The organism is uncultured Parabacteroides sp. (assembly GCF_947855115.1).
Classification (GTDB): domain Bacteria; phylum Bacteroidota; class Bacteroidia; order Bacteroidales; family Tannerellaceae; genus Parabacteroides.
Genome location: NZ_CANTZW010000024.1, coordinates 1 through 57,671, shown reverse-complemented (window position 1 = coordinate 57,671; position 57,671 = coordinate 1). Strand labels below are relative to the sequence as shown.

Sequence of the window (57,671 nt, the reverse complement as noted above, 5' to 3'; positions counted from 1 at the left end):
TACGAAATTTCTTCACATTTACCGGATGGGCGGGCTTTCGGAGTAATTTAGATAGGAATTAATCGGGTTTGATAGAATTTTGGTATGGTTACCTTAGTAGAATATTGTATTATTAGAAATAACATTTTTAATTTTCATTTTAAAATCTCATCTTTGCGAAGAGATGGATGTAAGAGAGCAGCTAATAATACAGAAGTTACGAGATGGCGAGCAAGGTGCGTATCGATATTTATATGATCGTCATTATGTCGTGCTATGTCAATTCGCAAATGAGTTGGTTGGAGATCCATTTCTAGCGGAAACTATAGTTGGAGACGTGATATTTCATTTATGGGAGATTCGGGAGACATTGGATATAAAGATTTCTCTTCGTGCCTATCTGATGCGTGCCGTACGAAACCGTTGCTATAACCATATCCTATCTGAAAGGGAAAAGAAGGAGGTTCGTTTTTCGAAAATGGAGTCTGATACATTGGGGTGGGACACTATGATACAATCGGATGAACAGCCATTGGGAATATTGCTTGAGCAGGAATTGGAGCGGGAAATCATTAAATCAATAGATAGCTTGGGCGATGAATGTAAACGTGTTTTTAGGAAAAGCCGTTTTGACCATAAGAAGAATGAGGAAATCGCCACGGAATTAGGAATTTCTGTTAACACGGTTAAGTACCATATAAAGATGGCTTTGACCCGCTTACACCAGGATCTGAAAAAATATCTGATTTTGTTGATATCATTTTTTCCCTTATAAAGGAAAAAAATGAATGTTTTCACTACCCAGTGGAGGAAAATAATTGTCTTATATATAAAGCTGGATATATAATCTATATGAAAGAAAAGAAATCACATATAAAAGATGAACGGTCGCGGTCTGATCATGAGGAGCAAGAACTTTGGTTCTCGGCGTTGGTCGCTGATGATTCCTATGCTTATGATACCGATAAAGCTTTCGATCGTTTCGTTTCTCGTACCCGGCAAAAACATCGTACGGTCTTCTATATACCTAAAATTGTTTATGGTGCGGCGGCGGTCGTTTTATTGTTGATCGCTTCTACTATTTCCTATTGGTGGGGGGAACGGCAAGTACAGAACCAGTTTGCGGATATACTGGTGGAAGCTCCTTTAGGGGCTAAGACGAAGCTGGTCTTACCGGATAGTACATTGGTATGGCTAAACGCCGGTTCAAAGATCGTGTATTCGCAGGGTTTTGGAGTGAAAGACCGTCATCTCCGGTTGAATGGCGAGGCTTATTTTGAGGTGAGGAAAAATGAGAAGTTACCTTTTGACGTGATGACGAAAGAGTTGAATGTAAAAGTATTGGGAACGAAATTCAACTTCCGGAATTATGATGAGGATGAAGAGGTCACCGTGAATCTGCTGGAAGGAAAAGTGCAGCTAGAGAATTATGTGAAGGAGATGGGAATAAACTATTTGTCTCCTTTTGAAAAAGTTACCTTAAATAAACTCACGGGAGAAATGACCATAAGCCGGGCCGAAGTGAAAAATGCGAAGGAATGGACAAATGGAGGGCTTTTCTTCGATGAGATGCCTCTCTCTGATATAGTGAAAGAATTGAACCGCAGCTATGATGTGAAGATTCATATCGTAGATGAACGGTTGGCCCATAATCGTTTTTACGCGCTATTCAACAGGAAAGAACATACTATCTATAATGTGTTAGATATTATAACTGCGACAAATCAAGTAAGATATAAAGTGGAAGGTGACAGTATCCTGCTTTATGCGAACTGATAAATAATTGTTTAACCTTAAAAATGTTTGTAATATGAGAAATTTGAAAGGAGATTAGCGAGGAATGTTAGGATAAAAATGAAATCGGAGAATGGGCTAGATCCTCCGATTCATAAATCCTCAAATCACATTATGCCAATGATCAGGATGAGGATTACAAATGTAACCAATCCTCAGAAAGGTCATCTCAATCACAAGTTAAATTACTAAAAATTAAGCTATTTATGAAAGTTGTAAAAAAGGTCATTTATGTGGCTGTAGCTTTGTTTTGCTTAAATCTAACTGTTAGTGCTCAGAGTATAACCTTGAAGGTGAGCGATATAACGGTAAAACAAGCGATGGATGAGCTAAAGAGTAGGAGTGGCTACTCGTTTGTATTTTCGTCAGCGGATGTGGATACAGGAAAGAAAATATCCGTGTCTGCCGAGAATCAACCGGTCAATGCGGTAATCGAACAGATCTTGCACGGTCAAGGGCTGACCTACGAGATTCAGGGAAAGAATATTATTTTGAAAAAGGAGGTCTCAACTTCAGCGGATAAGAAAACGAAGATAACAGGAACCGTAAAAGGTCAATACGGTGAGGCTATTATCGGCGCGAATGTTGTTGTAAAAGGAACTACTTTAGGAACGATCACCGATATAGATGGAAATTATACGCTTGATGTTCCTTTGGGCGCTAGTTTACAGGTATCTTATATCGGGTACCTCACACAGGATGTAGAGACGGCCGGAAAAAATAAGATTGATATTAATCTTATAGAAGATACTCAAAAATTGGAGGAAGTCGTGGTTGTCGGATATGGCACACAAAGAAAAGGAGAGTTGACTTCTTCTATCTCCAGCGTAAAAAGCGAGGATTTCATACAAGGTTCCGTACAAGATGCCGCCCAACTGTTGCAAGGTAAAGTCGCTGGTCTGGGGGTTATATTATCGGATGGAGACCCCGCAAGCTCTACACAAATTATGTTGAGAGGTGTTGGTAGTATCGCGACAGGGGCATCTCCTCTCGTGATTATTGATGGTGTTCCTGGAGAACTTAATATGGTCGCTCCGGAAGATATTGCCAGTATTGATGTCGTAAAAGATGGTTCGGCAGCCGCTATTTATGGAACCCGGGGTAATAACGGTGTTATTTTTATCACGACGAAGAAGGTAAGGGGGGAAATTCCTGTTACGGTAGATGTACATGCTTACATGACCACCCAGCACATCAAGAAAAAATTAAATATGATGGATGCTTCCCAATACCGGGAATTGGTGAAGCAGGGTAAACCCGGTGCGGTGGATTACGGATATGATACCGATTGGATGGATGAAATCATGCAAACTCCTTTTTCTTGGGTTACGAACGCTAGTCTGAAAGGGGGGACTACGAAGTCTAACTATATTGCGAATATAAACTACAAATCTGCGGAAGGTATCATCAAACGTTCTAAAAATGATGTCTTAACCACCCGTATAGAGGTGAATCATAGTATGTGGGACGATTTATTGAAGTTCAATCTTAACCTTATGGGTCGTGAGCAGACCTATCACGCGTTTGGCTCAGGATCTAGTTTCAATGATGTTATCTATAGGAACGCGCTAGCTTATATCCCGACAGACCGTCCGCGAAATGATGATGGTAGCTGGGTCGAGCATCCTACCATGTATGAATATGCCAATCCGCTCGCCTTGATTTATGAAAGTGATGGGGAAAATAAAAGCAGGCAGATCCGTTCTTTCGGTTCTGTCACTCTGACACCTATCAAGCAGTTTTTTGTCAAGGCTTTGATTTCGCATACGACTTGGAACCAGACGAGAGGTTATTCCGAATCTAAAAACCATATTTCCACGATCCGGGATAACAAAAATGGCTATGCGGCAAAAGGAAGCGCTAGCTCACGAGATAACTTGATCGAGTTAACGGCGCAATATAAAGAAACTTTCGGGTTACATAACGTTACGGGACTGGTAGGTTATTCTTATCAAGACAACGTCTATGAAGATGAATATATGATTAACTGGGATTTCCCGTCTGACCAATATACATATAATAATATGGGGGCCGGATCGGCATTAAAAAGAGGTGAGGCTACCATGAGCACTGAAAAAGAGAAATCCAAGTTAATAGGTTTTTTCGCTCGTGCCAACTATAGCTATGATAATCGTTATTTGGCTACGGTGAGTATTCGTCATGAAGGTTCGTCTAAATTTGGGGCTAACCATAAATGGGGTAATTTCCCTGCGATGTCTGTCGGTTGGAATGTGTCTAACGAACATTTTATGGAAGGGGTTGATTTCCTTAGCACGTTAAAGGTTAGGGCTGGTTTCGGTATTACGGGTTCTCTTCCGAATGACGCTTATTCTTCGTTAAGCCGGCTTGCGTCTGGAAATAACTTCTTGACAAATGGCTCTTCTTGGATTCCGACTTTGCAGCCAGAGAGTAATGCCAATCCGGATCTTAAATGGGAGAAAAAGGAGGAATGGAACCTTGGGTTTGACTATGGCTTTTTCAATGAGCGTTTGAGTGGTAGTATCGACCTGTACCAAAGAACAACCCGCGATATGATATGGGAGTATAATGTCCCCAGACCGCCTTATCTGTATCCCACTATTTTAGCGAATGCAGGAACGATGAAGAATAAAGGATTGGAAGTACGTCTTAGCGCCATACCTGTCCAAACGAAAAATTTTCAGTGGGTTACAACCATCAATTATTCAACGAATAGTAATAAGGTTGTATCTTTGTCGAACAATCAATTCCGGGTTGAGAGTGGTTATTTCTACGCCGGCTATTTGGGGAATACGATCAAGCAGGATACTCATATCGTAAAGGAAGGAGAGCAAATGGGTAATTTCTACGGATTTAAGTCTATTGATGTTGATGAGGACGGCAAATGGATTATCCAAGGTAAGGATGGTAACCCCAAGCCCATTGATCAACAACAGCAAGAGGATAAAACGGTCCTTGGAAATGGTTTGCCGAAACATTTCTTAAGTTGGGATAATACTTTGACATTTAAGAATTTCGACTTAAATATCACCATGCGAGGCGCATTCAAATATCAGATATTAAATACTCCGAGGTTGTATTATGAGGTACCTGTCAGCTTGGCGCATGGTAATTTAATGGCTACGGCATATGATCCGGTATTCGGTAAACGTCCGTTGAACGATCACCAAGAGCTTCAATATGTAAGTTATTATATCGAGAATGGAGATTTCTGGAAAATCGATAATATTACGATCGGTTATACCCTGATGTTGAAAGACAGTTTCTTAAAGAAAGTCAGGGTATATGCGACAGCCAATAATCTATGCACTATCACAGGATACAGTGGTATAGATCCGGAGGTTAATACGCAAGGATTAGACCCGGGTGTGGATCCTCTAAACAGATATCCGTCTACCCGTTCTTTTACTTTGGGAGCCATGTTTACTTTCTAACTTAAAAATTGATTATCATGAACTCATTTATTAAATATATCTGTGTTTTTTGTGGAGGTATAGGTTTATTTACATCCACTACAGCCTGCACGAACTTGGATGAGGAAACTTTTTCTGAAATCACTGAAAGCACCTATAAGTACGAGGCAGGTGATGCGACTAAGATTGTTGGTAGCTCGTATGCGAATCTGAGAGGTTTTGTGGGTTTTAATACATATTATATACAGGAGATCTGTACAGATGAGACCGTACAGCCGGCTAACCAGGCGGGATGGGACGATGGCGGTGTTTTCCGCCGTATGCATCTTCATTCTTGGAATACCGACCAAGCGCATGTAAATGAATATTGGGATTGTTGTTATACGGGTATACTGTTGGCGAACAGAGCTATCGAGATTATCTCAGAAGACGGTTTTCCGATAAGCGACACTGAAAATAAAAATTCCTTGATCGCAGAGACCCGTGCTTTACGAGCCTATTATTACTGGCAGGTGATGGATAATTGGGGAGACGCTCCCCTTGTTTCCGCGTCTACCTCCGAGCAGCCGGAAAAAACTCCGCGGGCAGAGATCTATGAATTCGTAGTACAGGAATTAACGGAGTGTATGAATGATCTGCCCGAACAAAAAGATGCTTCTAACTATGGACGCTTCAATAAATGGGGGGCGAAAGCTCTTCTTGCGAATGTATATCTGAACGCGGAAGTTTATACGGGTACACCTCAATGGGAGGCTTGTATAAAAGAATGTGACGATATATTGAATAGTGGCCAATACCAGTTGGAATCGGATTATCTTGCTCCATTTAAAGTTTACAACGAGAGTTCGGTGGAAAATATTTTTGTGATACCCTTTGACGCTGTCTATGCGCAAGGTTTCGAAATTTATAAAGCGATCCTGCACGCCGCTAATCAAGCGACCTATAAACTTCAAGATAGTCCTTGGGGGCCTGGTTCTTATAAGGCGGTACCTCAATTCATCGATACCTATGATCTGGATGACGAACGTTTGAATATGACTTGGATACAAGGGCCGCAATACGCCGCGGACGGCACGCCATTGGAGGGATCTTATGATATGATGGGCCAACCTCTTGTGTTTGTCAATAGTATGCCCGATGGTATTTTCACGGGAGAGGCTGATGGATTCCGTTTGCAAAAATACGAGATACAAGAAGAATGTAAGACTTTCATGAATAATGATTTCGTCGTCTTTCGCTTAGCGCAGGTCTATATGATGAAAGCGGAATGTTTATTGCGTACAGGTAAAGCGGATGAGGCGGCCCAGTTAGTCACCACCGTGCGCCAGCGTGCGTTCAAGAACCATCCGGAAAAAGCTAAGGTGACAGGCAATGATTTGAAGCAACCGTCGAAATATGTGTACGGAACGGTTTCAAACTACGTATTAACTCCTCAAGGGAAAAGCTACCCGGAGCAATTTGGGCGTTTTTACGATGAATTAGGTTGGGAGTTCGTAGGAGAGACAATGCGTAGACGCGATATGATTCGTTTTGGTCATTTCACCAAAGCTGAATGGCTTTCTCACGAACCAAACGGAGATTTCCGGAGTTTGTTCCCGATCCCGCAGGAAGCGGTTGACGCAAACCCGAATTTAAAGCAAAATCCAGCGTATGAGTAATCTTAATTTGAATATATGAAGAAAGTAACAGTCTTTTTAATGGTCTTGTTCCTTGTCATTGGGAACCTATCGTTATTTGCTCGTAAAAGTGTGCGACTTGCCTCTCCGGACGGGAAGTTGAAGTTCTCATTGACACTTGAGCGAGAACATCCGGTTTATGATATCCAGTATCAAAAACAAGTATTGGTGCAGAATTCTCCCTTAAGCCTCGTTTTCGATAACGGGGCCTTTGGAGAGGGACTTAAGATGAACAAACCTATTTTTAGTACAAAAGAGGAAACGTATGAATTAATTGTAGGTAAGTCGAAAACTGTCCATAGTTTGTCGAAAGAGGTAGTCATTCCTTTAGAGGAAACGACCGCTCCTTTCCGGAAGATCAATCTTGTGGTCCGGGCGTTTAATGACGGCATCGCTTTCCGTTATGAATTTCCGGAGCAACCGAATTGGAAATCATACGTTATGTATGATGAGAATACAACATTCAACGTAGTGGATAATCCGAGATTCTTGGGCATGTATTTACCTTCTTATCAAACCTCTCACGAGGCTACGTATTCGCATGTGAGCTATGAGGAGATAAAAGAGCGGAATTTGATGGATATGCCTGCGCTGTTCGAATACCCGAACCATATTTTTATGGCTATTACTGAGGCGGCTGTCAGGGATTATGCCGGTATGTATCTGTGGAAAGAAAATGGGTGTTTACAGGGGAAGTTATCGCCTAAGCTTAATCAAGAGCAGATAAAAGTGGAGGCGAACCTTCCGCATCGGTCTCCTTGGCGTGTTTTTATGATCAGCGACCGGGTGGGGGCTTTGATTGAATCTGATTTATTGACAAACCTGAATGAGCCGTGTAAGATAGAGGATACCTCTTGGATCAAACCCGGTAAGACCACTTTTACTTGGTGGAATGGCAACGTGACGCCGGACACCACCTTTTTGGGGGGGAATAATTTCCCTACCAATAAGTATTATATAGATTTCGCCGCCCGTAACGGTTTGGATTTCCACTCGGTATACGGATATGCGGAGCAACCGTGGTATACGGATGACGGGCCATGGTTCGGGTTCCCCGGAGAAAATTCGGATATTACCAAACCTGTATCAAGTTTGAATATGCAAGAGGTTTGCGATTATGCGAAAAGCCAAGGTGTTCAAATCCATTTATGGACGAATTGGAAACCTTTATATGCGAAAATTGACGAGGCTTTTGCCTTATTTGAGAAATGGGGAGTGGTTGGAATGATGATTGATTTCATGGATCGTGACGATCAAGAGATGATACGTATCCAGGAAGAGTTCCTTGAAAAAGCGGCTAAGCATCATTTGTTCGTGCAGTTTCATGGTTCCAGTAAGCCTTCCGGATTGCATCGTACCTATCCAAATGAGTTTACCCGGGAAGGGACACTCAATTATGAGAATTTCAAGGGATGTATGGTCACGACTGCGGATCATGATATATCTATGCCTTTTACCCGTTTGCTGGCTGGTGCTACCGATTATCATTTGGGTGGCTTCCGGGCTCTTCCGAAAGACAAATTCAAGATACAACAAAGTAATCCGTATGTTACTAGTACCCGTTGCCATATGTTGGCGATGTATGTTGTATTGGAGAGTTATCTAGGAATGATTTGTGACACACCGGAGGCTTATGAGGGGCAACCGGGATTCGAGTTTCTACAAACCGTACCGACTACTTGGGACAAAACGGTCGTACCAGACGCTTCTGTTAATGAGTATGTAGCGGTAGCACGTAAACATGGAGACGATTGGTACGTCGGGGCTATCAACAACAGTCAAGCCCGTAATGTGGAAATAGCCTTGGATTTCCTTGATAAAGGGAATTATAAGGTAACCCTTTATAAAGATGCGAAAGACACGGATATCAATCCTAATCATCTTGTCAAAGAAACCTTGACAGTTACCGCAAAAGATAAGATAACAGTATCATTAGCGTCTGATGGTGGTGCCGCCATGCATATTCAGCCTGTAGACACATCCTTTTAAGAGTTTTTTCTATTTGAAAGAGAGGTTATCTCCAATAAAAGCGGGATAACTTCTCTTGCTTATAAAGGCTTGATAATCATTGAACTAAAAGTATCATTATGTTTTACATAAAACACGTACGTATTTGTTCCGGAAGTCGTACGTGTTTTTATAAATTCATGTACGTGTTTTTCCGTAGAGGGTGGAGATATGAAAAGAAGGCGAGTCACGAATAAGTGGCTCGTCTTTTTTATTCATTACGAAAGATCTTCGTTGTAATAATCAGGAAAATCTGATTATTATTGCTAATCCCTTCCTTTTTTAGGCTGGGTAACATAAACATATCGAGATGACTTAAAAAAAGGATATATGAACAAGAGAAAGAATAACCGTTTGGGCAAAGCGGGTATCACATTTTATGCCTATGCCACCGAACGCATCCGGAATCGCCATCATGCCATCCAGCGAGGACAAGCGGCAGTACTTGTTGCTGTTGGACCGGAAGATGACGTGGTCTTTGCTTTTACCGACAAGCCTTGTAACCTGTTTTTTGCGTGTTCTGCGTGCCATCTATAACCGCTCCGTAGAACGGGGCTGACCACCCGACGCTTTCCATTCAAACATCTCTATACCGGTGTAGAAAAGACAACCAAACGGACCGTCACTCTTGGGCAAGTGTGGCTCGAAGCAAGAACATTCCGATTTCAGTGATCAGTGAAGGTATGGGACATGATTCGGAAACCACAACGAGAATCTATTTGACCTCATTGGACACTAACGCCATTAATAAAGCTAACAGGTTGATTTTAAGATTATTGTAAGGCCTATAAGCCATTAAGGAATACCATTCTCTTGACAAGAGATGAATAGCGACACAAAATTAATGAAAAATTAAAGAATCCTTCCATAAACAATCAAAAAATCACCTCCGTGTCTGGAGGTGTTATGCGAAAAGGGAGGTTTTGTTGAGTAAAAAACAATTCCCCTTAGACGCACTGGTATAAAAATATCTGATAATCAATTTGTATGACATGAATAAATTGATTTGTCCATCTCTTGTCAAGAGAAGTACCGGGCAAAAGGTATCCCTCAAAGGGATCTGTCCGGTTAGTGTCATGAAAAATATATTTATACGGATCACAGAGAAAACGTCCGGTGTTGAGCGAAATTATAATCTCTTCGTAAGAGAAGGATAGCATAACGCAAAATTACTAAAAATATTGAAACTGATAGCGAAAAGAAGCAAAAATCGGCCCCAATATAAGGCAGATTGTTGCGAGAATAAAACGGATTGTTGAGCAAACAGATTATAGATAAGATATAAATATCTTGTTATTAACTAGTTATCTTATCTATACCTAACTATCCATCTCTTACGAAGAGATGTATCCCCGTAATGGAGGAAACCTTAGTTTTTCGAACGCTGGGAATCTGTCCTTTCGTAAGGGAGGTAAAGATGAGGATGAAGGTCAAACTTTTTAAAGAATTCAAATAAGGCCATGAATAGGAGAGATATAGAGAAAGTAATGGCGACGAGGCTTGATGTCCCGGAGGTGATGGTACATTCGTATGTCCAGGCCTTCCTGGAGACGATATCAGACCGCTTGATGCATGGACAGCGTGTCTCGATCCAAAATTTCGGGACATTCAAACCCCGGGTACAAACGAGCCGTCCCGTCCGTAACCCGAGAACAGGAGAACCCCTGATGTTGGAGCCACGTGTCTCTGTGAGGTTCACCCCCGGCAAATCGTTGTTTGAGAGAATAAATAGTTGCACAGATTTGAAATCCGACAAGGATAGCGCGAGACGTTGAATGCGTGCGTTTTACGGAGATCTGTATGGGGCGGCCCCTCAGAAGCTTACGGATATGTTACATGAGGATATCAGAACACGGAATATTAAATACACTAAAAACAAAGAGTGCGAATTATGACAAAACGATTATTACTAACAGGCCTGTTATGTGTCATCACGAGCGCGACCCTGCTCGCGCAGACAGCTCTTCAGGAGGATCAAGGCGCGGTTGTCGGGATCAAGACGAACGCCTTGTATTGGTCGACGACAACCCCGAACCTTGGCTTGGAATTCCGTCTGGCCCGTCATTGGAGCTTGGACCTCGAGGCCGGGCTGAACCCATTCAGCAGTAAAAGGGACGACGGGAGCTTCGGGAGATCCATTAAGCATTTCCGTCTCCATCCCGAGGCGCGTTATTGGTTTTGCGAGGCGTTCGACGGCCATTTCCTCGGCCTGCATGTCCCTTACCTGATATATAACGTGTCGGACATCAAATGGCTGGGCACGGAGAACGGGCGTCACCAGGGTTGGGGTACAGGTGCCGGCATCAGCTACGGATACAGTTGGGTCCTGGGCAGGAACTGGAACGTAGAGGCCTCCCTAGGCGTGGGCTATTTATACTTGGAGTCCGAGAAATATCCTTGCGCCAACTGCGGGACCAAGACCGGGACCGCCAAGAAACATTATTTCGGCCCGACCCAGGCGGCCGTCAGCGCGATTTACTTATTTTAAAAAACTTGGAATTATGAGAAGGCACTATCCATTATTATATATGATGTTGGGATGCGCATCCCTTCTATACGCCCAAAAACCGGAATCTGGGACCTTCCTGGTGGAGGAGAAGAACGCCGAGTGCGTCGGGAACGAGCTCGTGATAACTCTGAAAGCCGACATCAGCTCGCTGCAGCTCTCCCGCGACCGTTCGTTGGTCTGTACCCCGCTGGTGGAGAGCGGTGACAGTGTTCGGGCCCTGGATCCGATCATCATCAACGGTAAGGTCCGCCATATCCTGTACGAACGCATGGGACGGAGCGGAAAGAATGAATTGGAAATCCGTCGTCGTAACGGAACCGAGCAACGGGTGGATTACTTGGTCCGTACACCGTACGCCGGTTGGATGGAAAAGGCCGACGTGGCGCTGGTGATGGATGACTGCGGTTGTGGCTGGGAAACGTTGGGTGCGAGCAAGATCCCGCTCTTGGCGCTGAACTTCTCGAAACCTGTGGTTATCGACCCTGTGTTGGCGTATGTAACCCCCGCTCCTGAAACCGTGAAGGCCCGCCACCTGGACGGTAGCGCCTATCTTGATTTCCCGGTGAACCAGACGGCCATCTATCCCGACTATCGCAATAATCCGTCCGAGCTACGTAAGATACGCGAGACGATCGAAGCCGTGCGCGAGGACGCTTACTCGACGATCACGCAGGTATCCATCAAGGGTTACGCCTCCCCCGAAGGTCCGTACAAGGGGAATGCTTACCTGGCTGAGAATCGTGCGAGGGCGTTGCTGGAGTACGTGAGAGGACGCTGCGACCTGTCCGGTGTGGAGTTGTCGGTCGAGTATGAGGCAGAGGACTGGGAAGGTCTGGAGGCGGCCGTGGAGAAAGGTGACCTGCCGGACAAGGAGGAATTGCTCTCCATCATCCGTGCCGACGAACCCGCCGACTGGGATGCCAGGGAGTGGAAACTGAAAAAACTCAACGGCGGTTCCTCTTATAGGATCCTGTTGCGTGACGTATATCCCGCCCTCCGGCATTCCGACTACCGGGTGAGCTATAACATCCGCAACCTCACGGTCGAGGAGGCGAGAGAACTGATCCACACCGACCCGTCGAAGCTTAGCCTGAACGAGATGTTCCTCGTGGCCGAGACGTACGAGGCGGGCAGTACCGCGTTCAACGAGGTGTTCGAGATAGCGGTCCGCATGTATCCGGACGATCCGACCTCCAACCTCAACGCCGCGGTCAACGCCATAAATACCCGCCAGCTGGACAAGGCGAGAGGCTACCTGTCGAAAGCCCCCGACCGCCCCGAGAAGCGCCTGGCCGAGGCGGCTGTCCTGATGCTGGAGGGCCGGATGGACGAGGCTGCGGGGATATTGGAGAGCCTGACGGATGACCCCGCTTTGTCTGATGCCGCTCGGGAGAACCTGGACCAGATCGCCGCAGGACGGAGGGAATAGAGTTATCGATGAATCACCAGTGTTTAACATAAATCAAAAAACAATGAGAAAAATGAAACTGAAAAGTACATTATGGGCGCTCGCTCTCATGGGCGTAGCGGTTTCTTGCTCGGACGACCTCGGCGAGAGACAAGGAGACAACACGGACGGCAACGAGGGACCGAAAACCTACATGACCGTCACCGTACGCCAGGGTGTTCAGACCCGCGCGACAGGCGGTGAGGAAGGAGACAAGGTCGGAGATGTATCCGGCGAGGCTGGCTCGGAGGCAGAGTCCGAAGTCAAAGACGTGACCGTCTTCCTTTACAGGGGAGAGAACAATACGGAGCCGAGCGAGTTCAAGGGCACAAGCATGATCATGGCCGCCGGTTTTGCGAATGAGGTCGGTAGCATGAGCGGAAGCTCCGAATCATGGCACAGCTGGACCTCTTCCGTAGAGGTCGAGATCAATGACCAAACGTTCGAGTACGATAATAAGTTGTTTGGCATTATCGCGGTGACGAACTTGGGTAAAACTGCCGCCGATGCTCTTATTGACAAGGTAAAAAACAAAAGTATTACCACTGGTAAAAATCTGGCCGACCAGATACAAATATTCGCTTGGAGTGACGAAGGTTCGTCTGCCAATAGTTTCATCATGTCGACACATAACGACCAATATGGAATGGACTCAAAGATTTTCGACAGTGTTATATTGAAAGCGAACGCCACCTCCACGGATGCCCCTATGGCGGAAGTACACGTGGAGCGCTTGGCGGCGAAGATCCGTATGGCGGGGAAAGATGGTGTCACGGACTTTATCTATGAGCTGAAGGCCACGGATGAAGGAGGAACAGCGGGGGACGTGATCGCCAAAGTCCGTCTGGATCAAGTGAAGGTAGTCAACCGGCTTAATAGCGGCTCTTATCTGTTGAAGAGGGTGTCCGAGACGGTAAGCGGTGCTGATGATAAGATTGATGATGCAAATAAAGATATTTACCTTGGCAATGAGATTTGTAGTTCAGTCACAGGGGGGACTTCTTCTTACAATTACGTCATCGACCCTTGGACGAGAAGTAAGACCCAGGGAAGTGTAAGTTCTATAAGCTCTATTACGGCAGCGAGTGGCTCAACCATGTTGAGCTATGACAACCCTTTCTCTGGAGACAGTTATGAAGCATTGTGGGGTTCTGAACCTCAGACTGAGTTATCAGGCAATGACAGTTTCGACGACAGCCAGAAAGTCCTCCTTTGCTACACCCAGGAGAACACGACCACTGCCACGAACTCCCTGGACGGCTACTCTACCGGCGCCATATTCAAGGCTACCTACTTCCCTAAAGAGTGGGTTGTTACGAAGTTGGGTGAAAATCAGGAGGTAACGGGTGTCAAGACCGAGCCTATCACATACGGCGGTAGCGGAGCGGAAGGCCTAGCGGAAGGAGGTGATGGCGACAACCTCAGCTCCATCTCTACCGAAACAGGTGGCAAGACTTTCTATGTCTATCAAGGCCAGGCATATAGAAACCATGAGGCGGTCTTCAACGCTTGGGCCTTTAACCAGCAGGAAACGATGGTGTATAGCTATGTGAGCTTCACGAAAAATGAGATAACGAGCATAAAGAAGTCTGATTTCAAGAAAGCTGCTATCGCAGAACATGAGGATCCGTTCGGATATATCGCTGACTTAAAGAAAAAGGCAGAAAGCGGAAGCGAGGAATATTTCACCGAGGAAGACGCTATCGAGACCTTTCTGGAGGAAAACTCAGCGGAAGTCAACAAGGTGGTCTATCCTTACGAGAACGGCGTATGCTACTACCCGTATTGGATCCGTCACGCGGACAATAAAAAACCGAGCGAAATAGGCGTGATGGAGTTCGGCATCGTACGTAACAACATCTACGACCTGTCCGTCTCCGGGATCTCGGACATCGGCCTTCCCGGCACGCACGAGCCTGACCCGGAAAAACCGAACGAGGATGACGATATACTGATCAACGTGGTCGTCTTGGTCAAGGACTGGGTAGTACGCTCGAACAGCGATATCATACTCTAAGTACATGGCAGGGCGCTCCCGGAAAGGGAGGCGTCCCGCTTTCTTGTCCATGGAGCAGTAAACGAATCCGTTGGTCGAGATCCAACGTAAACAAACAATTTCAGAACGAAAAATGAGAAGAATGACAAATCCTTTGACGAGGATGGCGTGTGCGCTGTTGGTGGCGTGCGGGCTGGCCTCGTGCGAGTATATCCATGATAACACGCTCGCCCCTTGCGAATACCGCCTGCACCTCGTCTACGATTATAACATGAAGTTTGCCGACGCCTTCCAGAACGAGGTGACGAGAGCCTCGCTGTTCATCTGTGACGACCAGGGCAACTACCTCTCTCGTCGTGACATAACGGGCGAGGAGTTGAAGGCGAACGACATACGTATGGACCTAGCCCCGGGGAGCTACGTCCTCCTGACATGGGCCGGCCTGGACGATGGCTCCTACAAGTGGCCCGAGCTGACACCGGGTGGCTCGACGGTACGCGACATCAAGGTGCGCGCCCTCCGGGAGGCCGACTCGACGCAAGCGGATGAGTTGGAACCCCTCTGGCATGCGCTCGACACGCTGGTGGTATCGGGCGAGCGTCACGAGGAGAAAGAGATCTCCCTCGTTAAAAACACAAACAAGTTGCGGATTGTCCTGCAGGATACGGAAGGCTACAGCATGGATGCCGGCGACTTCACTTTCCAGGTCGTGGCCGACAACGGTTATATGGACTACGATAACCGGCTGTTGGAGGATCCCGCCATCTCGTACGAGCCATATTACCAGGAAAGCGTGGACATATCCGGTGGTGATGGGGACGACAGGATCAACGGCGAGGCGGCGAACCGGTACGTGGCCGTGGCCGAGCTGAACACGCTCCGTCTGATGGACGGCGAGAACTACCGCCTCATTGTCCGTCATAAGGACTGGGAGAAGGATGTGCTGAATGTCAACCTCTGCAACTACCTTCTGCTGACACAGATGGAGGGGCACAGGATCTCTGCCCAGGAATATCTCGACCGCCAGGATGAGTACTCGATCATTTTCTTCTTGACACCGGTTCTCTGCCCCGATTGCCCTGATCCCGACCCTGATCCAGATCCGGACCCGACACCAGACCCCGATCCCGATCCAGATCCGGACCCGACACCAAACCCTGACCCCGATGAACCTCCTTATCCGATCGTGGGTTACGCCTGCTACAAGGTACAGGTCAAGGACTGGGTCATCCGTTTGAACGATGACGCGGAATTGTAAAAGAAAAGGAAAACGATACGATAAATACGACAACCGAATGAAACTAGAGTATGACAACATGAAGGCAAGCCTGCGCAGATGCCTCCTGGGACTGACGGTCCTGGCACTGGCCGGAGGCGTCCTGCCCGGCTGCTCGGATGACATGGGAGAAAAGGAACCGTTCCCGGGCTACGCAACGCTGGTGGTGTCGCTAGGAAGCCTGGGGAATGCCGTTCCGGTCTATACGAGAGCGACCACAGGGCGGGAAGAGGATACGTCCTACGAGCGTTATATCAAGGATTGGTGGATCGTGGTGATGAAGGATGACAAGGTCGACAGAGTCCTGTCGAACACGAAGGACGACATCGCCCAGGAGACGGGCGGCGCGGATAGCCGTCACGAGGTGAGCGTCCCGCTCCTTATCGGGGAGAGCTATGATCTTTATGCGTTCGCCAATTTGCCGGACGAGAATAAAGAATACCTGAACGACCTCGGAGAGGGCGAGGTGTTTGACAAGACAAAAACAGTCGGCACGATCGATGCGACCGGGTTCGATGACGGTTCGACCCAGGCGGGGCCTTATTTCCCGATGAGCAGTTACAAGGAGAGTGTGGCTGTCGAAGCCACGACATCGTCCGTCGAGATCCCGTTGATCCGTCTCGTCGGGAAAGTGACGGTGAGCCTTACGAATACGCTAAACGATCCGATCACGTTAAACGGACTGTCGTTAAACGGTTTCCGCACCTCGGGCGATATATATCTACTGCCTTATGATGAAGCGATGAACAAGACTACAAGGAACCTGTTAGACGACGACATGAACGACTCGTATATTCCTATTTTCCCGGCAAGTTCGACAACAGAAAACTATACTGAGAAGGTACTCGTTGGAGGAACAGCCGAAGAACAAGAGCGAATAATAGACGCCGGCGGTTCGGACTCGTTCCAGTTCTATACCAACGAGACCGATTTCATGAAAATAGAGGGGTTGAACAACCTGCAGGTCACGGTTGACGTGGAGGATCGGGACAATACACCCAAGGATACGGAGTTCTCCTTCATCCGTCGCAACGACTGGCTGCGTATCCCGTTGCAGATTTCCGACGTGAAGACCGACATCAGTTTCGATATGAGACACATGCCCATCGGGGGGCTTCCCACGACCATCACGATGGGGGCGGGCGTCATCGTTCCGGAATATACCTACTCTACGAGAGGACATGGCGGGGATATCACGATTACCTATGAGTTAGATAGTATCTCGTCGTTAAAAAATGCCAAACTGAAACATTACGATGGCTCATCATATCTGGACGGTAAGACCTTTACCAGCGCCGTCCTGGTGAGCAATAACGACGAGGACTCACCCTTGCTGATCAATGTCCCTGAAAATAATGCGGCTGCGCCCTGGTTGGAGGACACGGCGAAGGCTTTTTCCGTAAAGGCTACAGAAGGGAGCGAAGGAAAATCCGGCTCTTTCACCGTCACAGCGCAGGAACTGGCAAATACGGCAACGGCAGAGATCCAGCTGACACTGGTTATTGAGGGAACGAACCAGAGCAGTACGACATCGACCGTGTCGGTGCCCTATACCATTAGGATTACGAATCAATCAACAACAGGAGGTAACTAACCATGAAAGAGGTAACATCATTACATAGGAGAAAACACCGCAGAGTATCCGCTCTCCTGCTTATGGCACTTTTTGGGCTTGTTGCGAACGGGTGGGGACAGACGTATACGATTCGGACGCAAAGCGGGAAGACGTTTCCGCAGGAGAATATCCCGACGCTCGTGGACACCGTGTATGTTGCGTCGAACTCAAGCCGGACGCTCACCATCGGGAACTTCTCGTATTACTACTATTTCCGCTGGTACCAGAAAAACACGAACGGGGACGGAACGAATATAACGAATTTGAGCACGAGCGGCTCTAATCTGCTTCAAACTAGAGGAAATAGTGCTTCCTATTTCTGGCATTGGTCGCAGTGGACGAAAACGAACGTGCATCAAATCTCCTACACGAGGAACGTAACTACTGAGGATTCGGTCTTTTGCGATGTCAGTTTCAATGTGGACGGAACGACCGATATCAATGCATCCGAAGGTATCTACACCGAGCCGACTATCGGCAAACGCTATAAGTTTTTGATCAAACCCGCCTCGCAGATAAGCGACCGCCTTGATGCCGTCACGAACGGCAACGCCATGGAGACGCGCTACATCACCGTCCCTATCGGTGCGACCGGAATCACCCTACAAATGCCCCTTGATCCGGAAAGTTATTATTGGAACAACAGCGACTTTCACGGGCGGCGATTCAGTTTCTCAATCCAACAAGGAAACCAAACCATAACCAATCGTTACTCCTCCTCAAAGACCATTGCCCTTGATCAGGATTATTCAACAGTCAGGATTAACCAGGAAACCACGGTCGAGGTTCGAGCCAACACAAATTCATACGGGCCCGGAACGCAAAGCCCCATCATCATGCGCTTTATCCTAACCCCACAGGAAGACTCCAATTTCGCTGCAGAAACCGCCATCACGAACGTCAAGAAGCGTAATCCCGAGGATTATCCGGCCGAATACCAGCAGATCGGAGTCGTGGATTTCGATTACGGTGAGCCGATCAATGCAGGAAGCCTCACAAAAGAGAACAACATGCGGAGCACGCCGGTCGATCCGTCGCAGACCACCTACAGTTTCGTCAGTCCGAATCTGTCTTGGATCAGCCCTCAATACTACATGCCGGAAGATGCCTATGGGTTGTATCGTACAGCGAATGTTGAGAATATTTCGCAGAGTTTGAGCTCGACGGGTAGCTGGGGAAGTCGGGAGGTCAACGATTACGGATCGAATTGGAAAGTTTCGTATTACCCGAGCCGTAATTCGTACCGGAGCTACAACAAGACTTACGGTTGGTATTACGCAAACAACATCCCCTCGCTGCGGAGTAAGGAAATGCGCGATCGAACTTGGCACAACTCGAACCAAAAACAACTCGGTTACTTCTACTACGTGAATGCTTCCGCCGAGCCGGGACGTATCGTCAGCATCCCGCTCGAAGGGACACTCTGTGCGCATACGGAACTGACCGTCACAGTATGGGTCGCTGACCTGAGTAATGCTTCGACGCTGCCTAACCTGAGCCTTGTCCTGCGTGGGGAAGAGGAGAACGGCGAGACAGAAGTGCTCCACCGCTTCGTATCCGGAGAGATGGAGAGGGACGGATACGATCAAGCGACCTGGAAACAACTCTGCTATCGAATCACGATCGACCGACAAGACTTGGATAAGTTCACCGAATATGTGGTGGACATCGAGAACAACACCCCAAATTCAGACGGAGGTGACTACGCCATTGATGACATCCGCATCTACAAGTCGCTGCCCAATATCCAAGTGCAGCGTGAGAACGCCTGCGATGCCTCCACGCTTATCATCAGCACAAATTATGAGACCATCCTCCGCAACATGGGATGGGAGGAGAATCAATACGTGGCACACCAAAAAGACGAAAACAATCCGAACGGTTACGACTACACAGACTTAGATCTGCGCAAGTACCGTTACGGCTTGATGGGTGAAATTGATGAGCAAGGTAGTCACGACTTCCTGAACTCCGTGGTTGGTAATGTGTACTTCTCTTTCTTGGATGAGAATCAGGAAAATTGGATTTCCGTAAGCAACGCCATCAAGGACAATGCCGAATTGTATCGGGCAGCCTTTGCCGTCCGTGTACCTGTCTCCACAGCCATGCGACAAAACAATGGGCAAGATCAGGCTTACCCGGAAAAACGCGGTTATGAGTTTTATACCACCGAGCGCAGTAAAGCCCTCAAGAACGAGCAGATCATGAACTACCGTGCCATCTGCGACTACAATGCGGATATCAAAATGTGGCAGGAGAAATATTCAACTGAAGGGCACCGGCTGATCGATGTAACTGACTGTAACCCTGAAAAAGAAAACTTTAGCGAGGAGGCTTATCAAGCCGCCATTGAGATACTGTATGCTCGTCTCGGCATCCCGCGCCTCCGCTGTCCATGGTATAATACGACTGAAAGACGACTCTACCTCGGCATCCTTGATGTGGGCAACACCGACCTCCGGTATCAGAACGAAAAATACAGAGATGTCGAGGGGAACGAACAGACCGCATCGGGTAAATATTGGGTCGTAACCTTCGCCGCCTCGGAAGTTGCCGGGGATGGAGATGGAGGTATCACGGTCGGCGAATGTACCCTCATGTCGGAGTTCACGGTCTATCCCGCCACCAACATCCTCGTTCAGGCGGAAACGAATGCCGAGACGGCCCTCTGCCTCGGTGCGATCCGAAAGATCACCCCGACCCTTGCGGTGTACGACAAAGATACAATGGAACCATTGGAAGATGAAGAGACATTCAACGACTACGTGTTCGATTGGTACCTCGGACCGAAGGAGGATTATGACAAGTTGTTGTTCGGAAACCAGGGAGAAGACTCCCTGTCGATGGTCATCAGTGCGTATCGGTTGGATCGAAGAGACACGGACGGGTTCACTTGGTCAGACATGGAATCATGGATCTCGTCCAGCAGTTACAACAGCGAAGAAGACAAAGCTCTGTTGAAGGGGTTGTTCGACGAAGGTCTGATCCGGACGGGTGTCGGGCCGAACGAGACCTTCAACTTGGTCGTGAACAGTCCGCAGATCGTGGCGATGCCTTACGTGTATGAAGATGAATCGACCGCGGGCCAATACGTGTACTGCTCCAGCGCGAGCGCCGTGGATCTGGCGATCGATGGCGACGACATCCCGGATTTCTACGTGGGCTTCTCGACCACGCAGATCGCGGAGAATGACAGCGGGGTGCCCTTGCGCCTCGGCCGCAGGCACTTGGCCGACCAAACCCACACCTTCGAGATCCCCGTCCGCAAAGCCCTGCAAGCGGCAGAAGGCGTGACCTCATTCGGTATCTCAACCCATGCGACGACGGTGAACCCCGTTTATATTGATCGAGGTGATGAGAACATGCAGCAGGTAGGCACCGTTACCGCAATGGACATCCCGATCACCGGCGATGGCGAGGCTGTGCCTCCGGAAGAGAAAGGGGAAGAGAGTACGAGCAAGAACTATGACGTGACCGGTACTGTGACCATCACGTGGAACGACAACGCCGACCAATACATGCGGGAAGGCAAGCAATACACCCTCTACATCCCCTTCGTACAGATAGGTAGCGACGGAGTAATGGGCAGCCAGTGTGACGGCGTGGCGACCCTTCCCGTCAAGATCGTGCCGGAGTACCTGACCTGGAAGGGCTCCTCCTCCGATAAATGGTACGACGATACGAAGTGGAACCAATCCACCAAGAGCGATCTCTACTTCAGCGGCTACAGTCAGAACCCGGACATGGACGCAAACGGCACGGACAACGTGAAGGAAGCCTACTCTCCGCTCTACTTCACCAAGATCACCGTCCCCGACAACAAGGAACTAATTTTGACAACGCCGAGCTATACGGACGCAAGCAGTAGCAACGACGACTACAAGATCCTCGACATCCCATTGGAGGAAAACAATCCCCAATACGACATGGCGGTGGATACGGTGACGAATGCGACTGGAAATGGGTCCCCCTATAGCATCGTACCCTACTACATCAACAAGGTAAACGAGATCTACCTCAAGCCTGGGGCAACCCTGATGAACCAGCAGCGCCTCATCTATGACACGGCACGGGTAGAGTTAGAGATGACTCCGGGCACGGCCTATTGGATGGCCTCGCCACTGTGCGATGTCTATGCGGGAGACATGTATGCTCCTTCGGAAAACGGAAGGCAGACGACCCCCGCATTCAACCACATCATTTACAATACCACCGATTACAACCGCTGGTCTCCAGCTTTCTACCAAAAGGCTTGGAGCAGGGCGATCGCCTACTCCAACGTGGAGAATCCATACAGCGGCAATAATGCGGGAAGCTGTACAGACGTGGATGTCGTACAATCCAACTGGAGCATTGAGTACAACGACGTGTGGGTGCCCTACACCCTGGGCAAGGGATTTTACGCACGGGTGGAGGACGTGAACGGGGCCGGGAAGGCTTTGGTGCGTCTTCCCAAGGCAGACACCGAGTATCTCTATGAGAAGGCACCTGCCACGCGTTCCCTTTCCCAAAAGCCGGACCTCACTTCCGGCAACCGTACTAACGCGGGAAAGATGGCAGGCGACGAAGAGATTACGGTAGAGCTTTCCACCGTGGATGGCGACGGTAAGCACTTCCTGATAGGTAACCCCTACATGACCTATCTGGATATGAGTAAGTTCTTTGCGGAAAATACCACCCTGGCGAAGAAGTACTGGACGCTTTCCGGAGGAACAAGCCAGGCCGTGGTAGGCACGCCTGACGTTGGATGGGCAGGCAACGAGACGGGAAGTGGTGAGACCCTCACCGGCCTGATCCCGCCGATGACCGCCTTCTTCGTGGAATTGAATGATGGCGAAACAACCCGGACGGAAGGGATAACCCAAAACGTTACCTTCACCACGGATATGATGGCGCAAGCTCCTGCCGCCGAGACCGGAACGACACGGGCTTATACAGCCTCCAACCCGGTATTGACCCTGACAGCTGAACGTGAGGGGTATCGGAGCGTGGCGACGTTGATGACTTCTGACAAGGCCTCTGACGGCTATGAGGCCTCCGAAGATGCGGTGCTCTTGCTTGATTCCGAGTTGGATGCGCCGATGGTTTATACCGTGTCAGGCAGTGTGGCGGCACAGGTGAATGCGGTAAAGGAGATAAGTAATGTCGGTTTGGGTATCTATAACGGAAACGGTGACGAGACGACGATTACCATCAGCGGTATCAACCAGTTGGCCGCTCCCCTCTACCTTTACGACGCACGGACTCGCGAGAGCGTGGTCTTGGAAGGAGAGAGTTACAACCTGCGAGTCTCCGGCGACTGCCACGGACGTTATTATCTCCGTAGCAGTGTCCTGGAAGAAGGATTGGAGAACAATATCTCCATTTACTCTGCGAGGAAAGGAGAAGTGATCGTATCTGCCCTCCGGCCGGTGAAAGAGATCAAGGTGTTCGGCGTAAATGGTAGGCAAATACGTAACATCTCCGTGAATGCGACCCAATACCAGTTCACGCTTCCGTCAGGTCTCTATATCATTTGCGCCTCCGATGGCGATCGGGAACTGACAGAGAAAGTGATCGTCAGGTAACGAACTCTTTGTAAATGGCAATAAACTCTCCTCCTTGGGGTAAGTCGCGAGAAAGGCTTCCCCAAGGAGTTTTTTATCTCCTCTAAGCCGTATTTTTCCTTCGCTGTATCCGTTCGCCCATGAAGACCATAGGGAGGGTGAGCGTATCGCCATACTTCCTCATGAGTGGCAATAGCCTGTCGGGCTTACGGCCTCGCTCCCTCCGTTTTCCGCAGAGCATGTTTTGAATATTACGTTATATCCATATAGCGCTATAATGTCTTTTGGCTGGGGAAAACGTATACAGTTCCTACCTGCTTTTCCGGCCTTTTGAAGGCGAATATTTCCACACGGAACGTGCGTCTTCCCGCTATACTGCGATATCCATATAGCCATATAAAATGAACCGGAAGTTGAAATATCGTTGATTGGCAGTATAATTCGTTGTTTTTGGGTAAAGATTCCTGTAGTCTTTCCAATCCGTTATAAGATCGCTCTTCCGGTAAATTTACGCTGGAGAAGATCGCTGGCACATTGGTTATCACGGCAAATGGATTCCATATTTCCGAACCTGAACCAAAACCAACCCTGGTCACATATACTGTGACCTTACCGGTTGTAGAGGGTGCTACAATTACCGCTTTAGGATCTATGACCGTAACCGAGGGTAGTAACATCGGATGCGAATGGACGTTATACGATCGTTACTATTAATAGTAATGTCGTTGTTACTGTAAGCGGTATCGTGAAAGGTGATTATGGATCGTGATATGGTGAGTGACTTAATAAATATTAATATTTATCGGGGATATAAGTATAATTAAGCGTTCGGGAGTATATTCATGCGGAATCTCAATCTATTTATCATGAAAAGTCTATTAATCTACTTTTTTGTAACCTTATTGTTATTTATGTCGAGTTGTGAATCGGGGAGGAAAATCATATTAAAAGATCTTCGCTGTGAGAATCTGGAAAATCCAATAGCTATTGATAATACCCATCCTCATTTTAGCTGGAAGATAGAGGTGGACAGACAAGCCGTGCGACAAACTTATTTTGAGATACAAGTGGCCTCGGATAGTACCCTGTTGGTTCAAGATAAAGCCGATTTGTGGAATTCCGGTAAAATAAAATCCTCCGCTTCCGTGATGGTTCCTTATCAGGGAAAGGAGCTTCGTTCTCGTATGTTGGCTTATTGGAAGGTTCGGATATGGGACGATAAAGGGGATGCCTCGGAGTGGAGCCCGGTGAACCGTTTTGGAGTGGGGCTTCTGACAAGAGCGGAATGGCAAGGGCAATATATAGGAATGCCGGAAGAGAAGAATCCGATGCTAAGGAAGAAATTCGAGCTTCGAGACAGTGATGCCACATTACTGCTTCATGTAAACTCTTTGGGGTATCATGAGATTTATTTAAATGGGAAGAAGATGTCGGAAGATGTTCTCTCGCCTGCGGTATCTCAATTAAACAAAAGGTCATTGTCCGTGACATACGATCTTACGCCATACGTAAAACTGGGGACAAACGATTTATTGGTCTGGTTGGGCCGTGGTTGGTATAGGAAAGCTACATTTAATGCCGTTCATGATGGACCGTTAGTTAAACTGCAATTAGACGAGATTCAAGCAAATGGTACCGTAAGTACGCTACTTGTTACAGATGGCTCTTGGGAAGGCAGGGGAAGTATGTATAGTGAGACCGGTACCGGTACTTGGTATCCCCATCAATTCGGAGGGGAGTGTGTGGATGGGCGAAAGGCATTGCCGGATTTGACAACCGCTACGCTTGACAAACAGGATTGGATGCCGGTACAGGAAGTGGAGGTTACGGGGATAGAGGTAACTCCCCAAATGTGTGAATCTAATCGAATACAGGAAATTATCTGTCCCAAAGAAATCAAGCAGATAGGGGATAGTATTTGGCTCGTAGATATGGGAAAGGTGCTAAATGGTTGGGTTGAAGTGCGTTTTCCAAAATTGCCGGAAGGTCATCGGGTCCGTATGGAATATACGGATTGGTTAAATGAAAACGAAGATTTCGAGCCACAAGAGGAGAACGGACAGTATGAGGATTGGTATATTGGTTCCGGACAGGGCAGAGAGGTATTCCGGAATAAATTTAACCACCATGCGTTTCAATATATAAGGATATCCGGTTTGGCGAAAGCTCCGGAGGAAGTAACCGGTTATCTGATTCATACGGATTATAAGGATGCCTCGTCTTTCGAGTGCTCAGATCCGGATTTGAACGCTATCTATGCGATGATCAAGTATACTTTCAAAAACTTGGCATTCAGCGGTTATATCGTAGACTGTCCGCATTATGAACGTATGGGGTACGGTGGGGATGGAAATGCCTCTTGCAAGAGTTTCCAGACATTGTATGAAGGGCCTTCCGTGTATATGAACTGGATGCAGATGTGGCAGGATTGTATCCGTGAGGATGGAGGTATGCCGCATTGCGTACCGAATCCATACCCGGCGGGAGGTGGTCCGTACTGGTGTGGCTTTATTATCGCGGGATCGTGGCAGACTTATTTGAATTATGGGGATAGCCGTCTGATCGAGCGATATTATCCGGTTATGCAACATTGGTTGCGTTATGTGGATACGTATACGGTCGATGGATTGCTGAAACGCTGGCCGGATACTGATTATAGGGCGTGGTATTTAGGGGATTGGTTGGCTCCGGCGGGTGTCGATTATACGGCACAGTCGTCGGTAGATCTGGTTAGTAACTGCTTTATAAGCGATTGCCTCGCTACGATGGAGAAGATTGCGATGGTACTGGGGAAAACGGAGGATGCCGCTAAGTACAAAGAGCGTCGTAAGCGATTGAACGAGCTGATCCGGAAGACTTTCTACGATCCGGAGAAGAAACAATACGCTACAGGTTCCCAGATCGATCGGATTTATCCGATGTTGGTCGGCGTGACGGACGAACAGGATATGCCCGAGATAAAGGAAGGTTTGTATCGAGAGACTCTGGAGCATTGTAAAGGACATATCGGCGTCGGTTTGGTGGGGGTTACGATCTTGACCGATTGGGCGATAAAAAATGGAGAGGCCGATTTTCTCTATTCCATGCTGAAAAAGAGAGAGCAGCCGGGATACCTATATATGATTGATCAAGGAGCCTCTACGACTTGGGAATATTGGTCGGGGGAACGTAGTAAGGTTCATAACTGTTTCAATGGTATCGGTGCTTGGTTTTGCCAGGCGATCGGAGGGATCTTGCCGGATGAGGATGAACCGGGCTATAAGCATTTCTTCATCAAACCTCAGATGCCGGATGGCGTGACGTGGGCGAAAGTGGCGAAAGAGACTCCTTACGGTACGGCACGTGTGTCTTGGGCTGTGGAGAACCAATCGCTTTCGCTTGATCTGGAAATTCCTGCGAATAGTACGGCGACTTTTATCGTTCCCTTTAATGTATTGAGCTGTGTGTTAGATGGAAATAATGTAGAAATATCAGCGGGCTCGGTCCTGCTGGAAAGTGGAAAACACACTCTATCGCTGTCTGCGGAATAGGAACCATATGATTCCCTTTTGTTGACTTATGTTAATAGCTGTTTTTAAATTATTATGTCGTAAGTGTTTTATCCTGTTGAGGGGTATATAGAATAAAAGGCTAAAATAAATATAACTTAATACTACGAATAACATGATTAGAGAAACATTATTAGCCTCTGCTTTCGGTTTATTGGGATTAGTGACCGTAGCTTGCGGCTCTCAGAAGAAAGATCAGACAGAGGAAGCTGTATCGGAAACTACATCGGAGACAACTTGGTGCTTGGACGGATTTGAGCGTCCGGCAGGAGTGAATCCGGTGATCAGGCCGTTGCCGACCAAGTTTTATTGCCCGATGCGGGAAGATTCCATAGCGTGGGAAGAGAGTGACACATTTAATCCGGCCGCTACGATTTACGATGGAAAGATCGTGGTGATGTACCGTGCGGAAGATAACTCCGCTCAGGGGATCGGTTCCCGGACTTCCCGTTTGGGATATGCTACCTCTACAGACGGTATCCATTTCGAGAGGGATACGGAGCCGGCTTTTTATCCGGCTAAAGATAATCAAGCGGAGAATGAATGTCCCGGAGGTACGGAAGATCCCCGTATCGCTATGACCGAGGATGGTACGTATGTCTTGCTGTATACGCAATGGAACCGCAAGGTGCCTCGTCTGGCGGTGGCGACCTCAAAGGATTTGAAACACTGGACGAAGTTCGGTCCGGCTTTTGAAAAAGCTTATAATGGTAAATTCAAGGATGAGGCGACCAAATCCGCATCGTTAGTCACGACTTTAAAGGGCGATAAGCAAGTTATCGCGAAAGTGAATGGCAAGTATTTCATGTACTGGGGAGAAAAGAACGTATATGCGGCTACCTCCGATAATTTAACCGATTGGAATCCTCTGTTGGACGAGAATGGTGAGTTACTCAAGTTATTCTCTCCCCGTTCTGGCTATTTTGATAGCCAGTTGACCGAATGTGGACCTCCCGCTATCTTGACGAAAGAGGGTATCCTTCTGTTGTATAACGGTAAAAATGAGCCGGGAGAAAAAGGAGACACCGCTTATCCGGCGAACTCTTATTGTGCCGGACAAGCTTTGTTCGATGTAAATAACCCGACGAAACTGATCGGTCGTCTGGATAAACCTTTCTTGCAGCCGACGGATGATTTTGAGAAAAGCGGCCAATACCCCGCGGGTACGGTTTTCGTAGAAGGTTTGGTCTATTACCGGAATAAATGGTATCTGTATTATGGCTGTGCCGATTCATTCGTAGCGGTAGCCGTATCGGATAAACAATTGAACTTTTAAGAGCCAAAGGAGTAGATAAGATGAGAACCAATCGATGGCTTTTTAGCTTGGCGTGTATGCTTTCTGTATTTATAGGTGGCAATGCGCAGAAAGCTCCTTCCCCTTTCCAAAGGGGTGACCGGGTTGTTTTTTTAGGTAATAGCATAACAGAGGGTGGACATTATCATTCTTATATATGGCTGTACTATATCACTCATTTCCCGGATATGCGGATGCGGATGTATAGCGCCGGTACCGGTGGCGACAGTTCTTGGGATATGTTGGAACGGATCGAGGAAGATGTATATGGTAAGAATCCGACGGTGGTTACGGCTACTTTCGGTATGAACGATAGCGGCTATTTCGAATATAACGGCGATAATCCCGCGGCATTCGTAGAGCGGCAAATGTATCGGGTAGATACGACCTTTCAAGCGATGCAGCGAATCATGAAATCTCACAAAGATACAAGGGTGATCATGATCGGAGGTACGCCGTACGACGAGACTTGGCAAAATGAGAAAAATAAGCCTTTCCCCGGAAAGAACGCTACGATCCAGAAAATCATCGGCTTGCAGAAAGAGGCAGCCGTGAAGAACGATTGGGCGTTCGTGGATTTCCATAATCCGATCTTGGAAGTGAACAGGGTGCAGCAAGCGAAAGACCCGCGGTTTACCTTGACGCAAGGTGATCGGATCCATCCGGATAACCACGGTAATATGTTAATGGCATATTTCTTCTTGAAATCTCAGGGATTAGCAGGTAAGCCGGTCGCGAAAGTCGATATAGATGCTTCCCGGCGTGTGTTACTGGCGAACGAGAATTGTTTCGTGAACGAGTTGAAAGTATCGGACAAGGGTACGGTCTCTTTTACCTATTTGGCGAAGTCCTTGCCTTATCCGATGGACACGATCCCCCGGGGTTGGGAGAAAAAGCATACGCAATACGAGGCGACCTTGTACGCTCCGATTATGGAGGATATAAACCAAGAGGTATTGCGGGTGGATGGATTGAGTGGTTCCTATAGGCTGGAGATAGATGGGGATTCAATTTCTACGTTTTCGGCCGAGGATTTGGCAAAAGGTATTAACTTAGCGACGTTAACGAACACACCGCAATATCAGCAGGCCGTTCGGGTCATGCATTTGAATGAGGAACGTTGGAATATCGAGAAGCGTTTCCGGGAATATGCGTGGACAGAATTTTATATCTTGAAGCGGAAAGGTATGTTATTTCAGGATAATATCGCCGCTATGGATACGCTAAGGGCGAATCTTCATACGAATATCTTCTTGGCCGGCCATCTGGATAACTATTCCAAGATGATGTATCCGGAGATACGGGAGGCTTGGAACCAACAAATCGATATGTTGGTGGATCGTATGTATCAGGTCGCCCAGCCGAAGGTACGTAGAATAGAACTTATAAAAAGATGATACAGCTAGAAAGAAATTTGAGATGGGTAACGACTGCGGCGTTATCGCTCGTATTGGTGGGAACTGCTTGTTCCGGTCCGACACGGACAATCGAGGAGGTGCATTTCTCCGACTATGTAAACCCCTTTATCGGGGCGAGTACGAATACTGAGGCCGCCGGCGCTTATCATGGCTTGGGGAAGACCTTCCCCGGTGCGACTACCCCTTTCGGTATGGTACAGGTAAGTCCGAATACGATTACGGGGGGCGATAATGGTTCCGGATATAGTTACGAGCACGAGACGATCGAGGGATTCGCCTTTACACAGATGAGTGGTATCGGCTGGTATGGCGATCTGGGTAATTTATTGGTAATGCCTACCGTGGGCGACCTGCGCACGAACTCCGGTAAGGAGGGGGGCGTAGCCGGGTATCGTTCCCGATATGATAAATCTTCCGAAGAGGCTGAGGCTGGATATTATAAGGTATTGCTGAGCGATTACCAGATACAAGCGGAAGCGACGGCGGCTCCTCATAGCGGTATGCTGCGATTCGTTTTCCCCGAGAATAAACAGTCTCGCATCCAGTTGGATTTAGCCCGCCGTGTGGGAGGTACTTCTACGTATCAGGCGGTTCAAGTGATAGATGACCATACGATCGCCGGACGCATGGAATGTACGCCGGAAGGCGGTGGATGGGGGAATGGTGAAGGTTCTTCCCGGTACACCGTGTATTTTTATGCGCAGTTCTCCAAACCGCTAAAGGAGTATGGTGTATGGAGCGTGGATATCCCGGAAGGACAGGATCGTCATCGGGAATTTGTGGAGAGCCCGGCTTTCCAGACATTGACCGCGAACGCGAAGATCTTGGAGAGACCAAAATCGTATGAGGGTGAGCACCTCGGGTTCTTTACGGAGTTTGAGACCGAGGCGAACGAGGAGGTTCTTCTCAAGGCCGGTATTTCCTTTGTAAGCTTGGAGGGTGCGGAAAAGAACTTGAAAGCGGAGATCAAGGATTGGGATTTTGACGCGGTGCGTTCTCGTGCCCGTTCGTTATGGGATACGGCTTTGTCTAAGATAGATGTCAGCGGTGGAACGGATGAGCAAAAGGTGATCTTCTATACTTCCTTGTATCATACGATGATCGATCCGAGGGTTTATACCGATGTGGACGGTCAATATATGGGCGCGGATGGAAAAGCGCATAAGTCGGATACGTTCACGAAGCGTACGATCTTTAGCGGTTGGGACGTGTTCCGTAGCCAGATGCCTTTGCAAACGATTATTAACCCGGTATTGGTGAACGATTTGTTGAAGTCTTTGACAACGATGGCCGAGGAGAGTGGCCGTGAGTATTATGAGCGATGGGAGTTGTTGAACGCCTATAGCGGCTGTATGTTAGGAAATCCGGCTATATCGGTCTTGGCGGATGCCTATGCGAAAGGTATTTGTAGCTTGGATATGGAAGAGGCTTATCGGTATGCGGATAAAACCTCGAAACTGTTCGGGAATGCGGAGTTGGGGTATACCCCAACTCCGCAGAGTATCTCCAAGACCTTGGAGTATGCGTATACGGAATGGTGTATGTCTCGGTTGGCGGAATCATTAGGGAAACAGGAGGATGCGGCTTATTATGCGAAGTTGGCTCAGTCTTACCGGAATTTGTATGATGCGGAGAAACATAGTTTCCGTCCGAGGGAAGCGAATGGTCAGTTCGAGGCTTGGCCGGAAGAGGGTAAGCTGAAGGAGTGGTACGGTTGTATGGAATGCAACGAGTTGCAACAGGGCTGGTTCGTGCCTCATGATATTCCGGGTATGGTGGAACTGATGGGAGGAACGGAGCGTGTGATCGCCGATCTGGATACGATGTTCGACAAGACCCCTACGGATTTCCTGTGGAACGCTTATTACAATCATGCGAACGAGCCGGTTCACCATGTGCCTTTCTTGTATAATCATTTGGGACAGCCGTGGAAAACCCAGAAATGGTCTCGTTTCATTTGCGATAAGGCGTATAAGAATAAGGTGGAAGGCTTGGTCGGGAACGAGGATGTAGGTCAGATGTCCGCATGGTATGTCTTGGCGGCGTGCGGTTTGTATCCGGTTTGTCCGGGTGATACTCGTTATGAGATATCCAGTCCTATTTTTGAGAAAACCGAGATTCAAGTTGGCGGGGGGAATGCATTTTCCATACGAGCCAACCACAATACCCCGGAAAATACGTATATCCAATCCGCTAAATTAAATGGGGTGGATTATCCGAAATGTTATCTGGATTATACGGATATCATGAAAGGTGGCGTATTGGAGTTGGAGATGGGGCCCGAACCGAATACAAATTGGGGCGTTGAATAATTAATCAGTAAATAAAATAGCATGAAACTCAATCCTTTTTATAAACAGGGGGCGGCTTTAGCCCTCTGTTTAACCCTTTCTTTTCCTGTTTTTGCGGAGAAAGACTTGGTGCAATACGTGAATACTTTACAAGGGACAAACTCGACTTACGAGTTGAGTTGGGGAAATACCTATCCGACTACGGCGGTTCCTTATCCCATGAATAGCTGGTCTCCACAGACCGGGAAAAATGGTGATGGCTGGAAATACCAATACTCGGCCACTACGATCCGGGGCTTCCAACCGACACATCAATGTAGCCCGTGGGTGGGAGATTACGGGGTGTTCTCGTTGATGCCTGTATCGGAATTAGTTGTTGATGAGTCCAAACGGGCGACTCCGTTCTCTCATGATAAGGAGGTTGCCAAACCCCATTATTATAAGGTTACGTTGGAGAATGGTATTACCACGGAGTTCTCGCCAACTACCCGCTCCGCTCATTTCCGTTTTTCCTTTCCTGCGAAGGGAGACGCTTTTATCGTGCTGGATGGCTATACGAAAACCAGTCAGGTACGAATCGATGTGGCGAACCACCGGATTACCGGTTATGTACACAATGGGGCTTTCTCCCCGAAGACTCATAAGAATTATTTTATCATTCAGTTTGACAAGCCTTTCGTTAGCTATGGTACATGGGAGAATCGTAAGAACACGATCCAGAAAAATAATTTGAGCCGTGAAGGGGAAGGAATCGGTGCTTATGTACAATTCTCGAGAGGCTCCAAGGTACAGGCCAAGGTCTCTACCTCTTATATCAGCTTGGAGCAAGCGGAGGTCACGATGGCCCGTGAACTAGGTAAGCACTCATCGGTGGAAGTGACGAAGCAAGCGGCCGCTGACGCATGGAACCAGCTATTGAATCGTGTGTTGGTGGAAGGTGGAACCGAGGAGGATATGAAAACTTTCTATTCCTGTATGTTCCGTGCTAATTTGTTTTCTCATAAATTTTATGAGGAGAAAGAGGATGGTTCTCCTTACTATTATAGTCCGTATGACGAGAAGATTCATGATGGATATATGTTTACCGACAACGGTTTCTGGGATACCTTCCGCTCCCAGTTCCCGTTGACCAACATCTTACACCCGACGATGCAGGGGCGATATATGCAAGCCTTGCTAGACGCTCAGGAGCAATGTGGCTGGTTGCCTTCTTGGTCGTTCCCGAGCGAGACCGGTGGAATGGTAGGGAACCACTCGATCTCTTTGTTGACCGACGCTTGGGTGAAGGGCATCCGTACTTTCGATCCGGAGAAGGCTTTGAAAGCGTATGCGCACGAGGCGATGAATAAAGGGCCTTGGGGTGGTGCCAACGGACGGGTTCGCTGGAAGGATTATTATCAGTTGGGATATATACCTTACCCGGAATCCATGGGGTCTACAGCACAGACGTTGGAGTATTGCTATGATGACTTTTGTGCGTATCAGTTGGCGAAAATGACAGGGAATAAGTTTTATGAGGAGGTCTTTGCCCGCCAGATCTATAATTACAGGAATGTATATGATCCGTCTGTCGGTTTTATGAGAGGCCGTAAGTTGGATGGCAGTTGGGCGGATTTCGATGCTTTCGAATGGGGTGGTCCTTATTGCGAGGGGAACGCTTGGCATTACAACTGGTCGGTTTTCCATGATATCCAAGGGTTGATCGATTTGACAGGAGGTGATGAGCGTTTCGTGGCGAAGATCGACTCTGTTTTCGCTTTGCCCAGTACCGTGAAATATGGAACATACGGAACGAAGATTCATGAGATGCTGGAGATGGAATTGGCGAAGATGGGACAGTACGCCCAAGGTAACCAGCCGATCCAGCATATGATTTACTTGTATAGCTACGCAGGCCAGCCTTGGAAGACGCAATATTGGATTCGTCAGGTGATGGATCGCCTGTATAATAGCTCGGAAAATGGTTATCCGGGTGATGAGGATCAAGGCGGTATGTCTTCTTGGTATGTGTTGAGCGCATTGGGAATCTACAGTGTTTGTCCGGGGACGGACGAATATGTATTGGGTAGCCCGAAATTCCGGAAAGCTACGATCACGATGGAGGATGGCAAGATGTTTGTGATTGAGGCGAAAGGGAATAGCAAGGAGAACGTGTATATCCAAAACGCTACTTTGAACGGAAAGGTACATACACGTAATTATATCCATTACAGCGATATCGTGAATGGAGGCGTACTGGAGCTTCAAATGGGGAATCAACCGGAGAAGACAAGAGGAACCGCGAAAGAGGATCGTCCTTTCTCGTTAAGTAAATGAGTTTTGGCTGTAAAATCTGTATATTTGTCCTCCGTAGTTCCTTGGAAACAAGGCTACGGGGGAATTAATCATTAATGTTCACTGATATGAATTGGATGAAAAAGGTAGCGGTAGCGGTAGCGTTGGTTTGTTTGCTTCCGCTCGGTTTACAGGCAGCGAAGGTGGATACTTTGCAAGTGAAAAGCCCTTCGATGAATAAAAGTATCGAAGTAATCGTGGTAAGCCCGGATAGGGCCGCTGAAAAGGCTTGCCCGGTGATTTATTTGTTACATGGTTATGGTGGTAATGCCCGTACATGGATCGGTATCAAGCCGGATCTTCCTAAGATCGCCGACGAGAAGGGTATCTTTTTCGTATGTCCGGATGGCAAGAACACGTGGTATTGGGATAGCCCTTTGAACGCTGATGTACGATATGAGACTTTCATCTCGAATGAGTTGGTGAAATACATGGATTCCCATTATAAGACAGTGCCCGATCGTAAAGGACGTGCTATTACCGGCTTGAGCATGGGAGGACATGGCGCTATGTGGAATGGCCTTCGCCATAGTGATGTTTTCTCCGCGGCGGGAAGTACCAGTGGTGGCATGGATATTCGGCCTTTCCCGAAAAACTGGGAGATGAGCCTACAAATAGGTGAGAAGGAGCAATATCCGGAGAACTGGGAGAAGTGTACGGTTATCAATCTGGTACCAACCTTGAAGAAAGATCAGATCGCCTTGATTTTCGATTGCGGTGACAGTGATTTCTTCTTGGAAGTGAACAAGAATTATCACGAGGCGTTATTAAAGCAAGGTATCGACCATGACTTTATCACTCGCCCGGGTAATCATGATTCGCAATACTGGAATAATTCTATCGATTACCAGATTCTCTTCTTTCAAAAGCATTTCTTGAAGACGAAGGCTCTGCCTTAATGCTTTTCATTGGCTATATTTTTGTCATTCCCATCATCATGGGAATATTTACCCACCGTGACGGGAACTTTTTCCCGCCTAGGTGGGAATTTTTTTCCATGCCTATGGAAAGGGTGGGACTATAACGGGTATGTTGTCAAAAAAAATGATTAAAGTTCCTTTACCAATAATTTCTCTGTTCGCACATATAAGAAGGTTCATAATAGGCACTTGAGACACGTAATATCCCTTCTGTGAAATCTTCGTTGACGATACGTGTAGGAAGAATCGATCGTTAGTATACTTTCACCCATTTCCTATCGTAATATACTCCATATCTCCGCTAATTTTCGTATTTTTGCCTCTCGAATCTTGAATATACGAAGGCAATGAATTATCAGCTAAATGCTCCGGGTTCCACTATCCGGACTACCGTAAAGCTTCCTGCTTCTAAAAGTATCAGTAACAGGGCATTGATCTTGAATGCACTGAGTTATAGCGCATACGATGTGGAGAACTTGTCTGATTGTGATGATACGAATTTGATGGTAAAGGCATTGAACTCGAACGATCGGGATTTTAATGTGGGGGCAGCGGGTACGACGATGCGTTTCCTTACTGCTTTTCTCTCGAAGGTGGTAGGTGAATGGACGATTACGGGAACCGAACGTATGAAAAACCGTCCGATCAAGGTATTGGTGGATGCGTTGAACGCTTTAGGTGCCCGGATTGAATACATGGAGAAGGAAGGCTATCCTCCTTTGCGTATTTTTGGGAGTGCTTTGCAAGGCGGGGAGATCTCGCTACCGGGAAATGTCAGCTCTCAATATATATCCGCTATCTTGATGATCGCTCCTCTGACGGAAAATGGGGTTACGTTGCATCTGGAAGGGACCATTATCTCCAAGCCTTATATCCATATCACTTTGCAATTGATGGAGCAATACGGAGTGAAAGCTTCTTGGATAGGGAATACGATCAAGGTGCTCCCCCAAGAATATAAGCCGATCCGTTTTACGGTGGAATCCGATTGGAGTGCCGCTTCTTATTGGTATGAGATCATGGCGTTGTCGAAAGATGCTGAGATCGAGTTGCTCGGTTTATTCAAGAATAGTTTACAGGGGGATGCTGCCGGAGCGAAGTTGTTCGCTCAATTAGGCGTGGGTACTACTTATACGAACCGCGGAGTCGTGTTGAGGCATAACGGAAATGTCTGCGAGAAGCTGGTTTATGACTTCGTGAATGAACCGGATTTGGCTCAAACCTTTGTGGTGACTTGCGCGTTATTGAATATCCCTTTCCGTTTCACGGGGCTTCAATCTTTGAAGATCAAGGAGACGGATCGGATCGAGGCTTTGAAGACAGAGCTTCGTAAATTAGGTTATGTGTTGACGGATCATAATGATAGCATCTTGGAATGGAATGGTGAGCGCGGGGAACCGGAGCCACATCCGGTAATCGCTACTTATGAGGACCATCGGATGGCCTTGTCATTTGCACCTGCCGCTTTGGTTCGTCCCGGAGGGATAGAGATAGCCCACCCGCAAGTGGTCAGCAAAAGTTACCCCCATTATTGGGAAGATCTTAAGGTCGCCGGTTTCTTTATCAGGGAATCAGTCCTTTAATTTTCAATTTTCAATTCTCAACTTTCAATTGAATTATGTGGTACATTGTCATAAGTCTTATTTGTTTAGGTGTCGTTGCCGCTATTGCTGGGTATTTCCGGAATAAGAAACTTCAAAGAATGCTGGAACGAGGGGAGATCTCGGAGATCCCCGAGGCACGGGAAATCCCGGAGGTTTGTTGCGGGCAACATGAGACTTGCGAGCGAGATAGTTTATTGGCTGCTGTCAGTAAGAAAGTCGAGTATTATAACGATGAGGAATTAGACCGGTTCCAGGGAGTGGAAGCGGACGCTTACGATGAGGATGCTATAGAGGAATTTAGCGAAGTGCTTTATACTCTTCGGGAAGTAGAAGTCGCAGGTTGGCTTCGTAGTTTGCAACTGCGGGGTATCAATTTGCCGGATGCCTTGAAGGATGAGGCATTCTTGATTGTTGGCGAGCGCCGTACTCATTAATTCAGGAAAAATCTTATGGATTTATTGCAATATGCCTTTTTTCAAAACGCTTTAATCGGGAGCTTGCTTACCGCTATCGCTTGTGGGATTGTCGGGACTTATATTGTATCCCGCCGGTTGGTATTTATCAGCGGGGGGATCACGCATGCCTCGTTCGGTGGTTTGGGATTAGGGTTTTATCTGGGGACTAACCCGATTTTGATGGCGATGTTATTCTCCATCCTCTCTGCCTTTGGTGTGGAGTGGGCGAGTAAGACACAGAACGTGAGAGAGGATTCCGCCATAGCGGGCGTATGGTCGTTAGGTATGGCTTTAGGAGTGATTTTTATTTTCCTTACGCCGGGGTATGCCCCGAATCTATCCGCTTATCTTTTTGGTAATATATTGACGATCTCTACGGCAGATATCTTATGGATCTTGGGCTTGGTTGTATTGTTGATACTCATGTTCTCCCTTTTCCTCCGTGAGATCGTTTACGTGGCGTTTGATCGTGATTTCGCTGTCACGCAAGGTTTGCCGGTAAAATGGATCGAGTATACGATGATGTGCTTTATCGCCATGACGATCGTTCTTTCGATTCGGCTGGTCGGAATTATGTTATTGATGAGTTTGTTGACTTTGCCGCAGATAACCGTGAATTTATTTACTTCCGACTTCAAGAAAATCATGTGGGGAAGTATTGTGATTGGCTTTCTGGGTTGTGTGTCGGGCTTGCTTCTTTCCTATTTATTGGATGTGCCTTCCGGAGCGTTTATCATCCTGTTTTTGGTGGTTTTGTTTTTGGTACTGAAGGCAATAAAAACGTTGTTCCGGCGTTAATTAAGGAATGAAAAAAGGGTTTTATTACATAGTGGCGTTATTTACGGTACTCTTGCTTTGGTCGTGCAGTACGAAGAAGAACACGAAAGCGAGCCGTTTTTATCATGCCTTTACGACCCGTTATAATATTTATTTCAATGGAAAAGAGGCATTTGACGAAGCCTTGAAAAGTCAGTTAGACGGGTATAAGGAAAATTATTCCGACATGATCTATATGTACCCGATCAGTGCCCAGCCTAAAGATAAATCCGAGCCGGGGGGCCCTTTTGACCGGACGATCGAAAAAAGCAATAAAGCCATTAAGTTACATTCCATAAAGGCGAAGCCGGCCAAGAAACCGGGTTGGCGGAATGATCCTAAACAACGTGCTTTTCAGGAGCAAGAGGAATATAACCCTTTCTTAAAAAACAGTTGGCTGATTATGGGACAGGCGCAATTCTACAACGCCGATTTCCTGCAAGCTTCCGCTACTTTCTCCTATATAGCCCGTCATTACGCGAAGGATGAGGAGGTCGTGGCCGAGGCTCGTTTGTGGCAAGCCCGTTGTTATTCCGAGATGGGCTGGTTCTATGAATCGGAGGATATCTTGGATAAGATGAACAAGAACGGTATCCCCGCATCTGCCTTAAAACAATATGCGGCGGTGTATGCCGATTATTTGATCAAGAACGGGCAATTCGAGGATGCCATCCCTTATTTGAAAACGGCTATCAAAGCCGAGAAAAACCGGAAACAGCGTACCCGGATGAAGTATCTTTTGGGGCAAATTTATGCAGATCAGGAATTAGACGGGTTGGCTTATAAAACCTTTGGTGAGGTTGCCCGCTCGAATCCTCCTTATGAGCTGGAATTTGCCTCACGTATCCGGCAGACAGAGGTGTTCTCGGGAACGAACTACTTGAAAGTAGTGAAGATGCTGGAGAAAATGGCAAAAAGCCAGAAGAATAAAGATTATTTAGACCAAGTATATTATGCGTTGGGAAATGTGTACCTCAGCCGGGAAGATACGGTGAATGCCATAAAGAATTATCAGCTTGGTATCGATAAGAGTACGCAGAATGGAATGGATAAGGCGATCTGCCAGATAAAACTGGGAGATATCTATTTTACGATGCGGGATTACGTGAAAGCGCAGCCTTGCTTTAGCGGTGCCTTGGCCGGGATACAGAAGGAATACAAGGACTATGAGCGGGTCTCTAAACTGTCGGCGATTCTGGACGAGTTGGTTGTGCATGTAGAGGCGGTCCATTTGCAAGATAGTTTGCAAGCTTTGGCTAAATTGCCAGAAGCGGAGCGATTAGCGATTATCGATAAGAAGATCGAGGAGGTAAAGAAAGAAGAGGAAGAGGCGAAAGCCTTGGCTGAGAAGGAGGCTTATCTGGCCGAGCAGGAGGCGAAAGGTACTGGAATAGACCGTCCCGGTACAGAGACCAATACGGTTGTGTTGCCGAGTACGTCTGGAGGAACGTCTTTCTATTTTTATAATCCGCAGACTGTTGCGCAGGGTAAGACGCAATTCCAGCGTAAGTGGGGACGCCGTCCGCTGGAAGATAACTGGCGCCGTCGTAAAAAGGAACTTTCTACTTTTAACGAGAATTTGGATGAAGAGATGATGGCAGAAGGAGATCAGGAGGTAGGGCCGGATGGCCAACCGCTGCCTACCGATTCGATAGGAGGTGACCTGCCGGCTGTCGCTGCCGATGATCCGCATACCCGTGAGTATTATCTACAGCAGTTACCTTTCACGCAGGAAGATATAGACGCTTCTAATATTATTATTATCGACGGCCTTTACAATATGGCGATGATCTATAAGGATAAGTTGGAAGATATTCCCTTGTCAGTTGAGGCTTTCGAGAACCTAGAGCGCCGTTTCCCGGATAATGAGCATCGTTTGGAAAGTTATTATCAGGTATATTTGATGGCGCTTAAGACCGGTAATACAGCCTTGGCTACCGAATATAAGAATAAGCTAATAAGTGTCTTCCCGGAAAGTGATTATGCGGTGGCGGTAGCCGATCCGAACTACGAGTATAATGTCCGGATGATGGATGTGGTGCAAGACTCGATCTATGAGGCTACTTATAATCGTTACCTAGCGAGCGATACCTCTTATGTCCGTAAGAGTTTCCGGTATGTAAGCGAGAAATATCCGTTGGCTACGTTGATGCCTAAGTTTATGTTCTTGGATGCGTTATCGTATGTGCAGGCCGGGGATGCGGAAGGTTTTAAGAATGCCTTGAAAGCATTGGTCGAAAAGTATCCGAACGCAGATGTCACCGAGCTAGCCGGAGAGATGTTGAAAGGGGTTCTTCGGGGACGTGCCTTGGTACAAGGTGGCGTAAAAGGTATGAGTTGGAATTTGCGATTCGGTCTGGGTGAGGATGGAACCTTATCTGCCGAAGACTCGGCTCGTGTATTTAGCCCGGAACGAAATACTTCTTATCAAATGCTTCTGGTGTATCCTACGGGTAGCGTAGACCAGAATCAATTGTTATTCGCTGTTGCCGCTTATAACTTTGCCAACTTCATGGTAAAAGAGTTTGACTTGGTATTGGAACAGGCTGGGCCGATCAGTATGTTGGCAATAAAGGGATTTATCAATTTCGACGAGATTATCCAATATTATAAGATGATCTATGGAAAGGATGGTTATGCGACGGCTTTGAGTAAAGCGGTGGCTGTATTGCCGATTTCTGATGATAATTACGAGACTTTGATGCGGGGTAAGACATTGGATGAATATATCACCTTCTTCGATGAGAGCTTTGGTGAGGAATTGCCGGATTTGGCCGTCCGTTGGAAAATCCGTATGGAAGCCGCAGAGGAAGAGGAGAAAAATAATGATAAAATCATTTCTGAAGAAGAGCCCGGAATACCGGAAGAGGCAGAGGATTTGAAACAAGAAGTTGAACCGGAGGTACAACCTGTTGCGGAGCCGGAGGAACAGCGGCCTGTTGAAGAACCCGTCCGAGAGCCCGAGATACAGCCTATACCGGTTGTCCCGGATACGATTGAGGTTCCTACGTTCGACAAACCGGAAATCTTGTCTTCCGATACCCTTCGTAAAGATACGGTTTCCGTTGTTCAACCGCCGGTTGAGGATCAAGGTATGACTTTAGAGGAAATCCAAGAGATTCGTAAACGGGAAGCAGCCGAGGAAGAAGCTCGTAAGGAAGAGGCTCGCAAAGCTTTCGAAGCCCAACAAAAGGCTGATAAAGAATTGCGTGAACGGAAAGCGAAGGAACAGAAGGAGCTTCTAAAGAAACAGGAGGAGGAAGAACGTGCCTTGTTGAAAGCAAAGGCCGATCGGGAGAAACAATTGGAAGCGGCCCGTAAAGCGAAGCTGAAACAAGCGGAAGCCGACCGCAAGGCAAAACTAAAAGCCCGTGAGGAGCTTCGTAAGGAAAAGGAACGTGCTTACAAACAACGCCTAAAAGAGAAAGAAAAGGAGCGTAAGGAAAAAGAGCGCCTATACAAGCAGAAATTAAAAGAGAAAGAAAAAGCCCGAAAGGCCGCTTTACGGGAGAAGGAGAAGGCCGCTCGGGAAAAAGCTCGAAAACGCTAATTACAAGCACTAATTACATCAGATATTCCCCAGTTGTAGAGACGCAGCGTGCTGCGTCTCTACAACTAGGGATATTCAGTAAATGCCCCTAAAAAACAGGCACTATAAGATATTAATAAGTAAGGATTTCTAAGCCTGTCTCTGTCATTAAGAAGGTATGTTCCCATTGAGCGGAGGGTTGTTTGTCTTCGGTGATGACGGTCCAGTCGTCTTCCTTATCGATAAATACTTTCCAAGTACCCATGTTAATCATAGGTTCGATCGTGAAAACCATACCCGGAACCAAGAGCATTCCTGTCCCTTTCCGGCCGAAATGACAAACTTCCGGTTCCTCGTGGAATTCCAGTCCGACACCATGTCCACATAAATTCCGGACGACCGAGAATCCGTTTTTCTCTGCGTGCTTTTGGATGGCGTAGCCAATATCGCCAACGAATCCGAACGGTTTCGCCGCTCTCATGCCAATCTCTAGGCATTCTTTGGTGACTTGTACTAGTTTCTGCTTTTCCGGAGAAACATTCCCGATCATAAACATGCGGGAAGCATCGGAGTAATAACCATCCAGAATCGTAGAGACATCAACGTTGATGATATCACCATCTCTCAATATCTCCTTTTCACTGGGAATACCATGACAAACCACTTCGTTAATAGAGGTACATACACTTTTAGGGAATCCCTCATAGTTTAAGGGAGCCGGAATCGCTCCGTGGCTTACCGTGTAGTCATATACCAGCTTATCGATAGCGGCTGTAGACATACCTTCTTTGATCTCTTTCTCAATCAAATCCAGTACCCCGGTATTAATCACGCCACTTCTACGAATACCCTCGATTTGTTCCGGAGTCTTGATGAGTTTACGGGAGGGTACTAGATGTCCTTTATGCTGGATATATAGGATTTTCTTGTCTAGCTCGGTAAGAGGTTGTCCTTTGATAAGTTTCCAATTATTTACTGTTCTACGTGACATATTATTTGTTTTACTCAAATATAATGTAAAGGTATGTTTTTTTGAAATATCCTGTCCGGTAAATCCTATTTATTTATCTAAATAACTCTTCTTGAAAATATCTACGCAAAGAAGGAATAAGGATAATAACAACGGTCCGAAGATAATCCCCATGAAACCAAACAAGGACAACCCGATTACGACACCGAAAACGGTGATCAACGGGTGTATATCTGCCAATTTCTTTTGTAGGATAAAACGAATCAAGTTATCTACGTTCGTGATGATAAGCAAGGCATAAATAGTCAGGCCTAAGGCATGTGCCCAATCACCGTTTAAAGCCATATAAGCAGCCAGAGGAACCCAAACCAAAGCAGTCCCTACGATGGGGATGATCGTGGCGATACAGGTGAGAAACCCAAATAACAAGGGATCGGGAGTCTGAAAGATAAAATAGCCGATTACCGCTACGATACCTTGTATAGCCGCCAAGAGAGGAATACCTATTGCGTTCGATTTTACGATCATATTGATCTCATTGAGCACCTCATCTTTGTTTCGGTCGCTAAATGGGAATAAAGTATATAGATAGGTTTCCATCTTCCTCCCACCGATCAGCATGAAATACAAGATAAATACCAATACGATGACGTTTACGGTGAAACTGCTTATGCTACCCACTAAGAATTGTCCGATTTGCGGAAGAATAGAGGCGGCCTTCAACAAGTTTTCTCTGTCCAACACGTCGAAACCGGTTTTTTCCTGAACTAAATCCGCGATATGTTGGCCTGTGTTTAGCAGTATGCCCGGATCTAGATTAATATTTTGTGTCTTGTTGATGACTAGCCAGACCGCTAGCGTGATCGGGATTAAGAAACATAAGATCGTCTCACCTAATAACAGCGAGGCGGCAAGAACCGGTCTCATATTTAACTTCTCGGTCAGGTGAAACATCTGTTTGCGCAGTAATATATAGATGGTGAATGCCCCAAGTATACCCCCAAGAAACGGGATAATCTTAAAAAATAAAATTATCCCGAGTCCTAATATAATAGTGATCAGTGAATATCTCCAATAATGTTCTTTAACGCTTTCCATATACATTCATGCCCTTATTTACCTAAAAACAGGATACAGGAAGCCAAAGTTTATCGTATTTCTTATTCTTTTAGAAGTCGTTTACCTTCTACGAAAGTCTCTTGGATCTTCATATCGTTATTAAATAAGATGATATCTGCGTCTTTCCCTTTTTCTAGCGTACCTTTATGGTCTAAGATGCCCATCAAGCGAGCCGGGCTTTCGGAGGCCATACGAATAGCGTCGTGTAATGGTATTTCCGCTTTCTCAACCATCGTACGGATCAAGTGAATTCCGGTCGCTATACTTCCCGCGATGGCCGATCGATCAATCAGTTTGCATACGCCATCCTCAATGATTACCCGCGAGTCCGAAAAATGTCCCGTGCCGTTATCGCAGGCGGCAGCCATTGCGTCCGTGATCAGGGAGGTACGTTCTACTCCTTTGATTTGGTATACCAACTTTAAGATTGCCGGCGGTACATGAATGCCATCGGCCACGACCTCCACGGTCATATCTTTCATGAGATAAATGCCTTCTACCGTCCCTTCATGTTTGTATTCACGATCTTTATGGACGGAAGTCATGGCATTATAGAAGTGGGTGGCATGGGTAAATCCGGCCTCGTACGCTTTTTTCACCTGAAGGTAATCGGCCGTAGTGTGAGCTAGGGATACTAATACGCCGCGAGTTGACGCATACCTGCCGAATTCCAGTGCGCCGTCAAGTTCTGGTGCGGCGCTCCAGCGTTTGATACACTGGGTACTATTGAGTAATTCCTTATATTCTTGTGGATCGGGGGGATAGATGTAATTGGGATCTTGCCCGCCTTTCATGGCCATGTTCAAATAATTCCCCTCAAGATGCAATCCCATGACGCGGGCCCCATGTTCGGGATGGTTCATGATGTGCTCGCAGGTCTTGATCGCTTCCCGGAAGGTTTCGATAGGAGCGGCGGCTAATGTAGGATATAAAGTTGTTGTCCCCTGTAAGGCATGCGCTCTTGTGATTGCGTAGAACGCTTTAGGGGTAGCTTCCGTGAAATCGTGCCCGTTACCACCGTGAACATGCGTGTCGATACAGCCGGGGGCTACGTAATTTCCTTTAGCGTTGATGATTTCCGCATGGGAGATTTCCCGGTTCCGCTCGGTGATCTCCATGATCTTTCCATTCGAGATGATGATCTGGCCGTTTGTCAGGAGTCCCGATGGAGTTAATATCTTCCCGTTTATGATCTTGAGAAATGAACTTTCCATTTATATCTTATTTTTTAATTACCCGGAATCTGTAATAAGTTATCCTTATAGGAAAATGGGGGATTATATTGGATTTCCAGGTTCTCTGTCGGGGTAGCGGATCGCAAGAACGTTGGCAGTCCGATTATCTCATATACAGCTTGCCCTAGTAAAGGATCATTCAAGTCTCCGAATTCCACCAGGTCGCTCTTAAACTCATTAACCGCTACATCTGGATGGATTCCGTTTTCGTAATCAGCTTCCCGGTCCTTATTGTAAATATGGAAGGTGACGGGAGAAAGTATCCATCCGTATTTTTGGGATTCGTTATAGATCGTCATGCCAACCGTTTTTCCAAAAGTCTGCTGGCCGATAACACGGACATTTAGATAGGGACGTAACGAATTGATGATAAGCTCGGAGGCGGAAGCCGTAGTCGAGCCTGTCAGAACGAACAATCGTTGTAGGTTTAAGTTGCCTGCCATGACCTCTGTTGTCTTGAGTAAGGGCAGGGTCTCGTTTTTACCGGAGTTTTTATCGTTATACTCCATGATACATAGGGGTTCTCCCAAAACGTCTTCTCGAGCTAACAACGAGGCTAATAACTGGGCGCAATTGATCAGCCCGCCGCCATTATAGCGTAAATCGAGTACGAACTCATTGACGTTCCTGCTTTTGAATTTCTCGAAGAGCTGTTGTAAATAGAGGTTATAACTCGTATCGTCATAATTATACTCGTCCGGTCCGGAGGCGAAATGGTTGTACATTAAATAACCGATCCGGTGGTTACCATACGTATATACGGAATCTTTGAGGAACGGGGTATCTTCTACCGCACGAGATGCGTTCAAGGTAACCTTCCGGGTCGGGGCCAACTCTTGGCCATTCGCTTGGACTTCTCCTAGCTGAAGGGATATACTTCCCCCGTTTCTTAATATATCATAGTCTTGGATAGTACCCCAGGAACCGTTTACCCCGAGTATCCAGTCTCCTCGTTTCAAGCCGGCTTCTTCGGCGGGCGAATCCTTTAATACATAAAGGACAAGGGCTATTTTGTACGTATTGTTTCCGTCCTTTAGGTTGGAAGTGGCGAAATCAAATCCGTATGAGTCATTTGCGTCATAAATGCTTTTTGTCGCGGCCGCTTTCTCCAGTTGGGAAAAGTAATGATGGCCTTCGGAGATATCCTTTCCATCTTTGTCCGATAATAGTCTCTTGAAGAAAGTCTCCGGATCAAGGCTGAAATCCAAGGAACCTTTATCCGGAAGCTCGGAATACCAAAGATAGTTCTCTCGCATCGTTTGCTCAATCCATTGATTTACATCATTGTCGGTTGCCGGGACATCAATATTGTCTTTCTCGCAAGCGGAGAATGCTAACAGACAGAGAGTAACGATCGTATAATATTTACAGCTCATAGTGGATATATATTAAAAACAGCCCTTTTCTCAATAACGGAAAAGGGCTGTTGATATTGTCGTCAACAAATATACGTTATATTTTCTTCTCGATAACCGCTTGAACAACATTTAATACATAATCGCCCAGCTTTTCACTTTCACTAACCATATCCATATAATAAACGCCATCCTGGTATTGGTATAGCTTATTGTTGATATCCTCGATATTCCGGCTCTTTAACTGGTTACGATAGTTGTTGATCTCGTTCTCTATGTTGTAGGAAGGATTGACATCGTCATGTATGAGTTCTACCTTATGAAGGACCACGTTCATACGGCTCAATGCCTCGCCTACCAATCCGAACATATGGTCCAGATGTTTGTTTTGGTCTGGCGTGAACTCAGACTTAAACTCATTCCTGCGTTTGATACTGCGGGCCAGGTTATTACATGAGTCCGCTATGCTCTCTATCTCGGATACGGCACGTAGCATGACACGTATCTCCTCCTTACTCTCGGAACTCAAACGTCCTTCCGATACTTGGGTCAGGTAGTTGGCTATCTCGATCTCCATACGGTCGCTGATGTTCTCATATTTCTCGATGCGGCTGTATGTTTTCAGGAAGGCTTCCTCATTTTTCTCGTAGAACAGGTCTTTTACCATCCCGAACATACGGCTTGTGCGCTCGGCGAATAACGAGATCTCTTTATGGGCTTGTAGAATGGAAAGCTCCGCTGTCGATAACATACCGCCGGTGATGTATTGCAAACGGTATTCCTCGTCCTCGACCTTGGGCTTGATCAGCGTACATACTGTTTTCTCGATCAAGTTCACGAACCAAATCATGATACAGGTGTTACTGATATTAAATGCGGTATGGAATGCGGCTAGTTTGAATGATACGGCAACAGCCGGATCGCTGACTTTCATGATATTTGTCACGAACCAAGAAACACCTCCGGTAAACGGATAAAAGAGAATCAATACCCAGATGACACCGAATATGTTGAACGTGAGGTGCGCCAGCGCGGCTCTTCGTGCTTGTGTGTTACCGGTCAAAGCCGCTAGGTTTGCCGTGATTGTCGTGCCGATATTCTCTCCCAATACGAGAGCTACGCCGAGGTGGTAATCAATCCAGCCGTTGGCGCACATGATTAACGTAATGGCCATTGTCGCGGCGGAGGCTTGGACAATCATGGTGAGGATGGCTCCGATAAACAAGAACAGGAGGATGGAGAAGAATCCCATATCCGTGTAATTCTGCACGAAGGCCAGCATATCCGGGTTTGCGCTTAGATCCGGGGCGTTCGCTTGTAGGTTTTGTAATCCCATGAAAAGGAACGCGAAACCGAAAACGAACTCTCCTACCGATTTCCTGGAGCTTTTATTGGAGAAGAAAAGAGGTAGGGCAAAAGCTAGCAACGGGAGAGTGAACGCGGCTATGTCGACCTTAAAGCCGAGAGCCGATATGATCCATGCCGTGACCGTGGTTCCGATATTAGCGCCCATGATGACCCCGATGGATTGAGTCAGTGTCAAAAGGCCGGCATTCACAAAGCTAACGACCATCACGGTAGTAGCCGATGAGGATTGGATGAGTGCCGTGATTAACATACCGGTGAGCACACCGGTTACTCTGTTTGTGGTCATTGCGGTGAGTATCCGACGTAAACTGTCGCCCGCAAACTTCTGTAATCCTTCACTCATGATCTTCATTCCGTACAGGAACAGCGCCAAGGAGCCGATCAGCCGGAGAAAATCAAAAAAAGAATAGTCCATTTAAATTACGTTTAAGTGGATTGTTTATCCGATTAATATTCCTAACTTTAGGGAACAAATTTACAAATAATAACTGAAATAGTATGTCTGAGACAATAACAATTTACTGTAAAAATAATAATACCTACAAGGATGTACCTATCGGCTCTTCCTTGTTGGACATTTATACGGCGGTTGGCGCTCCGCTTCGGTACAGGCCGATGAACGCGCAAGTGAATAATAAGACGGAGAACTTGAACTTCCGTTGTTGGCAACCGAAGGATATCGAATTTATCGACTATACCCAATTATCCGGATTGAGAACCTATGTCCGTTCGCTTTGCCATATCTTTTCCAAGGCGGTATATGATATATGGCCGGAGGCTATCTTGAATCTGGAACATCCGGTATCCAAGGGTTATTATTGCGTGATCCATAATGGCAAGAACATCGACTTGGAGACGATCGGGAAGATCAAGAAACGTATGTGGGAGTTGATCGACGCGGATCTCCCGTTTCTCCATAAGAGCGTTCGCACGGTGGATGCCGCCGTATTGTTTCGTGAACGGGGTATGAATGATAAGGCACGGCTGATCGAGACGGCGGGGTTACCTTATACCTCTTATTATGAGTTGGATGGATATATCAACTTTTTCTATGGCTGTCTGACCCCCTCTACCGGCTACATACGGTTGTTTGACTTGGAACCTTATATGGATGGAGTCTTGCTGCGGATTCCGAAGCAGACAGACCCGTCGGAATTGCAGCCTGTTATCAATCAGGATAAGATGTTTGAGGCTTATAAGGAGCATCTTATCTTACAGCGTACCGTCGGTCTGGATAATGTGGGCGACTTGAATTTGGCCATAGAGAAGGGCTTGTCGCAAGATATCATCCTGGTCTCGGAGGCCATGCAGGAAAAGCAGGTTGCCAAGATCGCCGAGAAGATCGCCGATGGATATAAGGGGGGGATCCGTATCGTATTGATCTCTGGTCCTTCTTCATCGGGAAAGACTACGTTCTGTAAACGTTTGCAAGTACAATTGACGACTAATTTGCTTCATCCGGTAGGTATTTCTTTGGATGATTATTTCTTGAACCGGGAAGATACGCCGAAGGATGAGCATGGCGAGTATGATTTCGAGTCTTTGTATGCGCTGGATTTGCCTTACTTTAATAAAGATTTGAAAAAGTTGTTATCCGGGGAAGAGATTGATTTGCCTAGTTTCAATTTTGAGACCGGCCGAAGGATTTTCAAGGGAAAGAAATTAAAACTTCGAGAGAACTCGATTTTGGTGATAGAGGGTATACATGCCTTGAACCCGGAACTGACGGAGTTTATCGATGATAAATATAAATACCGGGTGTATGTCTCGGTCTTGACCTCTATCTCCTTGGATAACCACAACTGGATACCGACAACGGACAATCGTTTGCTGCGCCGTATTATCCGGGATTACCGTTTTAGAGGATATTCTGCGGAAGAAACGATCAACCGTTGGCCTAGCGTGCGTTGCGGTGAGGATAAATGGATTTTCCCGTACCAAGAGAACGCGGATGCCATGTTTAATAGCGCCATGTTGTATGAGCTGGCAGCCTTGCGGAAATATGTGGAGCCTATCTTGGCGCAGGTTCCGGAGAGCAGTAAAGCGAACGCGGAAGCGTATCGTCTGCTCCGTTTCCTCCGTTACTTCAATTACATCCCCACAGAGAAACTTCCCGGAACCTCCTTGCTACGCGAGTTCTTGGGGGGGGGAAGCTTCAAATATTAGGTGGAATCAGGTTTGCATTTCTTTCATGGCATGAAATATTTAATACCAATATGAGAGACAAGATTAGGGGAAGCTTAATCGGTGGAGCGGTTGGTGATGCTTTGGGATTTGCGGTGGAATTTGCGAACTGGGATGCTATCCAAGCTCATTTTGGCCAGTCAGGTATTCTTCGTTATCAATTAAATGATAAACGTTTGGCAGAAATATCCGATGATACGCAAATGACTTTATTCACGGCAAATGGCCTTTTGGTGGGTATTACGCAAGAGGCAGTTCGAGGAATGAAAGTTCCTTTGCTAAGGCGTATAGCTACCGCTTATGTGGAATGGCTACAAACGCAGGACGGGGAAATCGACCCGAGTAAAGATCATACCTGTTGGATTCGTGACGTAGAGGAACTAAATGTTCGAAGAGCACCGGGTTCGACTTGTTTGGATGCTATTTATCGCTTGGCGAACAAAGCGGAAGTTATAAATAACAGTAAAGGCTGCGGTGGCGTGATGCGAGTGGCTCCTATAGGATTGTTTGCCGCTTCACGAAAATGGCACGGGAATTGGAAGGGTACGCTTCGTGAGATGATCCGGTTAGGCGGGGATACGGCTTGGCTTACTCACAAGCATCCTTTGGGGTATTTACCTGCGGCATTCCTTACGTATTTATTATACGGTCTTCTTTTGTCTGAAGAGGTTACGTTTGAACGGTTTGTCCAACTTATCAATGAAGGTGTCGGACTATTATACGCGGAATACGAGGACGATTCTTCGGATATCTCCGATTTAAGACAATTACTTCAAATGGCGGTACGTTTGGCTCAAGGCGATCTGCCGGATGCGGAAGCGATCGCTCGTATTGGAGAAGGATGGGTAGCGGAAGAGACTTTAGCGATAGCGATCTATTGTTCTTTAAGACATTTAACTGATTTTGAGGGAGCGATTGTCGCTTCGGTCAATCATTCGGGAGATTCTGATTCTACGGGTGCGGTAACGGGTAATATCATGGGAGCCATTGTCGGTTATGAGGCGATTCCTTTCTATTATAAAGAACAACTGGAGATAAGAGAGTTAATCGTGTCTGTAGCTGATGACCTATACACTGGGTATGCTCCAGAAGATCCGTTAGGAAAACAGCGATGGTGCCAACGTTATTTGGAAGCGGAGCCTTGTGGGATAGAGAATCTACGGCTTACTCAAAATGCGTTCCGATATGAGGTTGAGAAAGATATTCGGGTAAAGGATCGAATGCCTGTTTATACGCTTTATTGGACAAAAAGCAGGTGTTCGCTGGGTGAGAAATTGGAATATCTGTTTTTTAACTCTACTCCTTCTTTCGAAATGAACCTTGTGGAAGACTGTTTGAGTTGGATATGGCCTTGTTCATTTGTGGTGAACAAAATTGAGTATAGCAACGTAAAACAATATGTGACGGCAGAGAAAGCACGTCTGTTCGGTGATGAGACAATTCGCCGTTTAATCCTGCGAGAGACAGACCCTGCCAAGCTAGAGGAGCTGGACCGTTCTATCAAGCATGTGGATGAGCTTGGGTGGGAACAATTCCAGTACATCATAGCTTTGAATGGGAATTATTGCAAATTTTCCCAAAATAAATTACTGGCAGAGTTCCTGCGGTCAACAGGAAACGCAGTCTTGGTAGATACCAGCCTGCATGATCTATGGGGAATCGGTATGGATGCGTCTGATCCGGACGCTAAGGATCCTTTTTATTGGCAAGGTAAAAATGTGTCAGGTTTTGCTTTGATGCAAGTTCGTGATTTGTTGAAAACATAATCTTTAATTTAGTAGATAATGAGATATAATATAAATGAATTATTACATGAAAAGAAGGTTTGGCAAAGATCCGACTTTGTTTTTTTCTGGGGGCATTCCGATCGGGCGAAAGGGCAGGCTAAGGCCTGTTTAAGCCAATGGTATCCATGCTCCTTTATTGTAGATGAACAATATTATAATTGTATGGAGCAGTATATGATGGCAGAAAAGGCTCGTGTGTTTGGTGACGAGGAAGTTTACGATATGATTCTACGTGAGTATAACCCCATGAATTTGAAAAAAATGGGGCGTAAGGTAAAGAATTATAATGATGATATTTGGAAAAGTAAGAGATATGATATCGTAGTAAAAGGAAACATGGCTAAGTTCTCTCAGAATACTAAGATGAACTTGTTCCTAGAGGAAACAGTGAACAAAGTTATTGCTGAAGCAAGTCCTAAAGACATGGTCTGGGGAATTGGGCTTGAAGAAATGCATGAGGATGCTATAAAACCGGGAAAATGGCCTGGTGAGAATCTACTAGGTTTTGCCTTGATGGAGGTTCGTGATACGTTGAGATCAAAGTAAGCTGGTTAAGTTAACTTCGTAGACCAACTAAGTTAACTTAACCAGCTAATGAAGCAGGCTTCTTAAATAGAGCTTCTGGCATATTCTCTTTATTGTGATTAGGGAAATTACAATGTTAATAATTTAAGGAATTTAGGGGGTACATGATCGGTAAGCCACACTCCATTTTCAGATAGATAAAATGAAAAGCCATTCTCTTTCATTGTTTTAGTATCAACTTCAAAAACAATTGGTGTTCCATGTCGTTGCCCAACAGAAATAGCTGTAAGGATATCTTTGGATAGATGTACATGAAGCCTATTTTGTCTGGTCAGACCTTCGGATAATATGGATGATTGATACTTAGTGGCTGACCCATGGAAAAGCACATCGGGAGGTGTTGCGACTTTCAATTCTACGTCAACTTCGATTGAATGACCTTGATTCGCACGGATCTTATTCTTGTCTTTGTTAAATGAGAAACGATGCTTGTTATTGGTTTCAACGACTTTTTCAAGCGTGTCGAGGTCGAAACCGGGAAATTTCCTTGAGACAGATATTACAAGAGCGTCGGTATCACACCACCCATTATGATCAAGTGTCAAACCACCAACGTCAGGCTTATGACGCAGTAGAAGTGATATATATTTACTAATACGATTGACATCCATAGATTTGAGTGTTTTATGTTAAAGCTTATCTAGGCTTTCAGGTTTGAGATAAAACGTATTGTGGCAAGTTTTCAAAAAAAATTTACATTCGCAAGAGATTATTGAAAAACTATTAGCAACGTGATTGGTTTCATCGTTTCTTTATGCTACTATTTTTTCTTTCCTCGTATTCCCTGAATAAGAAGAATCTCACAATAAGAAGGTAATCTATTTATTTTTAATATATTGATTATCAATGTCTTGAAAATGTCATGATGTTTATGTTGAAACACGTACATGTTTTTGTGAAAAGTCGTACGTGTTTTTTGAAATTCATGTACATGTTTTTCTGAAAATACTTATCTGCATCATTAAACAAACAAATGATGCAGATTCGTTTTTTTATGATGCAAATAATCCGTGAAAAGGGATTACCTTTGTATTAAAATTAATTGTATATGCACATATTTGATTATCAAAAAATACCCTGTAATCTGCTGACACCAGAAATTGTTAATATGCTTTCCGCGCTCCATGAATTCAAGGGGAAACAAGAGTTGTATATTGAAACCAAACCGGATGTACTGACCGCATTGTTGGATATCGCTAAGATTCAAAGTACGAAAGCATCTAATAAGATTGAAGGCATATATACTTCTGATGAGCGTTTGGAAGCATTGGTTATGGAAAAGGCAGAACCCCGTAACCGTTCGGAGGAAGAGATTGTCGGATATAGAGAAGTCTTGACAACAGTGCATGAAAGTTATGAATATATTCCAGTGCGTCCTAATAATATCTTACAACTGCATCGGGATTTGTACAGTTTCAGCAAAAGCGATTTGGGCGGTAAATTCAAGAATATAGACAATGTCATTGCGGAATCGGGAAAGGACGGAAAGCAATGGGTACGTTTTATCCCTGTTCCGGCATTTCAGACACCTGAAGCAATGGAGCAGTTGTGTTCACAGTTTGATAATGCGATAGATGAAGGACGATATGACCCGTTGATTCTTATCCCGATGTTTATCCTGGATTTCTTGTGTATACACCCATTCAATGATGGTAACGGACGAATGAGCCGTCTGCTGACATTATTATTGCTGTATCGTAGCGGTTATATTGTCGGGAAATATATCAGTATGGAAATGCTTATAGAGAAAAGTAAAGAGACCTATTACGAAGTTTTACAAGACAGTTCATATTCTTGGCATGAGGGAACCAATGATTATATCCCATTTGTTAAATATTATCTGGGGATTATGTTGAAAGGTTATAAGGAATTTCAAGATAGGGTAGAACATCTCAATTATCGTAAATTATCCAAAGCAGACAGGGTAAAAGCCGTATTTGACAAGAAATTGGGAATAATCAAGAAATCGGATATTGTGGTATTCTGTCCGGACATTAGCGAAACTACCATAGAACGTACCCTGAAAGAGTTGCTGGAAAATGGTTATATCGAAAAAGTCGGTAAGGCTAGGGCTACGGGATATGTCCGGAAAGAGTAATTCTCGATTTTGGGCGTTGCTTATGTTCATCTATTCCTTGAAGCAATTACGTGAAATTTATAGATTCGAATGGTTACTATTGTTATGATATGTTAAAAAGATGTATTTTTATGTACGAATATAGAAAAAAGGTCTCTATATTAATAAAACATAAGAAGACATGGCATGGAAATATGAAGAAGCAAGTCATACCTTGCATATTTTCGATACAGAAGTGATCACAAATCGTGAGAGTGTCGGATACCTTGAGAGCCTATTTGATGATGATAATCAGCAGCCGAAAAATCGGGAGGAGCTGATAAAGTTGGTTCTGCATTCCGGTATCCAGGAGATTGCGCCTTGTGTATTTGCGGAATGTGATAAGCTCCGTTCTGTCTTGTTACCTGGGAGTATAGAGAGGGTTGGAGAGGATGCTTTTAATGGTTGCATAAACTTGGAGGAGATCTCTCTGCCTGATTCTCTTACTCGAGTTGAGTCTGGTACATTTAGTGGTTGTTGGAATCTTCAACAGATACATATACCGAAGTCCATTCGGATAATTGCTTCAAATGCTTTTGCGGAATGTTACTCCTTGAAACGTGTATCTGGTTGTGAAGGGCTGGAGGTAATTGAAGCGGGAGCTTTTTACGATTGTGATAGCTTAAAAGATATTCAGCTACCGTCTACTCTTCGACGAATCGCATCCTATGCTTTCGGACGATGTGAGTCGTTGAGAGCGATTGTCTTACCGGAAGGTATCCAAGAGATTGAATCGGATGCTTTTGCGGATATAGAACATTCGCTGACGGTTTACGTGAGAAGTGAGAAGGCCTTTCATATAGGTGAGAATGCTTTTCCTGAACAGGTTTCTCTTGTCGTTCTTGATAGGGAAACCTTTCAAAAGGCTTGGCCTTCGTATGCCGATAGAATAAAACAAGGAAAGAGTTAAGCCGGTTTGTATATATATATTAAAAAACGGAGTAAACGTTATGGTCTATTATGAAGTCTGGAGGTATGATACTTTTGCTAGATAAAGGTATTTTTGGAGGGAAAGACAGGAGGAGCATGATTGGATATAATATAAAATTGTATGAAAGACGAAAGGATTAAAGATAGGATACGTGGTTCACTGATTGGTGGTGCCATTGGTGACGCATTAGGGTATCCGGTAGAATTCATAAGCTCATTCTCTGGAATACAAAGGAGATATGGAATGAGAGGCATCACTCGCTTAGACACCGAACAATGGTGGCTGGAGGACCCGTATGCCATTGGCAAGGCAGTCATATCGGATGATACGCAAATGACACTTTTTACGGCATGTGGGCTTTTGAACGCAAAAAAAGATGGAGAGGAATTTTTGGATGGTATACGTGAGGCGTATATCGAGTGGTATTTCACACAGGTTGATAAAGGAGAGAAGGATTTTCAGCGATGCTGGATTCGTGATCTGCCGGAATTGAATGCCCGAAGAGCACCGGGACATACTTGTATTATGGCTATTACGGATATATTATCGGGTAAGGAATCAAATAATGACAGTAAAGGCTGTGGAGGGGTAATGCGTATCGCGCCCATCCCGCTACTTGCCGTGACGGATGGTAGCACGATTGGGATAGAGACTGTTTATCGTCTGACAGAACATGCGGCAGGACTGACTCATCAGCATCCGTTGGGCTATATTCCGGCTGTTTTGGTGGCTCATCTTATATATCGATTGGCAAAAGACGAACATCCGGATAAAGAAACCTATAAGGAATATATTCGTGAAGGGCTTGCCTTGATATCCGGGAGGTATTCGGATCATGCTGATGAGGTAGCTTATTTCGTCCGGCTTATCAAGAAAGCTATTTTGTGGTCTGATATATCGACTGATGATGTGATTACTATTGAGCAAGAGTTGGGAGCGGGCTGGGTAGCGGAAGAGACGGTCGCTATAGCTGTCTATTGTACGCTGGCTTATTTCAATAACTTTGAACGGGCCGTTATCGCTGCCGTGAATCATGCTGGAGACAGTGACTCCACGGGGGCGGTTACGGGAAATATTCTGGGAGCTGCGTTGGGGTATAATGCCATTCCGCAATTCTATAAGGATGATTTGGAATTACATGACGTGATCCTGCATATCGCTGATGACCTTTGTCGAGGAGAAACTACAGATTTTATTCATTAGAAATGGCAGGATAGACAGTAAAGACATTGATTCTGAGAAAAAGATGAAGCAATAATATTCTACAAACATTTAAATTTAATTATTATGAAAGTAATGCGCTTGTTTTTTGTGTTGTTAGTCTTTTTAATGACTAGTTGTAATGGAGATGAGGACGTGATAATGGATAATCCGACATTTACGGTTTCTTCTGAAACAATTCGTAACGGTGATAAGATAACCTTGAGGTTGGAGCCGGGTGAACAAACGAATGTGGAGCTTGACATTGTTTTCTCTTGGGAAGGCAAAGAAATCGGACATATAGATCATTATCCGTATCAAGTGGAATATGTGGTTGATGGTATAGAGCCCGGTTTTCATATTATAACTTGTACTGCGTCTTATACGAAGAAAGGTGGAGGGATTCAGTCTTCTGGATCGATTATGAAAAGTGTATTAGTTCAAGTCGTAGAATAAGGTAACCATATGGTAGAAAGGAGTAGAATGATGCATAAGACAAGAAAGATCATTGGAATTGTTTGTTTTTTCGCTTTTGCGGTAAATACAATGGCGCAAGGTAACTGGGAGGATAGTGTAAAGATTTATATAGAGAAAGCCCGTTGGGGGGAGGTACTTGCGTATGAGAAACTTGCTGGTTATTATCATGATGGGTTGGGTGTGGAGCATAATTTCGTGAATATGTTAATGATGTATTTTCTAGCGAATGAAAAAGGTGGGCTTTCCATGGAGGAATACATGCATCGTTACGAGGAGGATGATCCCGACCGGTTATTGTTCGACGCCATGAACGATCTTGACCATAAAAGGAAGGAGGATGCTCTTCAGAAACAAGAGAAGTTGAGGGCGATGAACCTGCCTAGCCATATTACTTTGCAGGCTGTCTTGGTGGCGAACCAAGATCGGGAAAAGTATAGGCAGTTGTTACGGGAAGCCTCGGAGAAAGGTTGTATGTTGGGACAGTTGCTATATGCCATGTCTGTTGAGAAACGAAAAGACAAAGAGAAATATGAGAAGATAATTAAAGATATTATGGAGGATATTCCTATGGCGTATAATCTGTTGGGTAAGTTCTATTGGGATCAGGCTGAAGAAACAGATGATAAAGCTTTGATGGAATCAGCGAAAGAATGTTTCGAGAAGGCTGACGAACAGGCTTGTCTGACAAAGCGAAACGCAAGACGGTTACTCCATTATTATGATAACAGACAAGGAAAGGGAGAAACGGAATGTGATCCCGTAAAGTTAAAGCGCTTACGAATCGTGGCTTGTATGGATGTGGAAGCCGGGTACTGATTTAGATCATGTTAAAACGGCAGCTACGGATTTTTCTCTGCTCAAGGTTCGATCTGGCAAGGCAAGGTGAACCAAAAGCAAG

The 57,671-nt window shown here is 46.1% G+C and carries 37 protein-coding genes and 1 pseudogene; 32 read left to right on the top strand and 6 right to left on the bottom strand.

Translation table 11 applies throughout. The annotated features are described in order from the left end of the window. Nucleotides 1–163 precede the first annotated feature (163 nt). From Q0110_RS13820 to Q0110_RS13705, 24 genes and pseudogenes are all read left to right on the top strand, one after another. Nucleotides 164–754: an RNA polymerase sigma-70 factor gene (locus tag Q0110_RS13820; protein WP_297907491.1), complete on the top strand. Its 591-nt coding sequence runs from the start codon at nt 164–166 to the stop codon at nt 752–754. 77 nt (nt 755–831) lie between these two features. After that, nucleotides 832–1,755, top strand: a complete 924-nt coding sequence (locus Q0110_RS13815) for a FecR family protein (protein WP_297907488.1) — start codon at nt 832–834, stop codon at nt 1,753–1,755. 224 nt (nt 1,756–1,979) lie between these two features. Then, on the top strand, nt 1,980–5,186 hold the full coding sequence (locus tag Q0110_RS13810) for a TonB-dependent receptor (protein ID WP_297907485.1): 3,207 nt from the start codon (nt 1,980–1,982) through the stop codon (nt 5,184–5,186). 17 nt (nt 5,187–5,203) lie between these two features. Then, nucleotides 5,204–6,823 (top strand): RagB/SusD family nutrient uptake outer membrane protein, encoded by a 1,620-nt coding sequence (locus tag Q0110_RS13805; protein ID WP_297907482.1) that lies wholly within the window; start codon nt 5,204–5,206, stop codon nt 6,821–6,823. 15 nt (nt 6,824–6,838) lie between these two features. Beyond that, nucleotides 6,839–8,830 (top strand): glycoside hydrolase family 97 protein, encoded by a 1,992-nt coding sequence (locus Q0110_RS13800; protein ID WP_297907479.1) that lies wholly within the window; start codon nt 6,839–6,841, stop codon nt 8,828–8,830. 348 nt (nt 8,831–9,178) lie between these two features. Then, nucleotides 9,179–9,385: a hypothetical protein gene (locus Q0110_RS13795; protein ID WP_297907476.1), complete on the top strand. Its 207-nt coding sequence runs from the start codon at nt 9,179–9,181 to the stop codon at nt 9,383–9,385. 83 nt (nt 9,386–9,468) lie between these two features. Then, nucleotides 9,469–9,630 (top strand): annotated as a pseudogene (locus tag Q0110_RS13790) (site-specific integrase); the annotation flags it as partial. A gap of 678 nt (nt 9,631–10,308) precedes the next feature. Further along, nucleotides 10,309–10,623 carry an HU family DNA-binding protein gene (locus tag Q0110_RS13785; RefSeq protein ID WP_297907473.1) on the top strand — a complete coding sequence of 105 codons (315 nt, stop codon included), beginning with the start codon at nt 10,309–10,311 and terminating at the stop codon, nt 10,621–10,623. Nucleotides 10,624–10,739: 116 nt separating this feature from the next. Beyond that, nucleotides 10,740–11,336, top strand: coding sequence for a DUF3575 domain-containing protein (locus tag Q0110_RS13780; RefSeq protein WP_297907514.1), 597 nt, complete (start codon nt 10,740–10,742; stop codon nt 11,334–11,336). A gap of 13 nt (nt 11,337–11,349) precedes the next feature. Next, complete coding sequence (locus tag Q0110_RS13775; protein ID WP_297907470.1) at nt 11,350–12,786, top strand: DUF3868 domain-containing protein; 1,437 nt, start codon at nt 11,350–11,352, stop codon at nt 12,784–12,786. Between the two features lie 52 nt (nt 12,787–12,838). Further along, nucleotides 12,839–14,821, top strand: coding sequence for an Mfa1 family fimbria major subunit (locus tag Q0110_RS13770; protein WP_297907466.1), 1,983 nt, complete (start codon nt 12,839–12,841; stop codon nt 14,819–14,821). A gap of 112 nt (nt 14,822–14,933) precedes the next feature. Beyond that, the gene (locus Q0110_RS13765) at nt 14,934–16,058 is read left to right on the top strand and encodes a FimB/Mfa2 family fimbrial subunit (RefSeq protein ID WP_297907463.1); all 1,125 of its coding nucleotides are present in this window, start codon (nt 14,934–14,936) and stop codon (nt 16,056–16,058) included. 37 nt (nt 16,059–16,095) lie between these two features. Next, nucleotides 16,096–17,670: a hypothetical protein gene (locus Q0110_RS13760; protein ID WP_297907460.1), complete on the top strand. Its 1,575-nt coding sequence runs from the start codon at nt 16,096–16,098 to the stop codon at nt 17,668–17,670. 62 nt (nt 17,671–17,732) lie between these two features. Then, nucleotides 17,733–23,258, top strand: coding sequence for a T9SS type A sorting domain-containing protein (locus Q0110_RS13755; protein ID WP_297907457.1), 5,526 nt, complete (start codon nt 17,733–17,735; stop codon nt 23,256–23,258). Between the two features lie 821 nt (nt 23,259–24,079). Next, nucleotides 24,080–26,767 (top strand): family 78 glycoside hydrolase catalytic domain, encoded by a 2,688-nt coding sequence (locus Q0110_RS13750; protein WP_366139678.1) that lies wholly within the window; start codon nt 24,080–24,082, stop codon nt 26,765–26,767. 133 nt (nt 26,768–26,900) lie between these two features. Then, nucleotides 26,901–28,061, top strand: coding sequence for a glycoside hydrolase family 130 protein (locus Q0110_RS13745; protein ID WP_297907450.1), 1,161 nt, complete (start codon nt 26,901–26,903; stop codon nt 28,059–28,061). 20 nt (nt 28,062–28,081) lie between these two features. Further along, on the top strand, nt 28,082–29,476 hold the full coding sequence (locus Q0110_RS13740; protein ID WP_297907447.1) for an SGNH/GDSL hydrolase family protein: 1,395 nt from the start codon (nt 28,082–28,084) through the stop codon (nt 29,474–29,476). Beyond that, a complete protein-coding gene (locus tag Q0110_RS13735) occupies nt 29,473–31,809 on the top strand; it encodes a GH92 family glycosyl hydrolase (RefSeq protein WP_297907444.1) in 2,337 nt (778 codons plus the stop codon). Before Q0110_RS13740 ends, Q0110_RS13735 begins: the two co-directional genes overlap by 4 nt. A 21-nt stretch (nt 31,810–31,830) precedes the next feature. Then, nucleotides 31,831–34,104 (top strand): GH92 family glycosyl hydrolase, encoded by a 2,274-nt coding sequence (locus Q0110_RS13730; protein ID WP_297907441.1) that lies wholly within the window; start codon nt 31,831–31,833, stop codon nt 34,102–34,104. Between the two features lie 86 nt (nt 34,105–34,190). After that, nucleotides 34,191–35,021, top strand: a complete 831-nt coding sequence (locus Q0110_RS13725) for an alpha/beta hydrolase family protein (RefSeq protein WP_297907438.1) — start codon at nt 34,191–34,193, stop codon at nt 35,019–35,021. Nucleotides 35,022–35,389: 368 nt separating this feature from the next. Next, the gene (locus Q0110_RS13720; protein WP_297907435.1) at nt 35,390–36,625 is read left to right on the top strand and encodes a 3-phosphoshikimate 1-carboxyvinyltransferase; all 1,236 of its coding nucleotides are present in this window, start codon (nt 35,390–35,392) and stop codon (nt 36,623–36,625) included. Between the two features lie 35 nt (nt 36,626–36,660). Then, on the top strand, nt 36,661–37,080 hold the full coding sequence (locus Q0110_RS13715) for a phospholipase (RefSeq protein ID WP_297907432.1): 420 nt from the start codon (nt 36,661–36,663) through the stop codon (nt 37,078–37,080). A gap of 15 nt (nt 37,081–37,095) precedes the next feature. Then, the gene (locus Q0110_RS13710; protein ID WP_297907430.1) at nt 37,096–37,899 is read left to right on the top strand and encodes a metal ABC transporter permease; all 804 of its coding nucleotides are present in this window, start codon (nt 37,096–37,098) and stop codon (nt 37,897–37,899) included. A 7-nt stretch (nt 37,900–37,906) separates the two neighbouring features. Beyond that, nucleotides 37,907–41,467 carry a tetratricopeptide repeat protein gene (locus Q0110_RS13705; RefSeq protein ID WP_297907427.1) on the top strand — a complete coding sequence of 1,187 codons (3,561 nt, stop codon included), beginning with the start codon at nt 37,907–37,909 and terminating at the stop codon, nt 41,465–41,467. Nucleotides 41,468–41,579: 112 nt separating this feature from the next. On the opposite strand, the gene map is transcribed toward Q0110_RS13705, so the two are convergent. The 5 genes from map to Q0110_RS13680 all read right to left on the bottom strand — a co-directional run bounded on the left by map (nt 41,580) and on the right by Q0110_RS13680 (nt 47,908). After that, nucleotides 41,580–42,437 carry a type I methionyl aminopeptidase gene (gene map / locus Q0110_RS13700; protein WP_297907424.1) on the bottom strand — a complete coding sequence of 286 codons (858 nt, stop codon included), beginning with the start codon at nt 42,435–42,437 and terminating at the stop codon, nt 41,580–41,582. A 69-nt stretch (nt 42,438–42,506) separates the two neighbouring features. Next, nucleotides 42,507–43,520: an AI-2E family transporter gene (locus Q0110_RS13695; RefSeq protein ID WP_297907421.1), complete on the bottom strand. Its 1,014-nt coding sequence runs from the start codon at nt 43,518–43,520 to the stop codon at nt 42,507–42,509. 56 nt (nt 43,521–43,576) lie between these two features. Further along, the gene (nagA, locus tag Q0110_RS13690; RefSeq protein WP_297907419.1) at nt 43,577–44,749 is read right to left on the bottom strand and encodes an N-acetylglucosamine-6-phosphate deacetylase; all 1,173 of its coding nucleotides are present in this window, start codon (nt 44,747–44,749) and stop codon (nt 43,577–43,579) included. A gap of 14 nt (nt 44,750–44,763) precedes the next feature. After that, nucleotides 44,764–46,146 carry a S41 family peptidase gene (locus Q0110_RS13685; protein WP_297907416.1) on the bottom strand — a complete coding sequence of 461 codons (1,383 nt, stop codon included), beginning with the start codon at nt 46,144–46,146 and terminating at the stop codon, nt 44,764–44,766. A gap of 76 nt (nt 46,147–46,222) precedes the next feature. After that, the gene (locus Q0110_RS13680) at nt 46,223–47,908 is read right to left on the bottom strand and encodes a Na/Pi cotransporter family protein (protein ID WP_297907413.1); all 1,686 of its coding nucleotides are present in this window, start codon (nt 47,906–47,908) and stop codon (nt 46,223–46,225) included. 83 nt (nt 47,909–47,991) lie between these two features. Here Q0110_RS13680 and Q0110_RS13675 point away from each other — a divergent pair, with 83 nt between their 5' ends. Genes Q0110_RS13675 through Q0110_RS13665 form a run of 3 tightly spaced genes read left to right on the top strand, consistent with a single transcriptional unit; the run spans nt 47,992 to nt 52,010 of the window. Beyond that, nucleotides 47,992–49,659: a nucleoside kinase gene (locus tag Q0110_RS13675; protein WP_297907410.1), complete on the top strand. Its 1,668-nt coding sequence runs from the start codon at nt 47,992–47,994 to the stop codon at nt 49,657–49,659. Nucleotides 49,660–49,709: 50 nt separating this feature from the next. Further along, on the top strand, nt 49,710–51,443 hold the full coding sequence (locus Q0110_RS13670) for an ADP-ribosylglycohydrolase family protein (RefSeq protein ID WP_297907407.1): 1,734 nt from the start codon (nt 49,710–49,712) through the stop codon (nt 51,441–51,443). An 18-nt stretch (nt 51,444–51,461) separates the two neighbouring features. Continuing rightward, nucleotides 51,462–52,010: an NADAR family protein gene (locus Q0110_RS13665; protein WP_297907403.1), complete on the top strand. Its 549-nt coding sequence runs from the start codon at nt 51,462–51,464 to the stop codon at nt 52,008–52,010. Between the two features lie 107 nt (nt 52,011–52,117). Here the strand turns inward: Q0110_RS13665 and Q0110_RS13660 are convergent, their stop codons facing one another. Next, complete coding sequence (locus tag Q0110_RS13660) at nt 52,118–52,660, bottom strand: RNA 2'-phosphotransferase (RefSeq protein ID WP_297907400.1); 543 nt, start codon at nt 52,658–52,660, stop codon at nt 52,118–52,120. 437 nt (nt 52,661–53,097) lie between these two features. Between Q0110_RS13660 and Q0110_RS13655 the strand changes: the two genes are divergently transcribed. From Q0110_RS13655 to Q0110_RS13635, 5 genes are all read left to right on the top strand, one after another. Beyond that, entirely contained in the window at nt 53,098–54,147 is a 1,050-nt protein-coding gene (locus Q0110_RS13655) for a Fic family protein (protein WP_297907397.1), read from the top strand. 160 nt (nt 54,148–54,307) lie between these two features. Then, the gene (locus Q0110_RS13650) at nt 54,308–55,075 is read left to right on the top strand and encodes a leucine-rich repeat domain-containing protein (RefSeq protein ID WP_297907393.1); all 768 of its coding nucleotides are present in this window, start codon (nt 54,308–54,310) and stop codon (nt 55,073–55,075) included. A gap of 141 nt (nt 55,076–55,216) precedes the next feature. After that, nucleotides 55,217–56,299: an ADP-ribosylglycohydrolase family protein gene (locus tag Q0110_RS13645; RefSeq protein ID WP_297907390.1), complete on the top strand. Its 1,083-nt coding sequence runs from the start codon at nt 55,217–55,219 to the stop codon at nt 56,297–56,299. An 84-nt stretch (nt 56,300–56,383) separates the two neighbouring features. Next, on the top strand, nt 56,384–56,752 hold the full coding sequence (locus Q0110_RS13640) for a hypothetical protein (RefSeq protein WP_297907387.1): 369 nt from the start codon (nt 56,384–56,386) through the stop codon (nt 56,750–56,752). A gap of 9 nt (nt 56,753–56,761) precedes the next feature. Further along, nucleotides 56,762–57,589: a hypothetical protein gene (locus Q0110_RS13635; protein ID WP_297907384.1), complete on the top strand. Its 828-nt coding sequence runs from the start codon at nt 56,762–56,764 to the stop codon at nt 57,587–57,589. Nucleotides 57,590–57,671 lie beyond the last annotated feature (82 nt).

Bases quoted from the DNA above. Each gene is read 5' to 3' on its own strand.
- Q0110_RS13725 (WP_297907438.1), top strand. From the start codon at position 34,191: ATGAATTGGATGAAAAAGGTAGCGGTAGCGGTAGCGTTGGTTTGTTTG.
- Q0110_RS13685 (WP_297907416.1), bottom strand. From the start codon at position 46,146: ATGAGCTGTAAATATTATACGATCGTTACTCTCTGTCTGTTAGCATTC.
- Q0110_RS13800 (WP_297907479.1), top strand. From the start codon at position 6,839: ATGAAGAAAGTAACAGTCTTTTTAATGGTCTTGTTCCTTGTCATTGGG.
- Q0110_RS13815 (WP_297907488.1), top strand. From the start codon at position 832: ATGAAAGAAAAGAAATCACATATAAAAGATGAACGGTCGCGGTCTGAT.
- Q0110_RS13715 (WP_297907432.1), top strand. From the start codon at position 36,661: ATGTGGTACATTGTCATAAGTCTTATTTGTTTAGGTGTCGTTGCCGCT.
- Q0110_RS13680 (WP_297907413.1), bottom strand. From the start codon at position 47,908: ATGGACTATTCTTTTTTTGATTTTCTCCGGCTGATCGGCTCCTTGGCG.
- Q0110_RS13735 (WP_297907444.1), top strand. From the start codon at position 29,473: ATGATACAGCTAGAAAGAAATTTGAGATGGGTAACGACTGCGGCGTTA.
- Q0110_RS13810 (WP_297907485.1), top strand. From the start codon at position 1,980: ATGAAAGTTGTAAAAAAGGTCATTTATGTGGCTGTAGCTTTGTTTTGC.
- Q0110_RS13710 (WP_297907430.1), top strand. From the start codon at position 37,096: ATGGATTTATTGCAATATGCCTTTTTTCAAAACGCTTTAATCGGGAGC.
- Q0110_RS13640 (WP_297907387.1), top strand. From the start codon at position 56,384: ATGAAAGTAATGCGCTTGTTTTTTGTGTTGTTAGTCTTTTTAATGACT.
- Q0110_RS13675 (WP_297907410.1), top strand. From the start codon at position 47,992: ATGTCTGAGACAATAACAATTTACTGTAAAAATAATAATACCTACAAG.
- Q0110_RS13795 (WP_297907476.1), top strand. From the start codon at position 9,179: ATGAACAAGAGAAAGAATAACCGTTTGGGCAAAGCGGGTATCACATTT.
- Q0110_RS13730 (WP_297907441.1), top strand. From the start codon at position 31,831: ATGAAACTCAATCCTTTTTATAAACAGGGGGCGGCTTTAGCCCTCTGT.
- Q0110_RS13635 (WP_297907384.1), top strand. From the start codon at position 56,762: ATGGTAGAAAGGAGTAGAATGATGCATAAGACAAGAAAGATCATTGGA.
- Q0110_RS13650 (WP_297907393.1), top strand. From the start codon at position 54,308: ATGGCATGGAAATATGAAGAAGCAAGTCATACCTTGCATATTTTCGAT.
- Q0110_RS13670 (WP_297907407.1), top strand. From the start codon at position 49,710: ATGAGAGACAAGATTAGGGGAAGCTTAATCGGTGGAGCGGTTGGTGAT.
- Q0110_RS13740 (WP_297907447.1), top strand. From the start codon at position 28,082: ATGAGAACCAATCGATGGCTTTTTAGCTTGGCGTGTATGCTTTCTGTA.
- Q0110_RS13820 (WP_297907491.1), top strand. From the start codon at position 164: ATGGATGTAAGAGAGCAGCTAATAATACAGAAGTTACGAGATGGCGAG.
- Q0110_RS13805 (WP_297907482.1), top strand. From the start codon at position 5,204: ATGAACTCATTTATTAAATATATCTGTGTTTTTTGTGGAGGTATAGGT.
- nagA (WP_297907419.1), bottom strand. From the start codon at position 44,749: ATGGAAAGTTCATTTCTCAAGATCATAAACGGGAAGATATTAACTCCA.
- Q0110_RS13770 (WP_297907466.1), top strand. From the start codon at position 12,839: ATGAAACTGAAAAGTACATTATGGGCGCTCGCTCTCATGGGCGTAGCG.
- Q0110_RS13645 (WP_297907390.1), top strand. From the start codon at position 55,217: ATGAAAGACGAAAGGATTAAAGATAGGATACGTGGTTCACTGATTGGT.
- Q0110_RS13785 (WP_297907473.1), top strand. From the start codon at position 10,309: ATGAATAGGAGAGATATAGAGAAAGTAATGGCGACGAGGCTTGATGTC.
- Q0110_RS13695 (WP_297907421.1), bottom strand. From the start codon at position 43,520: ATGTATATGGAAAGCGTTAAAGAACATTATTGGAGATATTCACTGATC.
- Q0110_RS13755 (WP_297907457.1), top strand. From the start codon at position 17,733: ATGGCACTTTTTGGGCTTGTTGCGAACGGGTGGGGACAGACGTATACG.
- Q0110_RS13780 (WP_297907514.1), top strand. From the start codon at position 10,740: ATGACAAAACGATTATTACTAACAGGCCTGTTATGTGTCATCACGAGC.
- Q0110_RS13665 (WP_297907403.1), top strand. From the start codon at position 51,462: ATGAGATATAATATAAATGAATTATTACATGAAAAGAAGGTTTGGCAA.
- Q0110_RS13765 (WP_297907463.1), top strand. From the start codon at position 14,934: ATGAGAAGAATGACAAATCCTTTGACGAGGATGGCGTGTGCGCTGTTG.
- Q0110_RS13655 (WP_297907397.1), top strand. From the start codon at position 53,098: ATGCACATATTTGATTATCAAAAAATACCCTGTAATCTGCTGACACCA.
- Q0110_RS13775 (WP_297907470.1), top strand. From the start codon at position 11,350: ATGAGAAGGCACTATCCATTATTATATATGATGTTGGGATGCGCATCC.
- Q0110_RS13760 (WP_297907460.1), top strand. From the start codon at position 16,096: ATGAAACTAGAGTATGACAACATGAAGGCAAGCCTGCGCAGATGCCTC.
- Q0110_RS13705 (WP_297907427.1), top strand. From the start codon at position 37,907: ATGAAAAAAGGGTTTTATTACATAGTGGCGTTATTTACGGTACTCTTG.
- Q0110_RS13750 (WP_366139678.1), top strand. From the start codon at position 24,080: ATGCGGAATCTCAATCTATTTATCATGAAAAGTCTATTAATCTACTTT.
- Q0110_RS13745 (WP_297907450.1), top strand. From the start codon at position 26,901: ATGATTAGAGAAACATTATTAGCCTCTGCTTTCGGTTTATTGGGATTA.
- map (WP_297907424.1), bottom strand. From the start codon at position 42,437: ATGTCACGTAGAACAGTAAATAATTGGAAACTTATCAAAGGACAACCT.
- Q0110_RS13660 (WP_297907400.1), bottom strand. From the start codon at position 52,660: ATGGATGTCAATCGTATTAGTAAATATATATCACTTCTACTGCGTCAT.
- Q0110_RS13720 (WP_297907435.1), top strand. From the start codon at position 35,390: ATGAATTATCAGCTAAATGCTCCGGGTTCCACTATCCGGACTACCGTA.